The sequence below is a fragment of the Stenotrophomonas sp. TWI809 genome (assembly GCF_039673205.1).
In the GTDB taxonomy this organism is placed as follows: Bacteria; Pseudomonadota; Gammaproteobacteria; order Xanthomonadales; family Xanthomonadaceae; genus Stenotrophomonas.
This window is the reverse complement of the sequence record NZ_JBDJLE010000013.1, coordinates 57,672-109,957: the sequence shown is the minus strand read 5'-3', so window position 1 is coordinate 109,957 and position 52,286 is coordinate 57,672. Positions and strand designations below refer to the sequence as shown.

The 52,286-nt window shown below is 66.0% G+C and carries 53 protein-coding genes, 1 tRNA gene, 1 pseudogene and 1 riboswitch (1 of these 56 only partly in view); of the genes and pseudogenes, 39 read left to right on the top strand and 16 right to left on the bottom strand.

Annotated features, from left to right (window positions below; genetic code table 11):
* Positions 1 to 171: 171 nt before the first annotated feature.
* From pncA to ABE472_RS11715, 5 genes are all read right to left on the bottom strand, one after another.
* Positions 172 to 798 carry a bifunctional nicotinamidase/pyrazinamidase gene (pncA, locus tag ABE472_RS11735; RefSeq protein WP_313208888.1) on the bottom strand — a complete coding sequence of 209 codons (627 nt, stop codon included), beginning with the start codon at positions 796 to 798 and terminating at the stop codon, positions 172 to 174.
* 52 nt (positions 799 to 850) lie between these two features.
* On the bottom strand, positions 851 to 1,540 hold the full coding sequence (locus ABE472_RS11730; RefSeq protein ID WP_346466243.1) for an epoxyqueuosine reductase QueH: 690 nt from the start codon (positions 1,538 to 1,540) through the stop codon (positions 851 to 853).
* Positions 1,541 to 1,610: 70 nt separating this feature from the next.
* Positions 1,611 to 3,908, bottom strand: a complete 2,298-nt coding sequence (gene metE / locus ABE472_RS11725) for a 5-methyltetrahydropteroyltriglutamate--homocysteine S-methyltransferase (protein WP_346466242.1) — start codon at positions 3,906 to 3,908, stop codon at positions 1,611 to 1,613.
* 213 nt (positions 3,909 to 4,121) lie between these two features.
* A riboswitch (cobalamin riboswitch) is annotated at positions 4,122 to 4,355 on the bottom strand.
* A gap of 76 nt (positions 4,356 to 4,431) precedes the next feature.
* Positions 4,432 to 5,919, bottom strand: a complete 1,488-nt coding sequence (locus ABE472_RS11720) for a hypothetical protein (protein WP_346466241.1) — start codon at positions 5,917 to 5,919, stop codon at positions 4,432 to 4,434.
* 237 nt (positions 5,920 to 6,156) lie between these two features.
* Positions 6,157 to 6,306 carry a hypothetical protein gene (locus tag ABE472_RS11715; RefSeq protein WP_313219885.1) on the bottom strand — a complete coding sequence of 50 codons (150 nt, stop codon included), beginning with the start codon at positions 6,304 to 6,306 and terminating at the stop codon, positions 6,157 to 6,159.
* A 172-nt stretch (positions 6,307 to 6,478) separates the two neighbouring features.
* On the opposite strand from ABE472_RS11715, the gene ABE472_RS11710 reads away from it, so the two are divergent.
* From ABE472_RS11710 to ABE472_RS11655, 12 genes are all read left to right on the top strand, one after another.
* Entirely contained in the window at positions 6,479 to 7,261 is a 783-nt protein-coding gene (locus ABE472_RS11710) for a hypothetical protein (protein ID WP_346466240.1), read from the top strand.
* Between the two features lie 70 nt (positions 7,262 to 7,331).
* Positions 7,332 to 7,901: a sigma-70 family RNA polymerase sigma factor gene (locus ABE472_RS11705; protein WP_346466239.1), complete on the top strand. Its 570-nt coding sequence runs from the start codon at positions 7,332 to 7,334 to the stop codon at positions 7,899 to 7,901.
* The gene (locus tag ABE472_RS11700) at positions 7,898 to 8,683 is read left to right on the top strand and encodes an anti-sigma factor (protein ID WP_313208883.1); all 786 of its coding nucleotides are present in this window, start codon (positions 7,898 to 7,900) and stop codon (positions 8,681 to 8,683) included. The genes ABE472_RS11705 and ABE472_RS11700 overlap by 4 nt, the downstream gene beginning before the upstream one ends.
* 90 nt (positions 8,684 to 8,773) lie before the next feature.
* Positions 8,774 to 9,733, top strand: coding sequence for an acyl-CoA desaturase (locus ABE472_RS11695; RefSeq protein ID WP_346466238.1), 960 nt, complete (start codon positions 8,774 to 8,776; stop codon positions 9,731 to 9,733).
* Position 9,734: 1 nt separating this feature from the next.
* Positions 9,735 to 11,015, top strand: a complete 1,281-nt coding sequence (locus ABE472_RS11690; RefSeq protein ID WP_346466237.1) for an FAD-dependent oxidoreductase — start codon at positions 9,735 to 9,737, stop codon at positions 11,013 to 11,015.
* Positions 11,012 to 11,779, top strand: a complete 768-nt coding sequence (locus ABE472_RS11685; protein ID WP_346466236.1) for a DUF1365 domain-containing protein — start codon at positions 11,012 to 11,014, stop codon at positions 11,777 to 11,779. Before ABE472_RS11690 ends, ABE472_RS11685 begins: the two co-directional genes overlap by 4 nt.
* The gene (locus ABE472_RS11680) at positions 11,776 to 13,032 is read left to right on the top strand and encodes a cyclopropane-fatty-acyl-phospholipid synthase family protein (protein ID WP_313219891.1); all 1,257 of its coding nucleotides are present in this window, start codon (positions 11,776 to 11,778) and stop codon (positions 13,030 to 13,032) included. The genes ABE472_RS11685 and ABE472_RS11680 overlap by 4 nt, the downstream gene beginning before the upstream one ends.
* A 1-nt stretch (position 13,033) precedes the next feature.
* Positions 13,034 to 13,591, top strand: coding sequence for a DUF2878 domain-containing protein (locus ABE472_RS11675; protein WP_346466235.1), 558 nt, complete (start codon positions 13,034 to 13,036; stop codon positions 13,589 to 13,591).
* Entirely contained in the window at positions 13,588 to 14,385 is a 798-nt protein-coding gene (locus ABE472_RS11670) for a DUF1295 domain-containing protein (protein ID WP_346466234.1), read from the top strand. The genes ABE472_RS11675 and ABE472_RS11670 overlap by 4 nt, the downstream gene beginning before the upstream one ends.
* Positions 14,382 to 15,455, top strand: coding sequence for a class I SAM-dependent methyltransferase (locus tag ABE472_RS11665; protein ID WP_346466233.1), 1,074 nt, complete (start codon positions 14,382 to 14,384; stop codon positions 15,453 to 15,455). Before ABE472_RS11670 ends, ABE472_RS11665 begins: the two co-directional genes overlap by 4 nt.
* A 28-nt stretch (positions 15,456 to 15,483) precedes the next feature.
* Complete coding sequence (locus ABE472_RS11660) at positions 15,484 to 16,020, top strand: lipocalin family protein (protein ID WP_259260518.1); 537 nt, start codon at positions 15,484 to 15,486, stop codon at positions 16,018 to 16,020.
* 144 nt (positions 16,021 to 16,164) lie between these two features.
* A complete protein-coding gene (locus ABE472_RS11655; RefSeq protein ID WP_346466232.1) occupies positions 16,165 to 18,054 on the top strand; it encodes an RpoH suppressor in 1,890 nt (629 codons plus the stop codon).
* A gap of 154 nt (positions 18,055 to 18,208) precedes the next feature.
* Here the strand turns inward: ABE472_RS11655 and ABE472_RS11650 are convergent, their stop codons facing one another.
* Positions 18,209 to 19,579 carry a short-chain fatty acyl-CoA regulator family protein gene (locus tag ABE472_RS11650; protein WP_346466245.1) on the bottom strand — a complete coding sequence of 457 codons (1,371 nt, stop codon included), beginning with the start codon at positions 19,577 to 19,579 and terminating at the stop codon, positions 18,209 to 18,211.
* 111 nt (positions 19,580 to 19,690) lie between these two features.
* Between ABE472_RS11650 and ABE472_RS11645 the strand changes: the two genes are divergently transcribed.
* Genes ABE472_RS11645 through mmsB form a run of 5 tightly spaced genes read left to right on the top strand, consistent with a single transcriptional unit; the run spans position 19,691 to position 25,241 of the window.
* Positions 19,691 to 21,196 (top strand): CoA-acylating methylmalonate-semialdehyde dehydrogenase, encoded by a 1,506-nt coding sequence (locus tag ABE472_RS11645; protein ID WP_346466231.1) that lies wholly within the window; start codon positions 19,691 to 19,693, stop codon positions 21,194 to 21,196.
* Positions 21,197 to 21,221: 25 nt separating this feature from the next.
* Positions 21,222 to 22,388: an acyl-CoA dehydrogenase family protein gene (locus tag ABE472_RS11640; protein WP_346464224.1), complete on the top strand. Its 1,167-nt coding sequence runs from the start codon at positions 21,222 to 21,224 to the stop codon at positions 22,386 to 22,388.
* Positions 22,385 to 23,182 carry an enoyl-CoA hydratase gene (locus ABE472_RS11635; protein ID WP_346464223.1) on the top strand — a complete coding sequence of 266 codons (798 nt, stop codon included), beginning with the start codon at positions 22,385 to 22,387 and terminating at the stop codon, positions 23,180 to 23,182. The genes ABE472_RS11640 and ABE472_RS11635 overlap by 4 nt, the downstream gene beginning before the upstream one ends.
* Positions 23,179 to 24,354, top strand: coding sequence for an enoyl-CoA hydratase/isomerase family protein (locus tag ABE472_RS11630; protein WP_346466230.1), 1,176 nt, complete (start codon positions 23,179 to 23,181; stop codon positions 24,352 to 24,354). The genes ABE472_RS11635 and ABE472_RS11630 overlap by 4 nt, the downstream gene beginning before the upstream one ends.
* Positions 24,351 to 25,241, top strand: coding sequence for a 3-hydroxyisobutyrate dehydrogenase (gene mmsB / locus ABE472_RS11625; protein WP_346466229.1), 891 nt, complete (start codon positions 24,351 to 24,353; stop codon positions 25,239 to 25,241). Before ABE472_RS11630 ends, mmsB begins: the two co-directional genes overlap by 4 nt.
* A gap of 192 nt (positions 25,242 to 25,433) precedes the next feature.
* Here mmsB and ABE472_RS11620 read toward each other — a convergent pair whose 3' ends face one another.
* Together ABE472_RS11620 and ABE472_RS11615 are read right to left on the bottom strand one after the other, a co-directional pair.
* Positions 25,434 to 26,216 (bottom strand): hypothetical protein, encoded by a 783-nt coding sequence (locus ABE472_RS11620; RefSeq protein ID WP_346466228.1) that lies wholly within the window; start codon positions 26,214 to 26,216, stop codon positions 25,434 to 25,436.
* An 87-nt stretch (positions 26,217 to 26,303) separates the two neighbouring features.
* Entirely contained in the window at positions 26,304 to 26,729 is a 426-nt protein-coding gene (locus ABE472_RS11615) for an organic hydroperoxide resistance protein (RefSeq protein ID WP_259260512.1), read from the bottom strand.
* A 110-nt stretch (positions 26,730 to 26,839) separates the two neighbouring features.
* Here ABE472_RS11615 and ABE472_RS11610 point away from each other — a divergent pair, with 110 nt between their 5' ends.
* Complete coding sequence (locus ABE472_RS11610; RefSeq protein ID WP_346466227.1) at positions 26,840 to 27,676, top strand: AraC family transcriptional regulator; 837 nt, start codon at positions 26,840 to 26,842, stop codon at positions 27,674 to 27,676.
* Between the two features lie 21 nt (positions 27,677 to 27,697).
* Here ABE472_RS11610 and ABE472_RS11605 read toward each other — a convergent pair whose 3' ends face one another.
* On the bottom strand, positions 27,698 to 28,654 hold the full coding sequence (locus tag ABE472_RS11605; RefSeq protein WP_346466226.1) for a cation transporter: 957 nt from the start codon (positions 28,652 to 28,654) through the stop codon (positions 27,698 to 27,700).
* A 278-nt stretch (positions 28,655 to 28,932) separates the two neighbouring features.
* Here ABE472_RS11605 and ABE472_RS11600 point away from each other — a divergent pair, with 278 nt between their 5' ends.
* From ABE472_RS11600 to ABE472_RS11590, 3 genes are all read left to right on the top strand, one after another.
* Complete coding sequence (locus tag ABE472_RS11600) at positions 28,933 to 29,229, top strand: DUF1153 domain-containing protein (RefSeq protein ID WP_346466225.1); 297 nt, start codon at positions 28,933 to 28,935, stop codon at positions 29,227 to 29,229.
* Positions 29,230 to 29,268: 39 nt separating this feature from the next.
* Positions 29,269 to 29,571, top strand: a complete 303-nt coding sequence (locus tag ABE472_RS11595) for a hypothetical protein (protein WP_346466224.1) — start codon at positions 29,269 to 29,271, stop codon at positions 29,569 to 29,571.
* Between the two features lie 223 nt (positions 29,572 to 29,794).
* Entirely contained in the window at positions 29,795 to 30,022 is a 228-nt protein-coding gene (locus tag ABE472_RS11590; protein WP_346464212.1) for an integrase core domain-containing protein, read from the top strand.
* Positions 30,023 to 31,023: 1,001 nt separating this feature from the next.
* On the opposite strand, the gene ABE472_RS11585 is transcribed toward ABE472_RS11590, so the two are convergent.
* Complete coding sequence (locus ABE472_RS11585) at positions 31,024 to 31,725, bottom strand: hypothetical protein (protein WP_346466223.1); 702 nt, start codon at positions 31,723 to 31,725, stop codon at positions 31,024 to 31,026.
* A gap of 585 nt (positions 31,726 to 32,310) precedes the next feature.
* Between ABE472_RS11585 and ABE472_RS11580 the strand changes: the two are divergent.
* A pseudogene (locus ABE472_RS11580) lies at positions 32,311 to 32,825 on the top strand (transposase); the annotation flags it as partial.
* Between the two features lie 260 nt (positions 32,826 to 33,085).
* Here ABE472_RS11580 and ABE472_RS11575 read toward each other — a convergent pair.
* On the bottom strand, positions 33,086 to 33,898 hold the full coding sequence (locus ABE472_RS11575; RefSeq protein ID WP_346464210.1) for a site-specific integrase: 813 nt from the start codon (positions 33,896 to 33,898) through the stop codon (positions 33,086 to 33,088).
* A 239-nt stretch (positions 33,899 to 34,137) separates the two neighbouring features.
* Here ABE472_RS11575 and dusA point away from each other — a divergent pair, with 239 nt between their 5' ends.
* The 4 genes from dusA (at position 34,138) to ABE472_RS11555 (ending at position 37,920) form a co-directional block, all read left to right on the top strand.
* Positions 34,138 to 35,133, top strand: coding sequence for a tRNA dihydrouridine(20/20a) synthase DusA (gene dusA, locus ABE472_RS11570; RefSeq protein WP_346464209.1), 996 nt, complete (start codon positions 34,138 to 34,140; stop codon positions 35,131 to 35,133).
* A gap of 212 nt (positions 35,134 to 35,345) precedes the next feature.
* On the top strand, positions 35,346 to 35,714 hold the full coding sequence (locus ABE472_RS11565; protein WP_313208862.1) for a hypothetical protein: 369 nt from the start codon (positions 35,346 to 35,348) through the stop codon (positions 35,712 to 35,714).
* Positions 35,715 to 35,791: 77 nt separating this feature from the next.
* Positions 35,792 to 36,475, top strand: a complete 684-nt coding sequence (locus tag ABE472_RS11560; RefSeq protein WP_019185514.1) for a response regulator transcription factor — start codon at positions 35,792 to 35,794, stop codon at positions 36,473 to 36,475.
* Between the two features lie 20 nt (positions 36,476 to 36,495).
* Positions 36,496 to 37,920 (top strand): sensor histidine kinase, encoded by a 1,425-nt coding sequence (locus ABE472_RS11555; protein ID WP_070474511.1) that lies wholly within the window; start codon positions 36,496 to 36,498, stop codon positions 37,918 to 37,920.
* A gap of 94 nt (positions 37,921 to 38,014) precedes the next feature.
* On the opposite strand, the gene ABE472_RS11550 is transcribed toward ABE472_RS11555, so the two are convergent.
* Positions 38,015 to 38,800: a M90 family metallopeptidase gene (locus ABE472_RS11550; protein WP_346464207.1), complete on the bottom strand. Its 786-nt coding sequence runs from the start codon at positions 38,798 to 38,800 to the stop codon at positions 38,015 to 38,017.
* Entirely contained in the window at positions 38,767 to 39,042 is a 276-nt protein-coding gene (locus ABE472_RS11545; protein WP_121044234.1) for a hypothetical protein, read from the bottom strand. Before ABE472_RS11545 ends, ABE472_RS11550 begins: the two co-directional genes overlap by 34 nt.
* A gap of 129 nt (positions 39,043 to 39,171) precedes the next feature.
* Between ABE472_RS11545 and birA the strand changes: the two genes are divergently transcribed.
* The 7 genes from birA to ABE472_RS11510 all read left to right on the top strand — a co-directional run bounded on the left by birA (position 39,172) and on the right by ABE472_RS11510 (position 43,564).
* Entirely contained in the window at positions 39,172 to 40,137 is a 966-nt protein-coding gene (birA, locus tag ABE472_RS11540) for a bifunctional biotin--[acetyl-CoA-carboxylase] ligase/biotin operon repressor BirA (RefSeq protein WP_313208860.1), read from the top strand.
* Positions 40,134 to 40,871, top strand: coding sequence for a type III pantothenate kinase (locus ABE472_RS11535; RefSeq protein WP_313208859.1), 738 nt, complete (start codon positions 40,134 to 40,136; stop codon positions 40,869 to 40,871). Before birA ends, ABE472_RS11535 begins: the two co-directional genes overlap by 4 nt.
* A 9-nt stretch (positions 40,872 to 40,880) precedes the next feature.
* Positions 40,881 to 41,681 (top strand): SPOR domain-containing protein, encoded by an 801-nt coding sequence (locus ABE472_RS11530; protein ID WP_346466222.1) that lies wholly within the window; start codon positions 40,881 to 40,883, stop codon positions 41,679 to 41,681.
* A gap of 41 nt (positions 41,682 to 41,722) precedes the next feature.
* Positions 41,723 to 41,798: transfer RNA gene (locus ABE472_RS11525), tRNA-Thr, on the top strand.
* A 93-nt stretch (positions 41,799 to 41,891) separates the two neighbouring features.
* Positions 41,892 to 42,812 (top strand): arginase, encoded by a 921-nt coding sequence (gene rocF / locus ABE472_RS11520; RefSeq protein WP_346464204.1) that lies wholly within the window; start codon positions 41,892 to 41,894, stop codon positions 42,810 to 42,812.
* A gap of 191 nt (positions 42,813 to 43,003) precedes the next feature.
* Positions 43,004 to 43,141, top strand: coding sequence for an entericidin A/B family lipoprotein (locus tag ABE472_RS11515; protein WP_019185522.1), 138 nt, complete (start codon positions 43,004 to 43,006; stop codon positions 43,139 to 43,141).
* Positions 43,142 to 43,342: 201 nt separating this feature from the next.
* Positions 43,343 to 43,564, top strand: a complete 222-nt coding sequence (locus ABE472_RS11510) for a CsbD family protein (RefSeq protein ID WP_019185523.1) — start codon at positions 43,343 to 43,345, stop codon at positions 43,562 to 43,564.
* Between the two features lie 90 nt (positions 43,565 to 43,654).
* Here ABE472_RS11510 and ABE472_RS11505 read toward each other — a convergent pair whose 3' ends face one another.
* Positions 43,655 to 44,458, bottom strand: a complete 804-nt coding sequence (locus ABE472_RS11505; protein WP_346466221.1) for a hypothetical protein — start codon at positions 44,456 to 44,458, stop codon at positions 43,655 to 43,657.
* Positions 44,459 to 44,565: 107 nt separating this feature from the next.
* Here ABE472_RS11505 and ABE472_RS11500 point away from each other — a divergent pair, with 107 nt between their 5' ends.
* The 4 genes from ABE472_RS11500 to ABE472_RS11485 all read left to right on the top strand — a co-directional run bounded on the left by ABE472_RS11500 (position 44,566) and on the right by ABE472_RS11485 (position 49,052).
* On the top strand, positions 44,566 to 45,855 hold the full coding sequence (locus tag ABE472_RS11500) for a tryptophan--tRNA ligase (RefSeq protein WP_313208855.1): 1,290 nt from the start codon (positions 44,566 to 44,568) through the stop codon (positions 45,853 to 45,855).
* A 170-nt stretch (positions 45,856 to 46,025) separates the two neighbouring features.
* Entirely contained in the window at positions 46,026 to 46,355 is a 330-nt protein-coding gene (locus tag ABE472_RS11495) for a hypothetical protein (protein WP_019185526.1), read from the top strand.
* A gap of 40 nt (positions 46,356 to 46,395) precedes the next feature.
* On the top strand, positions 46,396 to 47,328 hold the full coding sequence (locus ABE472_RS11490; protein ID WP_313219911.1) for an MBL fold metallo-hydrolase: 933 nt from the start codon (positions 46,396 to 46,398) through the stop codon (positions 47,326 to 47,328).
* 71 nt (positions 47,329 to 47,399) lie between these two features.
* Positions 47,400 to 49,052 carry a M28 family metallopeptidase gene (locus tag ABE472_RS11485; RefSeq protein ID WP_313208917.1) on the top strand — a complete coding sequence of 551 codons (1,653 nt, stop codon included), beginning with the start codon at positions 47,400 to 47,402 and terminating at the stop codon, positions 49,050 to 49,052.
* A gap of 19 nt (positions 49,053 to 49,071) precedes the next feature.
* Here the strand turns inward: ABE472_RS11485 and ABE472_RS11480 are convergent, their stop codons facing one another.
* Positions 49,072 to 49,512 carry a hypothetical protein gene (locus tag ABE472_RS11480; protein WP_313208853.1) on the bottom strand — a complete coding sequence of 147 codons (441 nt, stop codon included), beginning with the start codon at positions 49,510 to 49,512 and terminating at the stop codon, positions 49,072 to 49,074.
* Positions 49,496 to 50,830 (bottom strand): MFS transporter, encoded by a 1,335-nt coding sequence (locus ABE472_RS11475; RefSeq protein WP_313208852.1) that lies wholly within the window; start codon positions 50,828 to 50,830, stop codon positions 49,496 to 49,498. The genes ABE472_RS11480 and ABE472_RS11475 overlap by 17 nt, the downstream gene beginning before the upstream one ends.
* Before the next feature lie 178 nt (positions 50,831 to 51,008).
* On the opposite strand from ABE472_RS11475, the gene yedA reads away from it, so the two are divergent.
* Together yedA and rarD are read left to right on the top strand one after the other, a co-directional pair.
* Positions 51,009 to 51,911 carry a drug/metabolite exporter YedA gene (yedA, locus tag ABE472_RS11470; protein ID WP_346466220.1) on the top strand — a complete coding sequence of 301 codons (903 nt, stop codon included), beginning with the start codon at positions 51,009 to 51,011 and terminating at the stop codon, positions 51,909 to 51,911.
* Positions 51,908 to 52,286: the start of an EamA family transporter RarD gene (gene rarD / locus ABE472_RS11465; protein WP_346466219.1), read on the top strand. The gene runs 542 nt beyond the window's last position; only the first 379 of its 921 coding nucleotides appear in the window; it begins with the start codon at positions 51,908 to 51,910; the stop codon falls past the right edge of the window. Before yedA ends, rarD begins: the two co-directional genes overlap by 4 nt.

Genomic DNA, 52,286 nt, shown 5'->3' with positions numbered 1-52,286 from the left:
GGCCGGCTCATCGCACGCCCCAAACGGTATCGGGAGCCGGCCAGCGGCCGGCACTACCAGCGCACGGCCGGCACTACCAGCGCACGGCCAGCACCCGCCGATCGTTCTTTGATCCGGTAGGTACCGACCGTTGGTCGGTACGCCGTTCCGGCTGGCGCCCGGGTTCGCCCGTCAGATAACCGCGATCTTCGCCTTGGCCAACGCCTCGCGCACCATCCCATCGTTGGCCTCGGTCACCGGCCGGGTGAGGTCCCACAGGAACTTCACCCGGAACCCGGATTTCATCGCGTCCTGCGCGCTCCACAGCACGCAGTAATCGCGCGCCAGGCCGCACACATGTACCTCGCGGATGCCGCGCTCATGCAGCCAGCCGGCCAGGCCGGTGGCGGGGCGGGTGCCGTCGGGACCATGGTTTTCACGGAAAGCACTGTATGAGTCCACCTCGCGCCGGGTGCCCTTGCGCAGGATCAGGTCAGCCACCGTCCAGTCCACGCCCGGATGCAGCACGGCGCCATCGCTGCCCTGCACGCAGTGGTCCGGCCACAGGGTCTGCGGCTGGGCGTGCAGCAGGATCGCTTCGAACGGCAGATGCCCCGGGTGCTGGCTGGCGAAGGAGGCGTGGTCGGCCGGGTGCCAGTCCTGGGTCGCCACCACGGTGGCGTACCGGCGTTCGGCCAGCAGGGCGGCAATGTCCGGCACGATCGCATCGCCGTCCACGCAGGCCAGTGCGCCACCGGGCATGAAGTCCGGCTGCAGGTCGATCACGACCAGGGCGACATCGGCGGGGTAACGGCTCATGGCGGCTTCACGGCTGTAGGGGCGCCCAGTCTAGCCGACGCCCCTGCAGCGGTCAGTCGGCGTCGCCCTGCTTCGAGGTGCCATCGCCGTAATACAGCACGCCCAGCTTGATCCGCTCGCGCCCGGTCTCGCGGCGGTGGCGGTTGGCGTCGCGCAGCGAGTACACGCAGCCGCAGTACTCCTGCTGGTAGAACTGCTCGCGCTTGCTGATCTCCACCATCCGCGCGGCGCCGCCGCCCTTGCGCCAGTTGTAATCCCAGTACTGGAGGCCCGGATAGTGCGCGGCGGCGCGGTGGCCGCAGTCGTTGATCTGGTTCATGTCCTTCCAGCGCGAGATGCCCAGCGAGCTGCTGATCACCGCAAAGCCGTTCTCATCCGCGTAAAGCGCGGTGCGCACGAAGCGCATGTCGAAGCACATCGTGCAGCGGATGCCGCGCTCGGGTTCGCTCTCCATGCCGCGGGCGCGCGAGAACCAGCTGTCGGTGTCGTAGTCGGCGTCGACGAACGGCACGCCATGCTTCTCGGCGAAGCGGATGTTCTCCTGCTTGCGCAGTTCGTATTCCTTCACCGGGTGGATGTTGGGGTTGTAGAAGAAGATCGTGTAGTCGATGCCGGAGGCGGTGATCGCCTCCATCACTTCGCCCGAGCACGGCGCGCAGCACGAGTGCAGCAGCAGCTTGGTGTGGCCGTCGGGCAGGGACAGGGTGGGGCGGTCGATCGGTGTCAGGTCATGCGGGTTCATGCGTTTCTCGTCGACCCCACCGCCGGCAACGGCGGCGATGGGGTCCTTGGGTCAGTCTACAAAGCGCCGATCAGGCGGCGTTGGCGTCGGCGGTTTCCTCGCGCAGTTCGCGCGCGGCGGCCACCAGTGCTTCCAGCGCGGCACGGGTTTCCGGCCAGCCGCGGGTCTTCAGGCCGCAATCCGGGTTGACCCAGATCTGCTCCGGTCGCAGCACTTCGGCGGCCTTGCGCAGCAGCGCCAGCATCTCGGCCTTGTCAGGCACGCGGGGGGAGTGGATGTCGTACACGCCCGGCCCGATCTCGTTGGGATACTGGAAGCGCACGAAGGCATCCAGCAGTTCCATGCGCGAGCGCGAGGTTTCGATCGAGATCACGTCCGCGTCCATTGCGGCCACCGAGTGGATGATGTCGTTGAACTCGGAATAGCACATGTGCGTGTGGATCTGGGTCGCATCGCGCACGCCGCTGGCGCTGATCCGGAACGCTTCCACCGCCCAGTCCAGGTATTCGCGCCATTGCGCACGGCGCAGCGGCAGGCCCTCACGGATGGCCGGCTCGTCGATCTGGATCACGCCGATGCCGGCCGCCTCCAGATCCGTCACTTCATCGCGCAGGGCGAGTGCGATCTGGCGGCAGGTGTCCGCCCGGGACTGGTCATCGCGCACGAACGACCACTGCAGCACCGTCACCGGCCCGGTCAGCATGCCCTTCATCGGCCGCTGCGTGAGCGACTGCGCATACTGCGACCAGCGCACTGTCATCGGCTGCGGACGGGTCACATCGCCGAAGATCACCGGCGGCTTCACGCAGCGCGAGCCGTAGCTCTGCACCCAGCCATTCTTGGTAAAGGCAAAGCCATCGAGCTGCTCGCCGAAGTACTCGACCATGTCGTTGCGCTCGAACTCGCCATGCACCAGCACGTCCAGCCCGATCTGTTCCTGCACGCGCACGCAGTGCTCGGTCTGGGTGGCCAGGAACGCATCGTAATCCGCATCGGAGAGCTTGCCGGACTTGTTGCGGGCGCGGGCCTCACGCACCTCCAGCGTCTGCGGGAACGACCCGATCGTGGTGGTCGGGAAGCGCGGCAGCTTCAGCGCGGCGGCCTGGGCCAGGTGGCGTTGCGGGTAGCGGCTGTGGCGCTGTGCATCGGCCGGGGTCAGCGAGGAAAGACGCGCGGCGACGGCCGGGTTGTGCACGCGCGGCGAACGACGGCGCGATTCGATGCACGCACGCGAATGCGCGAGCGGTGCCTCGGCACGCGCCGGCGCATCGATCGCGTCGGCCAGCACGCGCAGCTCGCCGAGTTTCTGCTTGGAGAACGCCAGCCAGCTGCGCAGTTCGTCGTCCAGCTTCTTTTCGTGGTCCAGATCGACCGGGCTGTGCAGCAGCGAACACGATGGCGCCAGCCACAGCGCATCGCTGCCGACATGACCGTGCGCGTAGCGCGCCAGCACCAGGGCGTTGTCCAGGTGGGTGCGCCAGATGTTGCGGCCGTTGACCAGCCCGGCCGACAGTACGCGACCGGCCGGCAGCGCCTTGATCACCGCATCGAGCTGTTCCGGCGCACGGACCAGATCCACATGCAGGCCATCGACCGGCAGCGAGGCAGCCAGCGCCAGGTTGTCTTCCAGCGCACCAAAGTACGTCGCCACCAGCACCTTGGGGCGGGCGACCTGGCCCAGCACCGCATAGGCGTGCTCGAACGCGGCCCGCGTGGCCTCGTCCAGGTCCTGCACCAGCAGCGGCTCATCCAGCTGCACCCACGCCGCGCCGGCGGCCTTGAGTTCGCCGAGCAACTGCACGTACACCGGCAGCAGCGCATCGAGCAGGTCCAGCGCGTTGCTGCCATCGGTGGTCTTGGACAGCCGCAGGAAGGTCACCGGCCCGATCAGCACCGGGCGGGTCTCGATCCCCAGCGCCTTGGCCTGGCGGTACTCGGCCAGCGGCTTGTCGCCGCGCACCGAGAAGGTCTGGCCGGCGTGCAGTTCGGGCACCAGGTAGTGGTAGTTGGTGTCGAACCACTTGGTCATTTCCAGCGCATGCAGGTCGATGCCATCGCGCTGCAGGCCCCGCGCCATCGCGAAGTAGCCGCTCAGCGGTTCGGCATCGGCGAGCGCGCGGTAACGGGCCGGGATCGCATCGAACAGGAAGGCCGCATCCAGCACCTGGTCATACAGGCTGAAATCATTGCTCGGCGGCACATCCACGCCGGCCTCGCGCTGCAGCTGCCAGTGGCGTTCACGCAGCTCGGCCGCGGTGTCCTGCAGCGACGCGGCGCTGCTCTCGCCGGACCAGAAGGCTTCGAGCGCGCGCTTGAGTTCGCGCTTGGCACCGATGCGCGGAAAACCCAGGGTGGTAACAGTGGTCATTGGAACGTGTCCTCATTGCGTAGGGGCATTGAGGAACGAAGGAACCGCGCGCCGTCCGGGGCCTTGCAGCCCGTTCCGCCCCGCCAGCGACCTTCGCCCCCGCGGGCGAACCGGATGCCGTGAAGCGGACGCACGGGGGCAGCGCCATGCAGGCGGCAGGGCGGCAGGCCCCGGCAACCTCCCCGCGGACGTTCCAGGTCGAATCGGAGGACGGTCATGTCCTCCGGCCGGGGCCGGTATTCGGGCTGATGGACACGGGCGCGGACGCCCACCTAGTACCTGCCGCTTCCCAGGCGCGAAGGCCCAGTGCTGTTGGCAGGAGTCGTTTCCATTCACCGCTGCGGGGCAGCTCCGGAATGGGCGCGCGAGGCGCCTTCACCGGATTCCCGTTTAAATCCATCCCTTCATCTGCATGAAGCGATGGATACCTTCGGCCCGGACAATCTAGTTCGGACCGAGCCGCTGGTCAAGGAGAAGTTCCACGTGGCTGCACGGCGAGAAGGATGAGTCGATGCCTTAATCATTAGGCTTCCTTCGAGCCGTCAGTGGGCCGTGGGTCCAGCTCTTCGTTTGCGGCCATACCAGCTTCGATCTTGGAGTCCTGCTGCTTCAGCAGGTTGTCGCGTTTCTCAGACAGTACCTTTGCAAGGGCGCCGAATCCGGGAATCTTCAAGAGCGTCTCAACCGATTCAGACAATTTCGCACTCTTCTCAAGCACATCCATCACAGGGTGATCGGTCTTGTTGTAGTCAGTGATCAACTTGCCAGGGTTTTCAGCGCTCACTTGAAGTACGTTGAAGAGCAGTCGGGTCCTTAGCTCATTCTTTACTTCGCCGCCATCGGACAGAGATTCAATCTGGTTCGAAAGGCCTGAGAATGTTCTGCCGAGAACCGCTTTGTGCGTGTATTCCTCGATGAGACGTTTAGATAGGTTGAGGCGCTTGTTTGAAGAGTAGGCCAGCCATAGAACGGGGAAGTAGAGCGGCAAAATGGAGATGACCATCTGCGGCGTGTCCCTAATAACCTCTGTCAGCAGAACACCATGCACAAGCTGGTAGATGCCAACGGCGAATGGAATCAGGGATACTGCGATGAGGCCAAAAACTGCATGCCTAAAGCTCTTCTCATGTAGCTTCAAGAAGGCTGATTCGTCGTCTTTCTTGCTTTCATAGGCGGCACTAAGCCCAGCTGCGAGCGCTCCTGGGAGTAGGGCCTTTAGCTGTTCGGAAACGTCCGAAAGCGATGATCTGCCGCCATCTATGAGCGACGAGAACTCGAGCTGCTGACCTTCCAGAACCTTGCGATGGTCTTCCTCAATTTTTGAGACGGCGTTGTCCGACTCATTGGACAGCGCTGAGAGGCGAGAGTTGATTGATTCATACGTCTTTTCCAACTCGTCTCGAAGGCCGTCCACCCGCTCGGTGTTGCCGTCCTCGCCTTCAACGTCGTGCCCGAAGACTTCCTTGTGAAGTTCGTCGAGTTCGGCTTTTCTTTTCAACGAATGATTAAGGAGTAACTTGATGTTGTCTGCTTGGGACTTCGCATCCTGAGACTGTTTGGACAGAGCCTCGAGTTCAGTCGGGATCGCGTCGGCCTGTTCCAAAAATCCATCGACCTTCTCCAGGCGAGCTTGGGCCTCAGAAACAGAGCGCTGTACGGATTCGTTGGCAGCCGACGCTTCTGCGTAGACGTTCAGTGCAGCTCTTGCGGATTGCTCAAGCGTGCTTGCATCCTCTAAGAACCTCTCCTTTCCCGAGGTGAGACTCGACATTGCATTAGAAATCTCTTGCAGTGCCTCGGATATCTCCGATCGAGCTGACGACATCTCTGCTGCGGTATGATCAACCGTCAAGCGATGAGCTTGGATCGCGGCTAGAGATTCGCGCGCCGCCTCCGCAGACTCAGATGTGGAAGAAACAACCTTTCGCTCCAATTCGTCAAATCGGCTGCTCACAGCCTTCTTGAAGCTTTCAAACTCTTGTGGCTCAACGCCCTTATCAAAAATTCCCAAGTTCCATTCCCCCTGTAAGATGCGGTCCTGAATGAATTATCTATTTACTTAGGCCGGTCCCGTCAAGGTAAGCAAGAAGTAAACTGTATTGGCCGGTTGCTCGGACCGATTCTGGTCAGGCCGGCCGGCGAACAGGCCTGATACGGCAAGCACTTTTCAGGCAATTCGCCGCCCGCCCTCTTCCTTGAGATCGGCACTTACGGTTCACGTCTTGTGGTGATAGGGAACTATCTTCGATCAGACCTCTGCCAGTTCATCGCGTGCCTTGGCGGCGTCGTAGGCCATTTTCAGATTTATCCAGAAGCCTTCGCTGGTCTCGAAGAAACGCGCCAGCGCCGGCGCGGTGTCGGCGCTGGGGCTGCGGTTTGCACCCAGCGCCCGGGTCACGGTGGATCTGACCTACAACGGGCAGTTCGCCAGTGACGCCCGTGACCAGTCCGCCTGGCTGGGGGTGTACTGGGCCTTCTGGCCCGGGACGACCAGGGTACGGATTGCCGCCCGCTGCATCCGCCCAGGCACTTGCTGCGTATCTCTTCAGGACACTCACCTGGAGTCGCGCATGCGCCACCCGCCTGTCCCCATCGCCGCGTTCCTGCTGCTGGCGCTGTGCCCGTTGCCGGGCATGGCGCAATCCATCCAGCGCCAAGAGGGCCGCGCCTATGCGGCCGCCGGCAGCACCCTGCTCTACCGCGAGACCCATTGGCTGCAGGGGCCGGCAAGCGCACAGTCGCGGCTGGTGCTGTACCGCTGCACCGACGGGCGCCCGTTTGCCCGCAAGTGGATGACCCCGCAGGGCAGCCCGCAGACGCCGGATTTCACCCTGGACGATGGCCGCGACGGCTATCAGGAAGGCGTGCGCGGCGGTGCCGCTACCCGCCAGGTATCGGTCCGCGCCAGCGCGCAGGCACCGACCTTCAGCAGGGCCATCACGATCCCCTCGGGGGCGGTGGTGGATGCCGGGTTCGACGCGGCCGTGCGCAGCCATTGGGCCGCGTTGCAGGCCGGGCAGAGCGTGGCCTTCCAGTTCCTGCTGCCCAGCCGCCAGCGCCTGGTGCCGCTGAAAGTGCAACGCACGGGTGCGGTGACCTGGCAGGGTCAACCGGCCGAACAGCTGCAGATGAAGCTCGATGCCTGGTTCGGTTTCGCCGTGCCCGCGGTCACCTTGGTGTATGCCACCGCAGACCAGCGCCTGCTGCAGTTCACCGGCACCGGCAACGTCCGCGATGAGAAGGGCAAGTACCCGCAGGTGCGGGTCGAGTTTCCCGCCGCACCGGTTGCAACGCCCGCCGCCGAGCTGACCGCTGCCCGCACGCAGCCGCTGGTGAAGACATGCGGTGCCTGAGCGCCCCCTTGCAGATGGCGCCGGGAGCAAGGAGGATGCCGATACGCCCGTTATCGACATTGAGCCTGCAATGCCCGAGCTGGACGCCGCCGCTACCGCTGCATCACATCGTCTGGACGAGCTGCTCGTCCGGGTCGCCGGCGGTGATCGCCAGGCGTTCGAATCGGTCTATCAGCTGGCCTCCGGCCGCCTGTTCGCGATCTGCCTGCAGGTGCTGCGCGACCGCGGCGATGCCGAAGAGGTACTGCAGGACGTGTTCACCACGGTCTGGAACAAGGCGGGGCAGTTCGACCGCGCCAAGGCGGCGGCCATGACCTGGCTGTCGATGCTGGCCCGCAACCGCTCGATCGACCGTCTCCGCGCCGCGCCGCCGCGCGCGCTGGATGATCTGTCGGTGGCCGAGGAACTCCCCGATGTCGCGCCGCAGCCGGCCCAGGTGGCCGAACAGGCGTCGGATCACGAGCGCCTGCAGGACTGCCTGGATACGCTGGAGCCGCGCCGTCGCTCGCTGATCCGGCTGGCCTTCCTCGATGGCGCCAGCTATGAGGAACTGGCGCGCCGCATTGGTTCGCCGCTGGGCTCGGTGAAGAGCTGGATCCGCCGGGGCCTGGGCCAACTGCGGGTGTGCCTGGAACGATGAACGCCCGCGACCTCCATGATCTGCATGACGACGGCGAACCGCCGAGCGCCGACATCCTCGCCGGTGAGTACGTGCTGGGGGTGCTCGATGCCGCGCAGCGTGCCGAGGTTGAACGCCGCATCGCCAGCGATCCCGGCTTCGCGCGATTGGTCGCCCAGTGGGAGAACCGCCTTGCGCCCCTGCTCGAATCGCTCGGTACCGAAGCGGTGCCCGCGCATCTGTGGCCGCGCATCCGCACCTCGCTGGGCTGGCCCGCCGCAACGACCGCCTCGCCACGGGTCTGGCAGCGCACCGGTTTCTGGCAGGGCATGACCGCGCTGGCCGCCGCGCTGGCACTGGTGGCGGTGTTCAGCCGCCGCGATCTGGAGCCGACCACACCGTCGCCTACGCCCGTGGCGGTCACGCCGACCCCGCCGACGACACCGGCCGAGCCGGAGCAGGCCACCAAGCCGGTCACGCCGCTGTTGCACGACGACGGTACGCCGGGCTGGCTGGCGTCCGTCGACAAGGCCCAAGGCAAGGTGCTGATGGTGCCGGTCCCGGCCGCGGCCGATGCGGCCGGCCGTGCACCCGAGCTGTGGCTGATCCCGGCCGGCGGCACCCCGCGTTCGCTGGGCCTGGTCTCGATCAACCGCGCGCACACTGTTGCGGTGCCGGCCACGCTGCGTGATGCACTTGTGAATGGCTCGGTGCTGGCGATCACACTGGAACCGTCAACCGGTGCGCCGCAAGGCATTCCGACCGGCCCGATCATCGCCAAGGGCGACATCGCCAACCTGTAATCGCACAGACGCACGGTTTTTTTCCGGATCCGTGCATCCAAACGGCGCCCGCTCCCGTATCTCCTGATAACGCCTCAGGAGAAGCGAGTCATGTCGGTCAGCCCCACCCCCGACGCAGGACGCACCGCACAGCGACGCCGCTGGGCCACGCTGTGGCGTTGGTTCGATACCAGCACGGATGCGGCGGCTGCGACCGGCCAGCCACAGCGGGTGGACTGGGTACGGGCCATCCCGTTCGCGGCGATGCACCTGGCCTGCCTGGCGGTGATCTGGGTGGGTGTGTCCTGGGTCGCGGTCGGCGTGGCGGTGGCGCTGTACGCGGTGCGCATGTTCGCGATCACCGCCTTCTACCACCGCTACTTCTCGCACCGTACCTTCCGCACCTCGCGCGCCGTGCAGTTCCTCTTCGCGCTGATCGGCGCCTCCAGCGTGCAGCGCGGCCCGCTGTGGTGGGCCGCGCATCACCGCAACCATCATCGCCATACCGACACGGCGGCCGATCCGCATTCGCCCTCGGTGCATGGCTTCTGGTGGAGCCACATGGGCTGGTTCCTGACGGTGGAAGGCTTCCGTACCGACTGGTCGCGCATTCCCGATCTGGCCAAGTATCCCGAACTGCGCTGGCTGGATCGCTTCGACACGCTGGTGCCGATCGCGCTGGCCGCGGCACTGTTCGGCCTGGGTGCGCTGCTGGAGCGCATCGCGCCGGCGTGGGGCACCACCGGTGGGCAGATGCTGGTGTGGGGCTTCTTCATCTCCACCGTGGTGCTGTTCCACGCCACGGTGACCATCAACTCGCTCGCGCACCGTTTCGGCCGCCAGCGCTTCAACACCGGTGACGACAGCCGCAACAATCTGTGGCTCGCCCTGCTGACGTTTGGCGAAGGCTGGCACAACAACCATCACTTCTTCCCGGGCACCGCGCGCCAGGGCTTCTACTGGTGGGAAGTGGATGTCACCTGGTATGGCCTGCGTGCGATGGCCGCACTCGGCCTGGTGCGTGACCTCAAACCCGTGCCGGCCTGGGTGCTGGCCAAGGCGGAGCACTGACATGCGTATCGCCGTGATTGGATCGGGTATCGCCGGCCTCGCCAGTGCGTGGTGGCTGAGCCAGCAGCATGAAGTGACGCTGTTCGAGGCCAATGACTACCTCGGGGGCCACACCCATACGCATGAGGTGGAGGTCGATGGCCGCACGCACGCGGTGGACACCGGCTTCATCGTGTTCAACCCCGCGCACTACCCGTTGCTGACCGGCCTGTTCGAGGAACTGGGCGTGGCCTCGCAGCCGACCACGATGAGCTTCTCGGTGCACAGCGAACGCAGCGGGCTGGAGTACAACGCCACCTCGCTGGACACGCTGTTCTGCCAGCGCCGCAACCTGGTGTCGCCGCGCTTCTGGGGCATGCTGCGCGACCTGCGCCGGTTCTACCGCGAGGCGCCGGCGCTGCTCGCGCGCGACGATGAAGGTCCCTCGCTGGGCGAGTTCCTGGACAAGGGCCGTTACGGCCGCACCTTCATCGACGAACACCTGCTGCCGATGGCCTCGGCGCTGTGGTCGTCGCCGACGGCCAGCCTGGCCGCCTTCCCGGCGCGCTATCTCGTGCAGTTCATGGCCAATCACCAGATGCTGCAGATGACCGGGCGCGCGCCATGGCGCGTGGTGCAGGGCGGCTCGGCGCGGTATGTCGACGCGCTGCGCCGCCGCTGGCAGGTGCGTGAGCGCCTGGAGTGCCCGGTGTTCGGCGTGGAGCGCCACGAGCATGGCGTGCGCGTGCACAGCGCTGCCGGGCTGGAAGGCTTCGATCAGCTGGTGCTGGCCTGTCACAGCGACCAGGCGCTGGCCTTGCTCTCCGATGCCGATCTCACCGAGCGCGCGGTACTGGGCGCGATCCGTTACCAGCCCAACGAGGTGGTGCTGCATACCGACGCCAGCCTGCTGCCGCGTGACCGCAAGGCCTGGGCCGCCTGGAACGCGCATGTGCCGCGCGACCCGCTGGCGCCGTGCACGGTCAGCTACTGCATGAACCTGCTGCAGGGCATCGATACCCCCACGCCCTTGGTGGTCACCCTCAACCGCAGCGAGGCGGTCGATCCGGCCACCGTGCTGCGCCGCCTGCAGTATGCCCATCCCGTGCACGACCACGCGATGGTGCGGGCGCAGCAGCGCTGGACGGAAATCCAGGGCCATCGCCGGACCTGGTTCGCCGGTGCGTACTGGGGCTGGGGCTTCCATGAGGATGGCATCCGCAGTGCCCGCCGCGTGGTCGATGCATTGCAGGCGTTGGATGCCGAGTCCTACTGGCCGCTGGCCGAGGCACTGCCGGCATGACCGCCAGTGCGATCTATCGCGGCTGGATGCGCCATCGGCGGCACGCGCCGCACGCGCACGCGTTCGGCTACCCGATCGCGCAGCTGCTGCTGGACCTGGACGAACTGCCGCGCCTGTTCGAGCGGCGCTGGCTGTGGTCGGTGGGTCGCCGCAACGTGGTCGAGTTCCGCCGCAGCGACTATCTCGGTGCGCCCGATCAGCCGCTGGCCGATGCCGTACGTGCACGCATCACCGAGGCACTGGGCCACGCGCCCGCCGGGCCGATCCGCCTGCTGACGCATCCGCGGTATGCCGGCCATGTCTTCAATCCGGTGAGCTTCTATTACTGCTATGCCGCTGATGGCACCACGCTGGACAGCATCGTGGCGGAGATCACCAACACGCCCTGGAAGGAGCGCCACGCCTACGTGCTGCCGGTGGCGCAGGCCGATGCCCAGGGCCGCGCGCTGTGCTGGTCCTTCGACAAGCAGTTCCACGTCTCTCCCTTCATGCAGATGGACTGCGAGTACCGCTGGCGCTTCACCGCGCCGGGCGATGACCTGCACGTGCACATGCAGGTCTGGCGCGAGGGCGCATGCCAGTTCGACGCCGACCTGGTGATGCAGCGCCATCCGCTCACCGGTCGTGGCCTGGCCAGCGTGCTGCTGCGCTACCCGCTGATGACCCTCAAGGTCGTGGCCGCGATCCACTGGCAGGCGCTGCGCCTGTGGCTCAAGCGCAACCCCGTTCACGACCATCCTTCTCTTGCTGGAAAATCCCCATGAACGACATGACCCGTGCGGTGGCCGTACCGCAACCGTCCGCCCTTGAAGGGTTCCTGCGCGGGCGCCTGCTGGCGCAGCTGGCACCGCTGCGCGGCGGGCACCTGCGGCTGCGCGATGCGGTGGGCGATGTGGTGATCGGCGATCCGGACGTCGCGCCCCAGGTGACGGTCTGGGTGGACGATCCCGGTTTCTACCGCGCGGTGGCCGCACAGGGCAGCGTGGGTGCAGGCGAGGCCTACATCCGCGGTGACTGGCGCTGCGATGACCTGGTCGCGCTGGTGCAGCTGCTGGTACGCAACCGCGATCTGCTCGATGGCATGGAGGGCGGCCCGGCTCGCATCGGCGGCTGGCTGCTGAAAGGCTGGAACCGGCTGCGTCGCAACACGCGCGAAGGCAGCCGCCGCAACATCGCCGCGCACTATGACCTCGGCAATCCGTTCTTCTCGCTGTTCCTGTCCCCGGACCTGATGTACTCCTCGGCGCTGTATGCCAGCCCGGAAGATACGCTCGAGGCTGCGTCCGAGCGCAAGCTGGCCCGCATCTGCGAGCAGCTGCAGCTCACCGCGTCTGATCGCGTGGTCGAGATCGGCACCGGCTGGGGCGGCTTCGCGCTGTACGCGGCGCGCCATATCGGCTGCCACGTCACCACCACCACCATCTCGGTGGAGCAGTACACGCTGGCCAGGCAGCGGGTCGAGGCGGCCGGGCTGCAGGACAAGGTCACCCTGCTGCTCAAGGATTACCGCGATCTGGAGGGCCAGTTCGACAAGCTGGTGTCCATCGAAATGATCGAGGCGATCGGCGCGCAGTACCTGGACACCTACTTCGCCACGCTTACCCGCCTGCTCAAGGATGACGGTCTGGCGCTGCTGCAGGCCATCACCATCGAAGACCAGCGTTACGAGCAGGCGCGGCGCAGCGTCGATTACATCAAGCGCTTCGTGTTCCCCGGCAGCTTCATCCCCTCGATCAACGCCATCGTGGCCGCCAAGACCCGCAGCAGTGATCTGCAGCTGATCGGCCAGCACGACTTCGGGCCCTCCTACGCACTCACGCTGCGCGCGTGGCGCCAGCGCTTCCTGGCCCAGCTGCCGGCGGTGCGCGCACAGGGCTTCGATGCGGGCTTCATCCGCATGTGGGAGTTCTACCTGGCGTATTGCGAAGGTGGCTTCCTGGAGCGCTCGATCGGCGTCTCGCACCTGTTGATGGCGCGCCCGGGCTACCGGCCCGCGCTGATGGCCGGGGAGGCCTGACGTGCCACGCTTCTGGGCCAACGTGATCGGCAACCAGCTGGTCTGGCTCTGCGCCGTGATCGGGGCCGGTCACGGGCTGCGCTGGCCCGCGCTGTTGGCAGCGGCGGCTTACGTGGGCACTCAGTTGGCCTGGTCCGCGCAGCCGTCAGTGGAGATCAGATTGATGCTGGTGGCGATCGCCTGCGGGTTGGTCGTAGACGGGCTGGCCGGCGCCTCCGGTTGGGTGACGTACGCGGCCGGCAATGATCCGGCGTGGCTGGCCCCGGTCTGGATCCTCGCGCTGTGGGCTGCCTTCGCAATGACGCTCACGGTGTCGTTCGCGACGCTGCAGCGGCATCTGCGCCTTGCGGCGCTGGTCGGTCTGCTGTTGGCGCCGCTGGCGTATCTGTCCGCCGCGCGCGGCTGGTCGTCGGTGGTGTTCGCCACACCGCAGTGGCGCGGTGTGCTGCTGCTCGGCCTCGGCTGGGCGATCGCACTGCCGGTGCTTGCGGCGTGCGCCCGTCATTGGCAGACCCGCGCGGTACCGCTCGCCACCCTTGCTCCAGGAGACACACGATGAAGATGCTGTGGGTGGTGTGGCTGTACGCCGCCGTGATCATGACCTGGGGCTGGTGGTGGCAGCGCCGGCACCAGAACATCGGCGTGGTCGATGTGCTGTGGGCCAAGGGTGTGGGTGCGTCTGCCCTGTTGCTGGCACTGCTCGGCGATGGCGCGGCGATGCCGCGGATCGCGTTGGCGGTGCTGGGCGGCCTGTGGGGGTCACGTCTGGCGCTGCACCTGTGGCACCGCGTGCGCAGCGAGCCCGAGGACGGTCGCTACCAGCATCTGCGCAAGCATTGGAACGGCCATCAGGGAAAGATCTTCGGTTTCTTCCAGTTCCAGGCAGTGCTGATCGTGCTGTTCGCGCTGCCCTTCGTGGCGGTGTCGGTGAATCCGGAAGCACATGGCTGGGGTTGGGTGATCGCGGCCGTGGCGATGTGGCTGCTGAGCGTGGGCGGCGAATCGCTGGCCGACCGTCAGCTGGCGCGCTTCCGTGCCGATCCGGCCAACAAGGGCAAGACCTGCCGCGATGGGCTGTGGCGCTACTCGCGGCATCCCAACTATTTCTTCGAATGGCTGCACTGGTTCACCTACGTGCTGCTGGCCGTGCAGTCGCCGTTGTGGTGGCTGGCGTGGTCCGGCCCGCTGGTGATGTACGTGTTCCTGCGCTTGGTCAGCGGCATTCCCTTCACCGAGGCGCAGGCGCTGCGCTCGCGCGGTGAGGATTACCGCGAGTACCAACGCACCACGCCGATGCTGTTTCCGTGGTTCCCCTCCCGTTCGTCGTCTGCCCGCAAGGAATCTTCACCATGAATGTCGCCATTGACCGTCTTCCGCTGCCGGACTACGCACCGGGCCTGACCGGCCTGGCCGAACGCGGGGTGCTGCCCGATGCGCTGTTGCGGCTGGGCATCCGCCGCCAGTGCGAGCAGCGCCTGCGCGAAGAGCTGGCCGGCGGTCAGCAGGTGCAGTCGCAGCGCTTTGCGGCGCGCATCGCCGGGCTGGCCAGCAGCGCGGTGGCGCTGCACGTGGATGCGGCCAATCGCCAGCACTATGAAGTGCCGGCCGAATTCTTCCACCGCTGCCTCGGCAAGCGCCTGAAGTACAGCAGCTGCTACTACGCCACGGGCACTGAAACCCTGGACGAGGCCGAAGAGGCGATGCTCGCGCTGTACGGTGAGCGCGCGCAGCTGGCCGATGGGCAGCATATTCTTGAGCTGGGCTGCGGCTGGGGTTCGCTGACGCTGTGGATGGCCGAGCGCTATCCGAACGCGCAGATCACCGCCGTCTCCAACTCCAACAGCCAGCGCGAGTACATCCTGGGGCAGTGTCGTGCACGTGGCCTGATCAACGTCACCGTGCTGACCCGTGACGTGAATCACCTGACGCTCGATGCCGAGACCTTCGATCGCTGCGTCTCGATCGAGATGTTCGAGCACATGCGCAACTACCCGCAGCTGCTGCAGCGCATCCATTCGTGGCTGCGGCCCGAGGGCAAGCTGTTCGTGCACATCTTCGTGCACCGCACGCTGATGTACCCGTTCGAAACCGAGGGCGACGACAACTGGATGGGCCGCCACTTCTTCACCGGTGGCCTGATGCCGGCCGCCGACACCCTGTTGTTCTTCCAGCAGCATCTGCAGCTGCAGCAGCGCTGGCTGCTGGATGGCACGCATTACGAGCGCACCGCCAACCACTGGCTGGCCAACCAGGACCGCGAGAAAGAAGCCGTGATGGCGGTGCTGCGCCAGACCTACGGCGATGCCTCGGCCGCGTTGTGGCACCAGCGCTGGCGCATGTTCTGGATGGCCTGCGCAGAGTTGTTCGGCTACCAGCAGGGCCAGCAGTGGCAGGTGGCCCACTACCTGTTCAACCGTCCGTGATCACCCCACGTTCCTGGAGGAAGCTGTCATGTCCATCCGTGCTCTCGTTCCCCTGCTGGTTGTCGGCATGATGCTCGGCGGCTGCAGCGGCAACACCCGTCCGATCCCGCCCGTGGCGCATGTGGACGTGCCGCGCTTCATGGGCGACTGGTACGTGATCGCGCATATCCCCAGCCGACCCGAGCGTGAGGCGTTCGATGCCGTGGAGTCCTACGCACTGCGTCCGGACGGCCGCATCCAGACCACCTTCCGTTATCGCAAGGGCAGCTTCCAGGCACCGATCAAGACCATGCACCCGGTCGGGACGGTCAAGGAAGGCACCGGCGGCGCGATCTGGGGCATGCAGTTCATCTGGCCGATCCAGGCCGAGTACGTGATCGTGGACCTGGATCCGGACTACAAGCAGACCATCGTGGGTCGCAGTAAGCGCGACTACATGTGGCTGATGGCGCGCACCCCGACCATCTCCGATGCCGACTATCAAGCGGCCATGACCCGCATCGCCGCGCTCGGTTACGACCTGTCCCAGGTGCGGCGCGTGCCGCAGTCCGGCAACGCTGAATAAGCGGTTCCGTGCCGCGCTTCTCAGGCCCTGAGAAGCGCGCAGGCGATACTGTCGGCATCGATCTTCCGGGTGCCTGCCTCGTGGTGGGTGCCGCTGGGGAGGGTGCGTGGATCGGCCACGCACGGGCGGACAGAGGACGGCAACGTGGCGGACAAATACTGCGATCTGGTCATGAAGGGCGGCATCACCAGCGGCATCGTGTATCCCAACGCGGTGCTGTCGCTGGCCCGTGAGTACCGCTTCAAGAGCATCGGCGGTACCTCGGCCGGCGCCATTGCGGCCGCCGTGGCCGCCGCGGCCGCGCTGGGCGATCGGCGTCGCCAGGCCGGGGAGCCGCTAGCGGCGGCGGTGGGCTTTCCGGGGCTGGCCGACGTGTCCGCGCAGCTGTCCCGGCAGGGCTTCATCCACAGCCTGTTCCAACCGGCGTATGGCGCGCGTACCGCGTATCGCCTGCTGGTGATGCTCACCGGCAAGGCGGGCCTGCTGCGCAAGGTCGCCTGTCTGCTCGCCGCGGTATTCGCCATCGCGCCGGTGGAGCTGCTGGTCTCACTGGCCGGCCTGCTCGGGATCGGTTATCTGGCAGGGGGCATCGACGGCATCTGGGCAACGTTACTGCCCTCGCTGCTGTGCGCCTACGGGGCCGGTGTACTGGCCTCGGCGCTGCGCGTTGCCCGCGTCGCCCGCCGCAACCTGCTCGGCCTGTGCAATGGCAGCACCCAGCCAAACGCCTCCGCGCCGGCGTTGACGGATTGGCTGCACACCCAGCTGCAGGCCTTGGCCGGCAAGCCGCATGACCAGCCATTGACCTTCGGCGATCTGCACACGGCGCCGCGCTATCCCGGCGAGGCCAGCGGCGCGCATGCGATCACGCTGCAGATGATCACCACCTGCGTGTCGCACAGTGAGCCGCGCACGTTGCCGTTCAACGCGGCGCACTTCTGGTTCCTGCGCGAGGAATTCGCGCAGCTGTTTCCGGCCAGCGTGGTCGAGTGGCTGATGGCACGAGCGGGCCCTCCGCAACAGGTCGATGGGCGCGATTACTACCGCCTGGTTGATGGCGAGGATCTGCCGGTGCTGGTCGCCACGCGGATGAGCCTGAGCTTCCCGCTGCTGATCAGCGCGGTGCCGCTGCATGAGCCGGCCCGTCGCGAACGCCGCTGTGAGCCGGTGGCCGATGCCGAACCCCGGCGCGACAACACCAACGTCGCCGACAGCATGGAAGGGCTCACCAGCGGTGGCCAGAACTGCGGCCCGGTGATCACCGCGTTCCGTGTGTGCTGGTTCTCCGATGGCGGCATCAGCAGCAACTTCCCGATCCACCTGTTCGACGCCGCGTTGCCGCGCTGGCCGACCTTCGGCATCAATCTGGTCTACGCGCAGCCTGCCGACGCCGTGAGCGTGGTGGCTGAGGGCGACGCGCATGCGCGCGCGGAGCAGGCCGTGTTCCTGCCCACCGAGAACCGCCATGGCTGGCAACGCACCTACCACGCCATCGCGCAGCCGATGGCCGCGGCGGAGATGTCCGGTTTCCTGTTTTCGATCGTATCGACCATGCAGAACTGGCGTGATGTGCTGCAGGCCCGCGCGCCGGGCTACCGCGACCGCATCGTGCATGTCGCGCTGGAGGGCGACGAGGGCGGCATGAACCTGGACATGCCGCAGGCCGTGCTCAGCCGCATCGCCGACAAGGGCAGCATCGCCGGGGAGCGCTTCTGCGATTTCTCCTTTGCCAACCACTACTGGATCCGCTGGCGCAATCTGGCCTCGGCCTACCAGCGCTACACGCTGGATGTGGCACGCACCGATGACCCCGCACAACGCGTGGCGGCATACGAAGCGGCGTATCAAAGTGTGGCCACCGGCATGCCGGTGCCGCCGTCCTACCGATTGAGTTCGGAAGACAAACGGCGCGAATCGCAGCAGCTGTGGCGGCACATGGTCGAGCAGGGCCAGACCTGGGAAGACCTCGGGCCGGACCTCACCGACGGCGCACCGCGTCCGCTGCCGCAGATGAAGGTCACGCCGATCTACTGAGTCGGCGATGGACCGCATCCCGATCCGACCTGCCCGCCGTTGGTCGGCTTCCCGTTAAACGTCACATGACCGGTAGAGCCGACCGTTGGTCGGCAGCTCTTCGCAACGGTGCCAACACTCGCGGCATCGGACGCAAGTCGACCAACGGTCGACGCTACCCGCGTCCCGGCAGCTGCGGGAACGCGCGCTGCATGCAATCCTCGCGCGGGCACACCCGGCAGCCCGGGCCGATCGAGACCGAGTTGCCCGGGCTCTGGATATCCAGCCCACGTGTGTAGATCAGCCGTTCGGCATGCTGCAGGTCGCAGCCCAGCGCCACTGCGAAGGTCTTGCGCGGTTGCCCGTGCCCGATAGGCCCACTGCTGACCTGCCGCGCCAGCCAGAAGTGGCGGCGTCCGTCAGGCATGCGCGCGGTCTGGGTCAGTACGCGCCCCGGTTGGTTGAAGGCTTCGTACACGATCCACAGCGGGCACGAGCCGCCCACCTGTGAGAAGTGGAAATCGGTGGCCGAATGCCGTTTGGAGACATTGCCGGCGCGGTCCACACGGATGAAGAAGAACGGCAGGCCGGGCGCGCTGCGTCGCGCCAGCGTGCTCAAGCGATGGCAGACCGCCTCGAAGCCCACGCCGAAGCGATGGGCGAGCGCATCGATGTCGTATGCGCTGTGCTCGGCGGCGCGCAGGAACTGCGCATACGGCATCACCAGCGCACCGGCGAAGTAGTTGGACATGCCGATCCGCGCCTGCGCGATCTGCTCCGCTTCGCCGAAGCCCGCGCGGGCGATCACCGCATCGATCTGCGCCGCATAGCCCAGCAACGCCAGCTCGGCGGCCATCTGGAATGCCTGCTGGCCCGGCTCCAGATAGTCGGGCAGCCACAAGGTGCGGCTGCCGCCGTCGTAGACGCGCTTCTCGCGCCCGGCCTGCAGCGGCCCCACTTCCACCAGCACGCCATGGCGGTCGGCCAGCAGCTGGCGCAGGCGCGGCGCCACGTGCCCGGCCACCAGCCCCCATTCGCCGAACAGCTGCTCGGCCAGGTCATCCAGCTCGGGGATGTGGTTGTGCATGCGGTTGAAGAAATCGCGGACCTGATCGCCCGCGGGCAACGCCTGCCCGGCGTGCACATCACCCAGCTGGAACTCCAGCGCGGCGGCATGCTCGCGCAGCATCAGGTGGCGGCGGTGCAGGTCGAGCAGGGCACGGCTGATCTGCGGCAGGTTGCCCGCCATCGCGCGCAGTTCGGTGCTGCTGACATCGGCCAGGCCCAGGTCGCGCAGGGTCTCGCCCAGCGATTCCTGCAGCGCGCCGGGGTCATCGACCTCGAACAGCTCGCTGACGTCGCCCAGTACGGCACGCAGCTTGCCCTGCACCGCCGGGGTCAGCGGCCGCTTGTTGCGCTCGATCTGGTTCAGGTAGCTGGCCGACAGCCCCAGCGCCCTGGCCAGGGCCAGCTGGCTATAGCCGCGCTGCTCCCGCAGCTTCAGCAGGCGCAGGCCGATCTGACGATGAGTGGGCTGGGTATTCACAGAATTCACAAGAATCGTAGCGGGCATTGGCCAGATTAAGCGTATACAGGCCGGAAATCGAGGGTGGCACTGTGAATAATGCCAACAACTTTCGACCCGCCGGGATTGTCCATGACTGTTGCAGCGCCCCGTATCCGCATGTTGATCGATGGCCAGTTCATCGAATCGGCCAGCTCGCACTGGCAGAACGTGGTCAATCCGGCCACCCAGGACGTCCTGGCCCAGGTCCCGTTCGCCACCCCCAGCGAAGTCGACGCCGCCGTCGCCTCGGCCAAGGAAGCGTTCAAGACCTGGCGCCGGACCCCGATCGGCACCCGCGCGCGCATCTTCCTGAAGTACCAGCAGCTGATCCGCGAGAACATGAGCGAGCTGGCCCACATCCTCAGCGCCGAGCAGGGCAAGACCGTGCCGGATGCCGAGGGCGATGTGTTCCGTGGCCTGGAAGTGGTCGAGCACGCTGCCGCGATCGGCAACCTGCAGCTCGGTGAGCTGGCCAACAACGTGGCCAACGGCGTGGACACCTACACCCTGCTGCAGCCGCTCGGCGTCTGCGCGGGCATCACCCCGTTCAACTTCCCGGCGATGATTCCGCTGTGGATGTTCCCGATGGCCATCGCCACCGGCAACACCTTCATCCTCAAGCCGTCCGAGCAGGACCCGATGGTCACCATGCGCCTGGTCGAACTGGCGCTGGAAGCGGGTATCCCCAAGGGCGTGCTGAACGTCGTGCACGGCGGCGAAGAGGTGGTCAACGCGATCTGCGACCACCCGGATATCAAGGCCGTTTCGTTCGTCGGTTCCACCCGCGTCGGCACCCATGTGTACAACCGCGCCTCGCTGGCCGGCAAGCGCGTGCAGTGCATGATGGGCGCCAAGAACCACGCCGTGGTGCTGCCGGATGCGAACAAGGAACAGAGCCTCAACGCGATGGTCGGTGCCGCCTTCGGTGCGGCCGGCCAGCGCTGCATGGCCGCCTCCACCCTGGTGCTGGTCGGCGAAGCACGCGAGTGGGTGCCGGACCTGGTGGCCAAGGCCAAGACGCTGAAGGTCAGCGGCGGCAGTGTCGCCGGTACCGACGTCGGTCCGGTGATCTCCTGCGCCGCGCGTGAGCGTGTCGAAGGCCTGATCGCCTCGGGCGTGGAGCAGGGCGCCAAGCTGGTGCTCGATGGCCGCAACCCGCAGGTCGATGGCTTCGAGAAGGGCAACTTCGTTGGTCCGACCATCTTCGCCGGCGTGACGCCGGGGATGCGCGTGTACGACGAGGAAATCTTCGGGCCGGTGCTGGTGATCCTGGAAGCGGACACCCTGGAAGATGCCATCGCACTGATCAACGCCAACCCCAACGGCAACGGCACCGCGCTGTTCACCCAGTCCGGCGCGGCCGCCCGCAAGTTCCAGGAAGACATCGACGTCGGCCAGGTCGGCATCAACGTGCCGATCCCGGTGCCGGTGCCGCTGTTCTCGTTCACCGGCTCGCGTGCCTCCAAGCTCGGCGACCTGGGCCCGTACGGCAAGCAGGTGGTGATGTTCTACACCCAGACCAAGACCATCACCTCGCGCTGGTTCGATGACGAGACGCTGGGTCATGGCGTCAACACCACCATCAGCCTGAAGTAAGCAACAGCAACAACGGAGTTCGACCATGAGCCACTCGATGACGACGGAACTCGACGAAGCGCAGCAGGCCTATAGAGAGGCAGCGCGTGACTTCGCCCAGGCCGAACTGGCGCCGCACGCCGCGCGATGGGATGCGGAGGGCATCTTTCCGCGCGAGGCGATCGCCAAGGCAGGGGAACTCGGGTTCTGTGGTTTGTACATGGATCCCGAGGTCGGTGGCAGCGGCTTGAGCCGTCTGGACGCCGCCGTCGTCATCGAGGAGCTCGCCAATGTGGATCCGTCCACGGCGGCCTATGTCAGCATCCACAACATGGCGTCGTGGATGGTGGCCAAGTGGGGCCAGGAGAGCCTGCGTGCCGCGTGGGGTGCAGACCTCTCGTCCGGCACCAAGCTGGCCTCGTACTGCCTGACCGAGCCGGGTGCCGGCTCGGACGCGGCCTCGCTGAAGACCAGCGCGGTGCGTGACGGCGACGATTACGTACTCAACGGCTCCAAAGCCTTCATCTCCGGCGCCGGTGCCACCGAGCTGCTGGTGGTGATGGCGCGTACCGGGGGTCCGGGCGCGGGTGGCATCAGCGCGATCGCGGTGCCGGCCGATCTGCCGGGCATCAGCTACGGCCGCAAGGAAGAGAAGATGGGCTGGAACAGCCAGCCGACCCGCGGCATCACGTTCGAGAACGTGCGCGTGCCGGTGAGCCATCTGCTCGGCGAGGAAGGCAGCGGCTTCAAGCTGGCCATGAAGGGCCTGGACGGCGGCCGCATCAACATCGCCGCCTGTTCGCTGGGCGCAGCCCAGGGCGCACTGGATGCCGCCCGCCGCTACATGGGCGAGCGCCGCCAGTTCGGCAAGGCGCTGTCGGAGTTCCAGGCACTGCAGTTCAAGCTGGCCGACATGGCGACCCAGCTGGTCGCCGCACGGCAGATGGTGCACACCGCCGCGCGCAAGCTTGATGCTGGTGCCAGCGATGCCAACGTGTGGTGCGCGATGGCCAAGCGCTTCGCCACCGATGCCGGCTTCAACATCTGCAACGATGCGCTGCAGATCCACGGCGGTTACGGCTATATCCGCGAATACCCGATTGAACGGCTGCTGCGCGATTCGCGCGTGCACCAGATCCTGGAGGGCACCAACGAGATCATGCGTGTGATCGTGGCCCGCCACCTGCTCAACACTGAAGAGGAACTGCGATGATGGAGTGGCGCCAGCATGATCATGTCGGCCTGAAGGTCGAGGCCGATGGCCACGTCGCGGTCATCACCCTCAACAATCCGCCGGCGCATACCTGGACCGTGCACAGCCTGTCCGCGCTGCGCGATCTGGTCGACGCACTCAATGCAGACCGCGATATCTACGCGCTGGTGATCACCGGCGATGGCGAGAAGTTCTTCTCCGCCGGTGCCGACCTGAAGCAGTTCGCCTCCGGCGACAAGGCCGCCGCACGCGAAGCTGCACGTCGCTTCGGCGAGGCGTTCGAAGCCCTGTCCGGGTTCCGTGGTGTCTCCATCGCGGCAATCAACGGCTACGCGATGGGTGGCGGCCTGGAATGCGCGCTGGCCTGCGACCTGCGCATCATCGAAGAACACGCCCAGGTGGCGCTGCCGGAGGCCACCGTCGGCCTGCTGCCGTGCGCCGGCGGCACCCAGAACCTGCCGCGTCTGGTTGGCGAAGGCTGGGCCAAGCGCATGATCCTGCTCGGCGAGCGCATCGATGCGGATACCGCACTGCGTATCGGCCTGGTCGAAGAAAAGGTGGGCAAGGGCGAAGCCAAGGCACTGGCGCTGGCATGGGCGCACAAGGCCGGCAAGCAGAGCCCGACCAGCATCGCCGCGTGCAAGACGCTGGTGCAGGCCACCCGCACCGGTACCCACGCCTCGGCGCTGGTCGCCGAACGCGAGGCCTTCGTCGATCTGTTCGACAGCGCCGACCAGGCCGAAGGCGTGAACGCCTTCCTGGAAAAGCGCGCTGCGCAATGGAAGAACGCATGAGCACCGCCGTCGCCCATGACGAGGCGCCGGTGCTGTTCGAAGAGCGCGCCGCCGGCAACGGCACGCGCATCGGTATCGCCACGCTCAACGCCGCCCGCACCCTCAACGGGTTCTCGCTGCCGATGGCGCACCTGCTGCGCGAGCGGCTGGAGGCCTGGGCGCTCGATGATGGCATCGCGCTGGTCGTGCTGCAGGGCGCGGGCGAAAAAGCGTTCTGCGCCGGCGGCGACCTGCACAGCCTGTACCGCAGCATGGTCGACTACCGCGAGAGCGGGAAGACCGACATCCGCGACAACGCCTACGCCGCCGAGTTCTTCGACGTCGAGTACCGCGTTGACTATGCGATCCACACCTATCCCAAGCCGATCCTGTGCTGGGGCCATGGCATCGTCATGGGCGGTGGCATCGGCCTGATGTCCGGGGCCAGCCACCGCGTGGTCAGCGAGCGCTCCAAGCTGGCGTTCCCGGAGATCACCGTCGGCCTGTTCCCGGACGTGGGCGGCAGCTGGCTGCTGCCGCGCGTGCCCGGCCACGGCGGCCTGTTCCTGGCCCTGACCGGTGCGCCGCTCAACGCCGGCGATGCGATCTACGCCGGCCTGGCGGATATCCACATCGCCGAGGCACAGCGCGAGACCGTGTTCAACGCGCTGGCGGGCGTGCACTGGAGCCGCGAGGCCAAGCGCAACCACGAACAGTTGACCGCACTGCTGCAGCAACACGCCAGCGATGCGGCCACCGGCCCATTGCTGCGCAATGCCGCCACCGTGGATGCGCTGTGCGCCGGTGACGACGTCGGCGCGATCGTCGAGGCGATCCTTGCCCTGGAGACCGAGGACGCCTGGTTGAAGACCGCGCAGGCCACGCTCGCCGCCGGTGCGCCCGGCTCGGCGCGGCTCGCGTTCGAGCTGCAGCGCCTGGCCGAGGGCGCCTCGTTGGCCGAGGTCTACCGCATCGAGTACATCGCAGCACTGCATGCGGCCGCCCATGGCGATTTCGCCGAAGGCATCCGCGCGCTGCTGATCGACAAGGACCGCACCCCGAAGTGGCAGCCGCGCACGCTGGCGGACGCCACGGCCGAGTGGGCCCGCACCTTCTTCGTTTCGCCGTGGTCCGATGCCGCGCATCCGCTGGCCGACCTCGGTGCCACCGTCCCTGAAAGGAGCAACGCATGAGCCGTATTGCATTCATCGGGTTGGGCAACATGGGTGGCCCGATGGCCGCCAACCTGGCCAAGGCCGGTCACACCGTGCGCGTATTCGATCTGGTGCCCGCCGCCGTGCAGGCCGCCGTCGATGCCGGCGCCACCGCCGCCAGCTCGGCGCTGGACACGCTGACCGATGCCGAGATCGTGATCTCGATGCTGCCGGCCAGCCGCCACGTCGAAGGCGTGTACCTGGGCGATGACGGCCTGCTGGCCGATATCCCGGGTGGCGCGCTGATCATCGATTGCAGCACCATCGCCCCGGCCACCGCCCGCAAGGTCGCCGAAGCGGCCGCCGCGCGTGGCCTGCAGATGCTGGATGCCCCGGTGTCCGGCGGTACCGCAGGTGCCCAGGCCGGCGCGCTGACCTTCATCGTCGGCGGCGAAGCCGAGGCGCTGGAGCGTGCGCGCCCGCTGCTGCAGGCAATGGGCAAGAACATCTTCCACGTCGGTGCCAGCGGTGCCGGCCAGGTCGCCAAGCTGTGCAACAACATGGCGCTGGGCGTGATCATGGCGGTGACCGGTGAGTCCATCGCCCTGGGCGTGGCACACGGGCTGGACCCGAAGGTGCTCTCGCAGATGATGGCGGTCAGCACCGGCCGCAGCTGGGCCACCGAAGTGTGCAACCCGTGGCCCGGCGTGCTCGAAAACGCCCCGGCCTCGCGCGGCTACAGCGGCGGCTTCGGCAGCGACCTGATGCTCAAGGACATGGGCCTGGCGGTGGAAGCGGCGATGAGTGTCGGTGCCTCGATCCCGCTCGGCGAACTGGCCCGCAACCTGTACTCGATGAATCACCAGGCCGGTCGCGGCAAGCTGGATTTCTCCAGCGTGGTGCAGCTGATCACGCACGACAAGTAACGGGTAGTGCCGGCCGCTGGCCGGCAACTTCACTATCGAAACCGACGACATCCGGCTTCACCGGTAGGCAACGACCGTTGGTCGTTGCAACGGAACAGGATGCATCCCATGGGTACGCCCACGGGATCCACCGCGGTGGGATGGGCGGTTGCCAGACGTTTGCGTCAGGCAGCCGCCCATTTTTTTTTCGGGTCACTCGGCCGTCGCCGGCGCGCCCGGCAAGTCCCGGCAGCGTGCCTGCATATGCTCGCCACCGGGTGTGCCGGCACGGATCTCCCCGTCCTGCAACCACCCGTAGATTTCGCGCCGCACGCGATACGCCGCATCGGCTGACTCGACCACGTCTGTATTGTCGCTGGCGAGCGGGGCACCCGGCAGCGCAGCCTCCGGGATCCTGCCCAGGACCGCCAGCTGCGTGCACAGACCGGCGTAGTAGGCAGTGCGCTCGTCAACTGCACCGCGATCACCGGCGGCGAAGCCCAGGGCGTGGAAGGTTTCATGCGCGACCAGGTCCACGAGGTTGGCCTCGGTCCGCGCGCGCGATTCGTACACGCGCATGGCCAAGGTCAGATGCGGCACGCGGAAGCGCAGCGATCGGGTGCGCAGGTTCAGGCGCGTTCCGTGGGGCACGAGCAGTGCCGTATAGGCCGCGCGTCGCTCGGGATACCACTGCTGCGCGTGGCGTGCAGCGGCATCGATCAGGGCGCAGGCATCGGTAGCCGGCAGGGTCGCCGGCGGATAGGCCGCGATCCGGATGCGGGTTGCCGCGTCAGGGCAGGCGTAGGTCTCTGGCAGCCCGGGTGCAGCCGTGCCGGGCAGATACAGATCGGTCACCACGTGCACGAACCCGGCGCCGCGGAAGAGAGACAGCGCGTTCATCCCGTTCGAGGCGATCGCCTCGGGTGGCGCGATGGGAGCGGTAGCGCAGCCCCCCAGAAAACCGCTGAGCAACAGCGCGACCAGAATCCTGTGCATGTCCGTTTGCCAGTGAGGATCGTCTGGCCAGTCTACGGTGGCGACGGGGATGTGTGCCCGTCGCCACGGCAGGTCATGCGGAGGGGATCAGACCACCGTCAGCGTCACGTCGATGTTGCCGCGGGTCGCATTCGAGTACGGGCACACGATGTGCGCCTTCTGCACCAGCGCTTCGACCTGCTCGCGCGGCAGGCCCGGGACCGAGATCTCCAGCGCCACTTCGATGCCGAAGCCGGTCGGGATCTGGCCGATGCCGACCTTGCCGGTGATCTGCGTTTCCGCCGGCAGGGCGACCTTGGCCTGGCCAGCCACGTACTTCAGCGCGCCCAGGAAGCAGGCCGAGTAGCCCGCGGCGAACAGCTGCTCCGGGTTGGTGCCCGGGCCGCCCGCACCGCCCAGCTCGCGCGGGGTGGAGAGCTGGATGTCCAGCACGTTGTCGGAAGAGACGGCGCGGCCGTCGCGGCCGCCGTTGGCAGTGGCCTGGGCGGTATACAGAACGTTGGCAATGGACATGGGAATCTCCTGCGGAGTGAAAAGGGTGGGCCAGATGGCAGGTGTACTGTGCGCGCCCGCATCGTACTTGTGGCAACATTTCGTCCAGAAAACTTGATCTGGAGTCCGCCATGGTCGACCGACTGCAATCCCTGCTGGACCGTTTCGCGGTGTCTGCCGAGGTCTTCCACGCGGGCGCGCTGTGCGGCATCAACGATCTGCCCGGCGATGGCGAGCGTGGTCAACTGCATCTGATCCGCGAGGGCCATGTACGCGTCGAGCACCCGGATGGCAGCACGCTGCAGATCACCACGCCCAGCGTGCTGCTGTACCCGCGCCCGCTCGCGCACCGCTTCGTCACCGATGCCACGCGGGGCGCGGATTTCGCGTGCGCCAACCTGCAGTTCGAAGGGGGCGCCAACAACCCGGTCGCCGCTGCGCTGCCGCCGATCGTCTGCCTGCCGCTGGAGGGCTTGTACGGCGGCCAGCCGGTGCTGTCACTGCTGTTCGAAGAAGCCTTCGCGCAGCGCTGCGGCCGCCAGGCGCTGCTGGATCGTCTGTTTGAAGTCGTGCTCATCCAGATCCTGCGCGCGCTGATGGAAAGCGGTCAGATCCGCGTCGGCCTGCTCGCCGGCATGGCCCATCCGCGCCTGCGTCACGCGCTGGTGGCGATGCATGAAGCGCCCGCCGACGAGTGGACGCTGGAGTCGCTCGCGCAGCGCGCCGGCATGTCACGCAGCGCCTTCGCCGACAGCTTCCGCGACACCATCGGCAGTACGCCCGGTCATTACCTGCAGGGCTGGCGCACCCGCCTGGTGCAGCAGGCGCTGCGCCGCGGCCATCCGCTCAAGCGCATCGCCATCGACGTGGGCTACGGCAGCGAAGCAGCGTTGTCGCGCGCGTTCAAGGCGCAGACAGGGCAGTCGCCGCGGCAGTGGAAACAGGGCAGTTTGGCCACCGAACGATAACGCGATGCACGCCGACGTCGCTCAGATCGCCCACTCCCGATCCGTCGTGAACATGATCGTCAGCCAGCGGTCCGGCGACTCCTCACCCAGCGCTTCGCCGATCTCATCGCGCAGGCGATCCCATTCGATCAGCGCCCGCGGTGGATCATCGGCGCGCACCACGAAGAACAGCTCGATCTGCTCACCGCGCCCGACCTTGGCCACGTAGCTGCGGTATTCCAGGAAACCGTGCCTGGCCACGATATCGCGCGCCACCTCGTCCACGTGGGTCTGCAGATCCAGCGGGGTGATCAGCAGGATGTCCGACAACGCCTGGCGCACCGTGCCCATCGGCGCCACCACCACGAACAGGCAGACCACCAGCAGGATCGCCGGATCGATGTACGGCACCAGCCACGCCCACTGCGTGCCACCCAGCACATAGCCGCCGACGAAGGCGACCAGATACGCCGCCGACATGCTCGCCGCGACCACCCAGTTCTTGGCATCGAGTGCGATGAAGTCCGAGCCGATCGACCGGTTCGCCCGGCGTACGAACAGTGCCAGCCCGGTTTCGGCCACGATCGAGATCACCGCGAACAGGATCGCCGGCCCCAACGCGATCTCGCGTCCGCCGGACATCAGTGCGTCCACCGCATTGACCGCTGCGTACAGGGCGGCACCGATCATCAACGTGCCGCTGACCCCGAGCACGATCGGCTCCAGGTGCCAGAAGCCCATGGTGAAGCGCTGGTTCAAGCGCGACTGCAGGGTATCCACGTGGGTCGACAGGCTGATCAGGCGCACCACCAGCAGCGACAGCCAGGTCATCACCACGTCGATCAGGCCGTAGATGCCGTCGAAGATGATCAGCGAGGAGTTGGCGAGCAGGCCAAAGGCCACCGCTGCGGCGGCCATCGCCAGCGATGCGGCGATCGACAGGCGCAGGACGCCTTGTTCGGTGGTGGGGTCGAAACTGGGCAGGCGGAGTGCGGACATGGATGCTTCGAAGGGACGTGCGTAGCTGCATTTTCCACTGACGATGTTGCAGGCGTCTGGTTCGGCTACATGAGAGCATGGAGGTGGGACAGAGGTGCATTTACTGGATGCCACATTAGCATCGTAATATCCAGGTGCGTCCAAGCAGCTTGGGATTCCAGCCTGGCCTTCGGAGAAAGGAAGCGTTCACCACCATGGTCGTTGTAAACATCCTCCCACAATTGTCGAGATGCGGTGCGAATCATGGTTTGCTAGTTTGACATCTCTGTAATGACCCAGTGATCTACTACTTAGGCGTTACTTTCACCGAGCAGACGATGATGAGCGAAGTGATGGATGAAGAAATCAAGCGTTGGACGGCCCGCCGCAGCTCGGCCCTGGTCCTTGAGATCATCCGGGGCCAGTCGTCGGTTGGACCTGACCCGGGCCGAGATCGAGAGTTGGGTAGAGATGGCAAGCGCGGCGTGGAGAATGCCCTGCGCACCAAGCTCGAAGACGTGCGCGATCAGTCCCAGTGCCAGCTTAAAGACCTGCAGGGAGCCAACGGCGAGCCGATGCTGGAGATCCGCGCCTGAAAAAAGGCGAGTCTCCCTGTTGGGAAAGGACTAGAGCTGATGCTCTCGCTCCAGCAGGGACTGCAAGACGTACGCGTTTCGGTGCCGATGACCATGCTGTGCCATTGGTTCGGCGTGGCGTGTCGCACGACGTATTACAAGCCGACCGGGTCGCCAGCGAAGGTCAAACCTGAGCTGCCCGAGCCGAGAAAGCAGATGAACGAGGCGGAGCCATCGTTTGGACATCGCACCGTCGCAGCGCTTCTTGGCATGAATAAGAACACCGCACAGCGGATACTCCAGCTCAAGGGCTGGCAGGTCCGTAAGCGCGCACTTGGCCAGCGACTGCGGATCGAGGCGTAGGTCTATGGTGCTGAGCGTCCGGACCAACGCTGGGCCACGGATCTGTGACGCGTGTGGGGCGGCGCGGATGCCTGGCTCAGCCTGGCGCTGGTGATCGACTGTAGCACGCACCAGTTGCTCGGCTGGCACCTATCTCGCGCCGGAAGGAAGCACTGCATCAGCCGCTCTGGGGCAGGAGCTGATCACCCGTTTTGGCCCGCTGGGAGGCGTGCCGGATCCATTCTTGCTGCGCTCCGATAACGGCCCAGCCTTCGCCAGCCGCGACTACACGCGCTTGGCGAGCAGCTACGGCCTGAAGCAGGTATTCATCACACCGGATTGCCCGCAGAAGAACGGTATGGTGGAGCGGGTGGTCGGAACGCTGAAGGGACGGTGCGTGCGTCGGCATGTCTTCGAGAGCCGGATCCATGCCATGCTGGTGATTGCTGAATGGATTGCCTTCTACAACTAACAGCGACCTGACCAGGCACTGAAGATGATGATCCCGGATGCGGCCTTTGCCGCTACATTAATCGCATGACCTGAGTAGAAAAGGGTCATTACATATGCGTTGATAGCTGAGGAACTCCCGCTTGAGTGCACCTTGACCCTGAATACATAGGGCCTAGTCGATTTATTGCGCGAAATCCGTATGCATTGATCCTCCGGCAGTCTACATTTAGGTAATTGAAAATCTGCTCCGGGGACCACCATTGACCCACGTTCGGTCGTCACGACGAGCTCCTTGCGGCCGATAAACGTACTTTGCCGGAGACTAATTATCTCTCGCCCTTGAGCATTCGAGATTTTTCCATCCAAGTGATCCTGGTAGATTGGGAGGACTATCTCCCGAAGCCCAACGTCCGCGAAACCCTCATGTCATCGATCCCAGAAAATATGTAAGAAATACGCCGCTTGTGCCAGGTGATTTTCTTGCGTGTCTTCATGCTCTAAGCACTATAATTCGCCGCGACGCCAAAGCTTCTGGTGCCGAGCAACATGAATTGTGAATCGTCACGCGCCAACCGTAACTTCGCCATTGCACTTAAGGTGGCATCCGCCACTAATAGGCCCTGAGCCGCCCCCGCTGCCGCCGGTGCCGCCGCCTGCACCCCCTCCCGGTGGGGTAGTATTCTGTTGCCTGTACTTTACACCCTCGTAATTATCCGTCTCCGTTTTTTGATAGTCCACGCAGCCAGTCCCGTTGCAAACAACAATCACATCGCCAGCAATAAGGCGCGGGCCATTAGTGATTGGGTTTTTCCCAGTGATACCTTGTTCAAAGGATTTTAAAAAGACTTTGGTCGTTGCGTCAGGGTCCGGTCGGCCCAAGTGGCAAGACGAACATGTAACAGGGCCAAATCTATCTGTCCCTGTAGCGGTGGCATAATTCCATAGTGAACCTGCTCCAAGAAGCGCTAATAGTGCAATTGAAAGTTTTGTTCTGAATTTCAAGTACTACTCCCCACATCATTATTGATGGATCGCATTTGCCCACTGCTCAGCCTGCTGCCTTTGCGTTGGGTTCAAGGAATTTTTCAGTGGCTCATAGGCCTCTTGAAAACCGGGAATTGGAGATGCCTTTTGCGCGGCGAGAGCATACGCAAGCTCAGCTGTCGGATTCTTGTCAACTAAAGTGCCGGCGGAATATGCTATCGATAAGCTCAGCATGGCGTCTTGACTTCCAAGCGAGACTGCTTGTTCCAGATAGCTTCGCGATCTTTCTTGCCATCTTCGAACAGACTCTGGATATCTAAGATACTGCTGCTTACCCTGAGGAAGGGTGTAGGATGGATTTAATGAGTACAATATCATTGCCTCTACACCGCCTTGATCCGCCGCACTGGTTAGCCAGTCTGCATCCGCAATAGATGGGTCAGTAAGAAGTCCTTCGCATTCTGACAGCTGGCGGTAATCATCTTCGTCCTGACTGATTGCGTTTGAGCTATTGGCGTAGGTTCTTTTGCAGTCGAGTGTCGCCAAGAATATCTGGAAGGTTGCTACTGCGTCGCCTTCCTGAGACGCTCGAATAAGCGAATGTACATAACTCAATGCGTCACCGTCAGGACGTAATGGCCCTGTGCGCACAATGCTGAAGCTTTTTTTTCCTAGTGGAATGACTAGTTTGGGATCAATTTTCTTTCTGGCTACCAGGTCTGATACGTGTTGGGACACTGGTCGAGGGATGTCGGAAGGATTCTCAGTCGTCTCTAAGGGGCCAGGTGGGTGTAAGGTACTGCTGGCTGGCCTGAATATGATCCAAGAGGTAGCGGCCACCGCAGCGAGTGACGCAGCGAGGAGTGATACGGATAGCCAAGCTTTCATTAGGTTCAAATGTTAGATGCGCAAGGGGTCGTGAGTCCGGCTGTTATGCTTGTGAGACGGATTTATAGATTTGGCTCCGGCAAAGCTAGTCGCCTTTGATAGTTAAGAATGCGTCAGCTCAGAATCAGCACGGGTTTTGATAGTGGAATCTAAATCCAAATACAGGAGTGTTGAAATATTGCGGGAGCTGTCAATATTATTTTCGTTCGAGGACTCTAGATTAGCCGGGCTGGATGGTGTGCGCTGTAGGGTAATTCTGATTTTTGCTGTCGAAAGTCCTTAGGAATGCTCTGAACAAGTGCTCCGGTAGTGACGGCCGCTGGCCGGCAATCAGAGAGACGATGGCCGCACATTTTGAGTGACCTCCTCCCAATAATTTAGACCAGCCAGAACTAGAAAATTCGGCGACACTCAGGCCCAAGGAGGCCCGTCGCCATGAAGAAGTCGAAGTTCACCGAAGAGCAGATCGCGTTCGCCCTGAAACAAGCCGAGAGCGGCACGACGGTCGAAGAGATTTGCCGCAAAATGGGTATCAGCCAAGCTACGTTCTATGATTGGCGAAAAAAGTTCGGCGGGTTAGGCGTGCCCGAACTACGCCGGCTACGTCAGCTTGAGGAAGAGAACCGCAAGCTCAAGCAATTGGTCGCCGATTTGAGTCTGGACAAAGTCATGCTGCAGGATGTGCTCTCAAAAAAGCTCTGAGGCCCACGCAGCGCAAGACGCTCGTGGGCCACTTGGTCGACCGATATAGAGTTGGGGTTCGCCGGGCTTGCGAGGTCGTAAAGCAAGGCCGTTCGGCGTGGTATTACCAACCCCGTGAGAATGATGATGCGCCACTCCTTCTGCGGATCGAAGAGATCGCTGCCACGCGGGTCCGCTATGGTTTCTGGAGAATATTCGTGCTGTTGCGCCGGGAAGGTTGGAAGGCCAACCACAAGCGGGTCCGACGTCCCCTGAAAAACTGATGCAGGCTAAAGTAGAGACTTCGATCGCATTGGGCCCCGTGACATACGAGGATTCAGCTATGAAGCAGTTGTGTTTCAACGAGGAGCAGACTGCGTACGCACTGAAGCAGGCGGAGCTTCAGCGGAGTTCGAGCGTTTCGGGTCTGAGCTGCGTGCACCGTTTCAACTCGTTCCATGACTCACGGAGTATCACTGCCGCGACTTCGGGGATGTCCTAGCCTAGAACGAACAGCCGCGAGGTGGCCTCATGCCGCAGGTCGTGAAAACACAGGTCTTCGATCGCCAGCTTCGCGCAAGCGCGGGTGAACGCTGTTCCCACGGGATTGGAGTTGTAGGGAAAGATCGGGCTGTCCGCAAGCGGCTTGGGCTGGCGCCTTGGGATGTCCCCACGGTTGGCCCAGGAGCGGGAAGCGCTTGTGATTGCCCAACTTCTTGCGGGGGTCCTTAGCGTCGCGCAGCAGGGCGGTGCGGTTGGTCTGGCGGACATCGGACGACGGCAGCCGGGTGCTCTCGCTCTCGCGCTTCGCTGTCAGGACGGCGAAGTCGATGATGTCCACCATCGGTATGGTCGACCGCCATGCCGCCCTCCTGAAGTGCTCGCGCAGACAGTGCAGCTCGTCGGCTGTGGGCCGCCTGTCACGGCGCTGGGACTTTCCGACCTGCTGCAGCGGCCGAAGCACCGGCCGCGCCTCGGCCACGGGATCGCCGGCGAGCTTCACGCCCTTCATCGGGCCGGCCAGCTTCAGCAGCTCCGAGAGGATCCCCAGCTCTACGTTCATGGTTGCCGGCGCGGAGGCTGGGATAATCATGCCGTTGTCCATCATGTGATCGCCGCGGATTCGCCGGCGGGTGTGCTCGATCACATCGTTGGCCGTGAGCTTCCTGGCCACGATGTCTCCCAGACCCTCGTGGATTCTGGTCATATTGCCGGAGTGAGTCTTGGAGATGGCCCTGATGCTGGCCAGCTCGTTGATTCGCCAGTCGATCAATTCGCCGATGGTGATCTCTTCGCCGGGTGTACCGCCTCGGGCCTCCTGATCGGCCAGCTCGCGGTCCATGCGGTCCCCCAAACCTTCGCTGCCGTCTTGGTGGGGAAGGTACGGGTTTGGGTGGGGTGGCCTTTGCGGCGCACAATAGCGCGCCAGCGGCCGTCTCGATTTTGCAGGGTTGCCATGGTGTACCAGCTCCGATGTACCACGCCCTCCGTGGTACGCCAATGGCACAGCCAGTTAGGAAAATGCCGGAAAAGTGGTGCAGGTTCGGGAAATAGTGAGAAGCCTATATGCTTGATAAGTCAATGAAAACTAAAGAAATCAAGGGTATTCGGCTCTGCGTCGCCCCCATGATGGACTGGACGGACCGCCATTGCCGGTACTTCCACCGGTTGCTGGCACCGGGCGCACGGCTGTACACCGAGATGGTGCACGCCAACGCGGTGATCCACGGCGACCGTGAGCGTCTGCTGGGCTTCGACGGCAGCGAGCATCCGCTCGCGCTGCAGCTCGGTGGCAGCGATCCGGCCCTGCTGGCCCAAGCCGCGCGCATCGCGCAGGAGTGGGGCTACGACGAGGTCAACCTCAACTGCGGCTGCCCCTCCGATCGGGTCCAGGCCGGGCGCTTCGGTGCCTGCCTGATGCGCGAGCCGGCCTTGGTGGCCGAGTGCGTGGGCGCGATGGTCGCCGCGGTGGACATCCCCGTCACGGTCAAGTGCCGCTTGGGCGTGGATGACGACAACGACTACGAAACCTTCCTGAACTTCGTCGATCAATCGGCCAACGCCGGCAGCGCGATGTTCGTGGTGCATGCCCGCAATGCGTGGCTGAAGGGCCTTTCGCCGAAGGAAAACCGCGAAGTGCCGCCGCTGCGCTACGACTGGGCGCACCGGCTCAAGGCCGACCGCCCTCAGTTGCAGATCGTCCTCAACGGCGGCCTGGCTACGGTCGAGGCCGCGCAGGCCCAGTTGCCGGCGCTGGATGGGGTGATGCTGGGCCGTGCGGCCTACCACGACCCCTACGTGCTGCATCAGCTGGAGTCCGCCCAGACCGGTGCCCCGCTGCAGTCACGCGAGGCGCTGCTGCGCGCCATGCAGCCCTACATCGAGGCCCAGCTGGCCCGTGGGCTGGCGCTCAAGCACATCACCCGCCACCTGCTGGGCCTGTTCCACGGCCAGCCGGGCGGGCGCGCCTTCCGCCAGATCCTGAGCGAAGGCTCGCACCGCGTCGGGGCCGACTGGAGCCTGATCGAGCAGGCGCTGGCGGTGACCCGTGCCCAAGCCGAGCGCGTCGCGGCGTGAGCCGCGTCACCTTGTCAGCTTGACAAGGACCCCGGTTTAGCCGCCAATGTTCACTTAGATGAACAAAGCGGGGAGGCAGGCGGAAAAGTTCAGACCGGATTCACTGGCTAAAACCAAGAATTCGCTAAAGATTCGTAAAGCGCCGGCCCAGGCTGGCGGTTGCCGATTCACAACTTTTGAACGTTTAGCCGCGCTCCGCTAGGATCAGACCGATGTTCTCCGTGACCCGCCACCGCCGCATTGCCGCCTTCGCCCTTCTGGCGACGGGCGCAGCTGCCTCCACCAGTGCGTGGGCGCAGATGCCGCCGCCGGAAGCGGCCCGTGCCGAGATGATGCGTACGGCCGAACGCGGCGGTCCGCAGGAGCGCTCGCTGTCCGATGCCGTGCGTCGGGTTCAACGTACTACCGGTGGACACATCCTTGGCGCCGAGCGCGTGCCCTTCGATGGGCGCGATATCAACCGGGTGAAGTACATGGATGACCGCGGTCGCGTCCGCTATATGGACGATCCGGCGACATCGCGTTCACAGCCCCGCACGCCGCGCTCGGATATGTCATCACTACGCGGCGATAACCCCTGAACAGGGATAGTTGTCCGCAGTCATCTGCATTACCCACTGGCCCCATGGGGCCATACCCAGGACACTAGGGAGAGTTCATGCGTATCCTTCTGGTCGAAGACGAAGCCCCGCTGCGGGAAACACTGGCAGCCCGGCTCAAGCGCGAAGGCTTTGCCGTCGATGCTGCGCAGGACGGTGAGGAAGGTCTGTACATGGGCCGCGAAGTTCCGTTCGACGTCGGCATCATCGATCTTGGCCTGCCCAAGATGTCGGGCATGGAGCTGATCAAGGCCCTGCGCGACGAGGGCAAGAAATTCCCGGTGCTGATCCTGACCGCGCGTTCGAGCTGGCAGGACAAGGTCGAGGGCCTCAAGCAGGGCGCCGACGATTACCTCGTCAAGCCGTTCCACGTCGAAGAGCTGCTGGCCCGCGTCAATGCGCTGCTGCGCCGTGCCGCCGGCTGGAGCAAGCCGACGCTGGAGTGCGGCCCGGTCGCGCTGGATCTTGCTGCACAGACGGTCAGCGTCAACGGCAGCAACGTGGATCTCACCAGCTACGAGTACAAGGTGCTGGAGTACCTGATGATGCATGCCGGTGAACTGGTCTCCAAGGCCGACCTCACCGAGCACATCTATCAGCAGGACTTCGACCGCGACTCCAACGTGCTGGAGGTCTTCATCGGTCGCCTGCGCAAGAAGCTCGATGCCGACGGCGAACTCAAGCCGATCGAAACCGTGCGTGGCCGCGGTTACCGCTTCGCCATTCCGCGCAACGAAGGCTGAGCTGCGGCTGGCGATAGATGATGTCCGGCCGTCTGTGGTTCTTTAAACGCTGGCGGCCGCGCTCACTGCAGGCGCGCCAGCTGTTGGCCGCCTCGGTGGGCCTGGTGGCCTTCCTGGCCCTGGCCGGCTACGCGCTGGACGCCGCCTTCGCCGATACCGCGAAGGCCAACCTGCGCGAGCGGCTGAAGAACTACGCCACCGCGTATGCGGCCGGCATCGACTTCACTCGTGACCGCTCGCTGTACATCCGCGAGCAGCCACCGGATCCGCGCTTTGACGTCCCGGGCAGTGGCCTCTATCTGCAGGTCGTGATGCCGGACGGAAAGGGCAACTCCATGTCCGCCGAGGGCCCGATGCTGCCCACGGTAGGCGGCGGCATGCTGGCCCCGCGCCAGGAGGTCTTCGAAGGCCCGTTGCCGATGATCCAGATCGATGGCAGCGAGGGCTCGGCCTACCGCTATGGCATGGGCCTGGTCTGGGATGCCGACGCCGACCCGGCCACCGAATTCCCGTACACGATCTACGTGCTCGAAGACTCGCGCGCGCTGGGTGCTCAGCTGCGCGTGTTCCGCGGGCGCGTGTGGTTCTACCTCGGCGGCATCGGCCTGATCCTGCTGCTGCTGCAGACGGTGATTTTGCAGTGGAGCCTGCGTCCGATGCGGCGCGTGATCAATGAACTGACCAAGGTCCAGCGCGGTGAAACCGAGCGCATGAGCGAACGCCATCCGCGCGAGCTGGAACCGCTGACCGACAGCATCAATGCCTTCATCGAGAGCGAGCGCGAGAACCTCGAACGCCAGCGCAACACCTTGGCCGATCTCGCGCACAGCCTGAAGACGCCGCTTGCGGTATTGCGTACGCAGCTCGACAGCGGCGCACGCGATGAGGATCTGCGCGAGGAATTCGACGTGCAGCTGCGGCGCATGAACAACCTGGTGTCCTACCAGTTGGCGCGCGCGGCATCCTCCGGTCACAAGCTGTTCTCCGCCCCGCTGCCGATTGAATCCAACGCCGAAGAAATCGTGCGGGGTCTGGAGAAGGTGTACGCGTCCAAGGGCGTGCTGTGCGAATTCGATATCGACCCGGCCGCGCGTTTCCACGGCGAGCCCGGCGATCTGCAGGAACTGCTCGGCAACCTGCTGGAGAACGCCTTCAAGTGGGCCAAGCGTCGCGTGTTGCTGACCGCGCATCCGTTGCCGGCACCCGGTGCGCGTCGCGCCGGCCTGGTGCTGTCGGTGGATGACGATGGCCCGGGTATCGCACCGGAAGACATTGCCAAGGTGCTGCAGCGTGGCGTGCGCGGCGATGAGCGGGTGCAGGGTCACGGCATCGGCCTGTCGATCGTGCAGGACCTGATCAAGGATTACCGCGGCGAACTGCAGGTGAAGCGTTCTCCGGAACTGGGTGGTGCACGCTTCGAAGTGAAGCTGCCGCCCGGGCCGTAAGCGCCGTACCGACCAACGGTCGGTACCTGCCGATGGCCCGTACCCCGGCATTCCCACGGGACAGGTAGCCCACGACCGTTGGTCGTGGCGCGCGTCACCGCATCAGCGGTGACGGACCATAGAACCGCTGCAGATGCCCGGCGACCGCCGGCATCTCGCGCGCGAGCAGAGCCGGTGCGGAGAAGTGGTACTCGCTCACCACCGCGAAGAATTCTTCCGGCGCCTCGGACGCATACGGATCGATCAGCGTCTCGCGGCCCTGGTCCACCTCGGCGCAGAACGCGTCATAGGCCTGCTGGAAATCCGCCGCCCATTGTTTCTGCCACGCGCGCGGCAACGGCGGCGTGCCGTCGATCGCCCCGTCCAGCGCATCGATCTTGTGCGCCATCTCATGCACCGCCACGCAGAACCCGGCCTCCGGATCGGCGATGTCGGCCTGGATGTCGGCCCACGACAGAATCAGCGGACCGCTGTCCCACGATTCGCCGATCAACGCATCGTCCCATTCGTGCAGCACGCCGGCCGCATCCACCTGGCTGCGGTGCACGCGGAATGCGTTGGGATAGACGATCAGCTGCGACCAGCCACGCAGGCCGATCTCGCCCAGTTCCAGCAGCGGCAGGCAGCAGAGCGCGGCCAGCAACACGCCGTCGGTGTCCTCCAGCTGCAGTTCGGCGGCCGGGCTGATGGTCTTCTCGTGCAGGAAGCGGGCGGCGAGGGCACGCAGGCGTTCGCGGCGGGCAGCGTCCAAGTGCTGCAGCCAGGCGGCGCGGCGGCAGGTGGTGTCCCAGAGGGTAGGGTCGATCTCGCGTGGCGTACGGCGCAGCCAGCCCAACAGTCGTTCGATCAGCGGAACATACCCGGCAGGAAGCTGTGCCACTTGGGTGCGCGCAGGCGCGGCAGCACGTCGTCATCGCCACCACCGCCGGTGCTGGTTCCGCTGCTGGCGCTGGGTTTGACCGTGGCCGGTGCGGCGGCGGCCGAGGCCGAGGCCGGTGCACTGCGCTCGTTCTCGCCTGCCGAATAGACACACGCACCGCGACCCGCAGTGGTGAGCGCATCGGAAGCGTGCGCGGCCAGCGGGGCCATCAGGAGGAGCAGGCAATGGGCGAACGGGCGCATCGTCAACATCCAGCGGCGGGTCAAGTTCTCGATTCTAGCCCGATTCGGCCGGAGGATTGGAAGGCCTCCGGGCGGGCGCTGGCGGCGGCTTTCCCGCATACTTTTCCCGTTTACCCGATGGAAGCTGCCGTGGACGACCGCCAACTGCTGGCCAAACTGGGCGCCGGGCGCCTGTCCGGCGACGCGCTGGCGCGCGAACTGGGCCAGACCCGCGCCGCGATTTGGAAGCGGATTCAAGGACTTAGGGCGGCTGGCGTCGATATCGACGGCCGCGCCGGTGACGGCTACCAGTTGCAGCAGCCGCTGGATCTGCTGGACGCCGAGGCCATCCAGGCGGCGTTGCCGGCCGCCGTCGGCGACCAGCTGAGCTCCCTGCAGACGGCCTGGTCGGTCGCGTCAACGAACAGTGAATTGCTGCGCTGCAGCGCGCCGGAGCGCGGCGCGATCGTCCTGCTGGCCGAGCGCCAGACCCGCGGCCGTGGCCGCCGTGGGCGGGCATGGGCCTCACCGCTGGCGGCGCATGTCTATCTCTCGGTGCTGCGGGGGTTTGCCGGTGGCCTGTCGCGGCTGGGCGGGCTGAGCCTGGTCGCCGGGGTCGCGGTGGCCGAGGCACTGCGCGAGGCCGGCTATCCGGACGTCGCCCTGAAGTGGCCCAATGACCTTGTCGTCGACGGGCATAAGCTCGGCGGCCTGTTGATCGAGGGCGGCGGTGAGTTCGCCGGCCCCGCACGTGCGGTGATCGGCCTGGGCGTCAACGTGCGCATGCCCGCTGCGTTCGCCGCGGAGATCACCCAGCCCTGGACCGATCTGGACACGTTGTCCGGCGCACAGACGTCGCGCAACGTGGTGGTCGCGCGCATCCTGGCCGGCCTGCTGCCGGCGCTGGATGCGTTCGAGCAGGACGGCCTGGCACCGTTCCTCGCGCGCTATGCCGCGCTGGACAGCCTGGCCGGGCGCGAGGTGCAGGTGGAAGAAGGCGGCGTGCTGTTTGCCGGCACGGCGTTGGGTCTGGCCGACGACGGGGCGCTGCGCGTGCGCATCGACGGCAACGAACGGGTTTTCCATGCGGGCGAAGTCAGCGTGAGGGCGCAATGAGCGACTGGTTGTTTGATCTGGGCAATTCGCGCTTCAAGTTCGCGCCGCTGCAGGGCGTGCGCGCGGGCGACGTGCAGGCGTGGCCGCATGGCGCTGAAGCGATGCCGGCCGCGGCACTGGATGCGCTGCCGTCAGGCGACACCGCCTACGTTGCCAGTGTCGCCGCACCTTCGTTGACCGCGGCCATGCTGGACGTATTGCAGGCGCGCTTCCGCCAGGTCCGCGTGGCACGTACCGAAGCCGAGTACGCCGGTGTGCGGATCGCCTATGCCGACCCCGCCCGCTTCGGCGTGGACCGTTATCTGGCGCTGTTGGCGGTGGCTGCACGTGGCCAGGCGGTGCTGATCGCCGGCGTCGGCACCGCGCTCACCATCGATCTGCTCGACGCCGAGGGCCAGCACCACGGCGGGCGCATCTCGGCCTCGCCGACCACCATGCGCGAAGCGTTGCACGCGCGTGCCGTGCAGCTGCCGGCCGCGGGCGGTGACTACAGCGAGTTCGCCAACGACACCGCCGATGCGCTGGCCTCCGGCTGCGATGGGGCTGCGGTGGCGCTGATCGAACGCAGCCGCGTGCAGGGCGGCGAACGGCTCGGTGCGTTGCCGCATCTGCTGGTGCACGGCGGCGGTGCGCCAGCGTTGCTGCCGCTGCTCGGCGATGCCGAATTCCAGCCCTCGCTGGTGCTTGATGGGCTGGCCCGCTGGGCCGTGCATCAACCGCCATCGGCAGGCTAGGATCAGCCGATGCTTACCCGTGCCCTGATCGTCGTCCTGGTCATTCTCAACCTCGGTGTCGCGCTGTGGTGGCTGTTGCGTGGCGAACCGGCCAGCGAACCGCCGGCCTCGCCGGCCGGTGTGGCGCAGCTGGAGGTGTTGCCGGCCACCCAGGCGCCGACGACCATGGTGGCTTCCCCGGATGCCACGCCAGCCCTGCAGGACGTGACGCCCGCCTCCGCGCCGGCGACCGCCGTGGCTGACACCTCTGCGCCCAGGCCCGCCGCCAGCCTGCCTGCGCCCGCTCCGGTGGCCGCCGCACCCGCAGCGCCCGCCGTACCCGCACCCGTCACCGCAACGCCCGCACCCGCACAGTGCGTGAGCCTGGGGCCGTTCGCTGACCGCGCTGCCGCCCAGGCCGCCCAGTCGCGCGCCGGGGCTGTCCTGCGTGGGGCCAAGCTGCGGGAGGTGGCCGACGCCGGCGCCACCCGTTACCGCGTGCTGCTGCCGCCCGCCGCCAGCCGGGAGGCGGCGCAGGCCACGGTCAAGCGGATCGTGGCAGCGGGCGTGAGCGACTACTACATCATTGCCCAGGGCGAGGACACCAACGCCATCGCCCTGGGCCAGTACCGCAATCGCGAAGGCGCCGATCGCCGCCTGGCCGCCCTGAGCGCGGCCGGTTTCAAGGCAACCATGGTCGCCAGCGGAGGCGATGGCAGCGCGCAGTGGTGGCTGGATGCGACCCTGGCCGACGGTACCGGCACCGCCGTGGCCCGCCAGCGCAGCGGCGCGGCCCAGCAGCGCTCGCTGGAATGCGCGCGCTTGCGCTAGAATCCCGGCTCCGCGACGGGTCGTCCCGCCGCGATGCCGATGCCGGCATAGCTCAGTTGGTAGAGCAACCGCCTTGTAAGCGGTAGGTCCCCAGTTCGAATCCGGGTGCCGGCACCATTGATGCACGGTCGATGACGACTGCTGCAGCGCCGCGAGTCGTATCACGCCGCGCTGGCTATGCTGGGCCTCTTTGCAACGGAGGCAACAGCGATGGCGATGTATTCCCCGGTTTCCCTGATTGGCGTGCCCACCGATATCGGTGCGGGCCACCGTGGCGCGGGTCTGGGACCGGACGCCCTGCGCATTGCCGGGCTGGGGGATGCACTGGCCGCGCGCGGCGTGGAGGTGCGCGACCTTGGCAACCTGGCCGGTCCGCGCAACCCGTGGACGGCACCGGTGCACGGCTACCGCCATCTTGACGAAGTGGTGGCCTGGAACCGCGCGCTGATGGACGCCACCTACGGCGAACTACAGGCCGGGCGCATGCCGATCATGCTCGGCGGCGACCACTGCCTGGGCATCGGCTCGATCACCGCGGTCGCGCGCTGGTGCCGCGAGCAGGGCAAGGACCTGCGCGTGCTGTGGCTGGATGCGCATTCGGATTTCAACACCAGCGAGGTCACCCCGTCAGGCAACGTGCACGGCATGCCGGTGGCCTGCCTGTGCGGGCTCGGCCCGGACGCGTTGACCCGGCTGGGTGGCGATGCGCCGGCGATCCGCCCGCAGCAGGTGCACCAGATCGGCATCCGCTCGGTGGACCAGGAAGAGAAGCGCCTGATCAAGCAGCACCAGGTGGATGTCTATGACATGCGCTACATCGACGAAGCCGGCATGAAGCGCACGATGGAGGCAGCGCTGGCCGGCATCGATGCCAACACGCACCTGCACGTCAGCTTCGACGTGGATTTCCTGGATCCCAGCATTGCACCCGGCGTCGGCACCACGGTGCCGGGCGGGGTGAACTACCGCGAAGCACAGCTGGTGATGGAGATGATCGCCGACACCGGGCGCATGGGGTCGCTGGACATCGTGGAGCTGAATCCGCTGCTGGACAACCGCAACGCCACCGCGGAACTGGCGGTGGATCTGGTCGAAAGCCTGTTCGGCAAGTCGACGCTGATGCGCGATTGAGAACGCCTGGCTGAACAGCGTTTTCCTGCATTCACATCCGCTGCACGCCTCTCCCGCCAGATTGCACGTCACGCGGCGCCGTGTGTTTCGACCCACAGCGCTGCAGGTCAGGAAGAGGAGTTGCGCTGGCGTGCTCATCTGACAGGCGGGACCGGATTCCGGTATTGAATTTGATCAACCAGGAGAACCCTATGAAGCGTGTTATCGCACTGATGCTGTTGTCGATGTTCTCGGTCGCCATGCTGTCCGGCTGCAACACCGTTGCTGGTGCTGGCAAGGACGTGCAGAAGGCCGGTGAAACGGTCGAAGGCGCTGCCAAGGGCAACTGATCCACGGATCAGGCGTCAACGGAAAAGGCCGGGGATTCCCGGCCTTTTTCATGTCCAGAAAATGACCGCGCAACGTGTGTGGTGGTGAATCCATTCAAGCTCGTGAGTGTGCGCTTCATCGTCGCTTGACCGCGTGCCAACGCGGGCGGGCGCATTCTGATCCCACGGCGAGATGGCCGTTGCAATCGAGGAAGCGAACCCATGAACAAAGACATCATTTCCGGCAAGTGGACGCAGCTCAAGGGCAAGGCGCAGGCCAAGTGGGGCGACCTGACCGACGACGATTTCAAGGTGGCCGAAGGCAACGCCGAGTACCTCGCAGGCCGCCTGCAGGAGCGCTATGGCTGGGCACGCGACCGTGCTGAAACCGAAGTCCGCGACTTCGAAGCTGCCATGCGCAAGGATTATCCGGATTACCACTGAGGGGTGATCCGTGACGACGGCACCGCCGTCGGGGGTTGAAACCGGAACGGGCCGCGAGAGCGGCCCGTTTTTGGTGGCGTGCCTTGGCGATCAGCGGCGGCGATACAGCGGTGGATCGGGCACGTACTGGCCGGGGAAGGCCTGTGGCTCGCCACGCAATGGCCCGTTCACCCGCGCAATGATGCCGCGTGCCACCAGGTTGCGTTCGCTGTCGTAGCGCACCTGCACCTGTTGCGCCGGAGACGTGGTATCGCGCTCGAATGTGGTGTTGCGCACCCGCGACGGCTCGCGCTGGCCATGGCCGGTGCCCAGTTGCGGTGCCGGCGCGGTGGTGGAACCGGTCACGCGGGCGGTCTCCATGGAAGACGACCGTGCCTGGGGGCGCGCCTTGGCATCGGCCGCGCCGGCCACGGCGGGCGCGGCGTCCCAGGACACGCGCCCGGCTTCGTGGAAGACCGCCACACCGATCACGCCGATGTTGGCCGGGCGCCCGGTGCGGCCGGCGTAGCTGCGGTCCGGATCGGTGAACACGAACTGCGCGACTTCCTCGGCGGATTTGCGCCAGCCGTGGATATCGGTGGTCTGCCACGGGTTGAGCACGTAGCCGGTCTGGTGGGGCGCGGCCACCTCGCCGCTGATGGCATTCAGACCATCCACCGAGAGCACCACCAGCACCCGCTCGGCGCTGCCGTTGCGCAGGCGCACGCTGTAACGGTGGCCCTGCTGCCCCGCGATCCAGCGCTGGCCGTCCTTGCGGTACTGGGTCAGGGGCTGGCCGCTGTCGCGGTCGATCACCGTCAGGTGGACCGGACCGGTGTCGTGACGCAGCGGGACCGCCGGTTTGAAGCCGCACAGGGCCAGCACGGCAAGCAGGGGCAGGATCAGGTGTTTCATGGGAAGGCTCCGCAGGGCAGGTGCAGGATCAAACGCACGGCCCCGGCCAACGGGGTCGAGCGCGGGCAGGTAAACTGGGGCGGTTCATCTGTCCGCATCGATTCCCCATGACTACCCGCGTTCTTACCGGCATCACCCCCTCCGGCACGCCCCACCTGGGCAACTACGTCGGCGCCATCCGTCCGGCGATCACCGCCAGCCAGGCCTCGGAGATCGAGAGCTTCTTCTTCCTGGCCGACCTGCACAGCCTGATCAAGGCGCAGGAGCCCGAGCGCACCCAGCGCTCCACGCTGGAGATCGCGGCAAGCTGGCTGGCGTGCGGGCTGGATCCGGACAAGGTGTGGTTCTACCGGCAGAGCGACATCCCGGAAACCACCGAGCTGATGTGGTTCCTGACCGTGATCGCCAGCAAGGGCATCCTCAACCGCGCGCACGCCTACAAGGCGGCCGTGGACAAGAACCGCGAGGAGCAGCTGGATGACGACGCCGGGGTCAGCGCGGGGTTGTTCATGTACCCGGTGCTGATGGCCGCCGACATCCTGATCTTCAAGGCCAACCGCGTGCCGGTCGGCCGCGACCAGATCCAGCACATCGAGATGGCGCGCGATTTCGCGCAGCGCTTCAACCATGTCTACGGCCAGGCGTTCTTCCCGCTGCCGGAGGTCGTGATCGATGAGCAGGTCGCCACGCTGGCGGGCCTGGACGGCCGCAAGATGAGCAAGAGCTACCACAACACCATTCCGCTGTTCGCCCCGCGCGCGGAGCTGAAGAAGCTGGTGTTCTCGATCCTGACCGATTCGCGCGCACCCGGCGAGCCCAAGAGCACCGAAGGCTCGGCGCTGTTCCAGATGTACCAGGCGTTCGCCACCCCGGAGCAGACCGCGGCGTTCGCGCAGGCCTTCGCCGAGGGCATCAGCTGGGGCGATGCCAAGCAGCAGCTGTTCGAGCGCATCGACAGCGAGATCACCCCGCTGCGCGAGCGCTATGACGCGCTGATGGCCGAGCCGGAAAAGATCGAGGCGCTGCTGCGTCGTCGTGGCCAGCAGCTGCGCGAGCAGTTCGCGGTGCCGTTGCTCAAGGAGCTGCGTCATGCGGTCGGCCTGCGTGATCTCTCCACCGCCGGTGACGTGCCCAGCGAGGAAAGCGGGGCCGCACGCGCTGCACCGCCGCTGTTCAAGCAGTACCGCGAACAGGATGGCCGCTTCTACTTCAAGCTGCAGGCAAGTGACGGCACGCTGCTGATCCAGAGCGAAGGCTTTGATTCGCCGCGTGACGCCGGCCAGCTGATCGGCGTGCTCAAGCAGACCGAACATGGCGACGGCCTGCAGAGTGAGCTGTTCAAGCTCGAGGCCGAGGTGGACGTGGTGCTGGCCGCACTCCAGGCGCTGCGCGGGTAATGCCGGCGGCTGTCCGGCGACCAGGTAACCGCAGCATCACGTAGTGCCGGCCGCTGGCCGGCAACCAGGCGAACGCCCCATCACGCAGGCATCGACCGTGGGTCGATGCAACCGCTATGGCATGATGCCCCTGCACGCCGCAGGGGCGTGTTCCTGCACGGGAGACTGCGATGGCCTGGTTGTCGTTGTTGTTGTTCCTGCCCTGGTTCGTGCTGCTGGGCACGCTGTACTGGCTGTTTCCGCGCCAGCCGCGTGGCACCGCGCGCCGCGTGTTCGATGGTGCTGCGCTGGTGCTGGCCTTCGTGCTGAGCATCCTGGCGATGCTGTGGGGCCACCACATCGGCGTGGTCCAGAACGATGCCGGACCGATCTGGCGACAGGTGCTGGCGGTGCTCTATGCCTACGGTGCATTCCTGGCGGTGATGGTGGCCGCGGTGCTGCTGCGTGGGCCACTGCTGAGCGCGACTGCGACCAAAGCCGCATCGAAGCCGCTGCACTGATCGACGTAAGATGGAGGCGTTTCGTGCCAGGGATGTGTTGATGCACTCCGAGCCCAGCATTCATACGATTGACACCGCGTTCCAGCGCGATGATTTCGATGCCGCCTACCTGATTGTCGAGAACGGCCGGGCGGCGTTCATCGATTGCGGTACCGGCCTGGCCGTGCCGGCGATGCTCGCCGCGTTGGCGCGCGCCGGCTGCACACCCGAGCAGGTCGACTGGCTGATCCTCACCCACGTGCACCTGGACCATGCCGGGGGTGCCGGCCTGCTGATGCAGCAGCTGCCCAACGCCACGCTGGTGGTGCATCCGCGCGGCGCGCCGCACATGATCGATCCGGCCCGGCTGATCGCCGGTGCCACCGAGGTCTATGGCGAAGCGGAGATCGCGCGCAGTTATGGGCCGATCTTGGCGGTCCCTGCCGACCGGGTGGTGATTGCCGAGGAGGGCCACACCGTGGATCTGGCCGGCCGCCCGCTGCTGTGCGTGGATACGCCCGGGCACGCGCGTCATCATCTGTGCGTGTGGGATGCACGCAGCCGCAGCTGGTTCACCGGCGATACCTTCGGGCTGTCCTACCGCGAGCTGGACAGCGCGCAGGGGGCCTTCATCGTGCCGACCTCATCGCCGGTGCAGTTCGATCCCGAGCCGCTGAAGCAGTCGATCGCGAAGATGCTGGCCTACGATCCACAGGCCATGTACCTGACCCACTACGGGCGCGTGGCACCGCCGCGGAAACTGGCGGCGGATCTTGTCGAGCAGATCGATGCGATGGTCGAGATCGGTCGCCAATGCGATGGTCGGCCGGATCGGCATCGCTGCCTGGTCGCGGCGCTGACCGCGCTGTACCTGGAACGCGCGCAGGCGCATGGCTGTCCGCTCGATGATGAGGCGGTGACCCGGGTGCTGGCGATGGACATCGAACTCAACGCCCAGGGCCTGGCCTGCTGGCTGGATCGCGATCGGCGCTAGTGCACGGTCACGGAGGTGTCACGTTACACTCCGGTGTCCTGTTTTCCGTCCTGGTGTCTGCCGTGAATCCGATGCGCATGCTGCTGCTGTCGTCCTGCCTGTTCGTGGGCGGCCTGGCCCACGCCGCCAATGACCTGCCCGGTGGCGGCATCGATCCCCAGGCCCTGTCGCGGCATGTCCGCATCCTGGCCTCGGACGCGTTCGAAGGCCGCGCGCCGGCCACGCCGGGTGAAGAGCGCACCGTCCAGTACCTGATCGAAGAGTTCAAGACGTACGGCCTGCAGCCCGGCGGCGTCGACGGCAGCTGGGTGCAGCCGGTGCCGATGGTGCGTGCGCAGGTCGATGGCCCGGTGCGTGCGCAGCTGCGCCAGAAGGGCAAGCAGCGCGCCCTGGTCAATGGCGAAGACGTGACCCTGCAGAGCCTGCGTCCGCAGGATGCGGTGGCGATCAAGAACGCTCCGCTGGTGTTCGTGGGCTACGGCATCGATGCGCCCGAGCGCCACTGGAACGATTACAAGGACGTCGATCTGCACGGCAAGATCGCGGTGGTGCTGATCAACGACGCCGATTTCGAGGCCGACCAGCCGGGCGCGTTCGATGGCAAGGCGGTGACCTATTACGGCCGCTGGACGTACAAATTCGAAGAGGCCGCGCGCCGCGGTGCGCAGGGCGTGCTGATCGTGCACGAGACCGCGCCGGCCGCGTATGGCTGGGCCACGGTGAAGAGTTCGGGCACCTCGCCGCTGTTCGATATCGAACGCACCCGCGAGCAGGCCCTGGCCCAGCACGTGCCGGTGCGCGGCTGGATGCAGCGCAGCCTGGCCGAGCAGCTGTTCCGCGATGCGGGCCTGGATTTCGAGGCCGAGAAGCGCCGTGCGATGACCCCGGCCTTCAAGCCGGTCGCGCTGGGCGATGCGCAGCTCTCGGTGGACTTCAAGCTCAAGCGCGAGCAGGTGATCACCCGCAACGTGGTGGCCAAGCTGCCGGGCGGCGCGCATGCCGATGAAGCGGTGATCTTCTCCGCGCATTGGGATGCCTTCGGTATCGGCCAGCCCGATGCCAAGGGCGACCGCATCCGTCGCGGCGCGATCGACAACGCCACCGGCGTGGCCACCGTGCTCGAGCTGGGCCGCGTCTTCGCTGCCGGCCCGCAGCCGCAGCGCACGCTGTACTTCGTGGCGCTGACCGCCGAAGAGAAGGGCCTGCTCGGTGCCAGCTACTACGCCGCGCACCCGCTGGCCCCGCTGGACAAGACCGCCGCGGTGTTGAACATCGAGATGTTCAGCCCGGATGGCCCGACCCGCGATATCGCGTCGTGGGGCAAGGGCCGGGTGTCGCTGGAAGGCGACCTGGAGCGCGTGGCCAAGGCCCGTGGCCGCACCTATTCGCCGGATCCGAACCTGGAAGCGGGCTTCTTCTACCGCGCCGACCACTTCGCCTTCGCCCGCCTCGGCGTGCCGGCGATCACCATCGGGCCGGGGCTGGACATGCGTGAGGGTGGGATCGAGAAGGGCCGAGAGCTGCGCGATGCCTACTTCGCTGCCTGCTATCACCAGGCCTGCGATGCGTGGACCCCGAGCTGGGATCCGAGCGGCCACGCCGCCGATACCCTGCTGGTCTACGACCTGGGCGCAGAGCTGGCCAACAGCCGTCGCTGGCCGCAGTGGGAAGAAGGCTCCGAGTTCCGCGCCGAGCGCGACAAGAGCGAATCGGCGCGCCGTTGAGGCGTACCGTCGGCGGCGCTCAGCGCCGCCGCAACAGACGCCAGGCGCCCCAGCCGCTGGCCGCGAGCGCGGCCAGGTAACAGGCGATCATCCAGCCGAACCGCGCCGGCTGGGTGTCGGCACTGGCGGCATGCCGGCCGAAACGCAGCTGCAGCGCGCTGTGCCCGCTGCCGAGGTCGGCCGCCAGTTGCAGTGCCAGGGCGACCATCACTGCCAGCAGCGCCAGGCCGAAACCGATCCGCGGCCAGCGGGCCTGTGCCGATGGGCGACCCAGCACCCACGCCACGGTCGTGCCGGTGGCGAGCAGGGCAGCCCCCCATAACAATGCAGCGCCCGCAGGGGCGCTGATTGCATGAGCAGCGGTGCCGGCCTGGGCGAAGCCCGGGACCAGCATCGCGAGCATCCCCCCACCCCGCGCGATCGCGGGGTGGGCCGTGCCGCGGTTACTTGCGCGTGCCATCAAGCCAGTTCGGGCCCTTGTTGGTCAGGAAGAACATATAGACCACCAGCGAGACGGCGATGATCGCCGTGACGTACACCGCGAACATGCCGACCTGGCCGGTCTTCAGCGCGCCTTGGTACAGCAGCGGCGCGGTACCACCGAACAGCGAGTTGGCCATTGCATACCCAAAGCCCACGCCCAGTGCGCGCACATGGGTCGGGAACAGTTCGGCTTTAACCACGGCGTTGATCGAGGTGTAGCCGGTCAGGATCACGAAGCCGATGCCCAGCACCAGGAAGGCCATGAACGGATCGTGCTGGTTGGGCAGTTCAGTGATCAGGTACCAGCTGTACAGCACGCCGCCGATGCCGAAGAACACCAGCAGGCTCTTGCGCCCGACCATGTCCGACAGCCAGCCGCCGATCGGCTGCAGCACCATCAGGAAGGTCAGCACGCCGAGGTTGATCATCGTGCCGGTCATGACGTCATCGCCCGCGAATGCGCTCTGGATCATCTTCGGCCCGTTGACCGAATAGGTATAGAACGCGACGGTGCCGCCGGCGGTGATCAGGAAGCACAGCAGCAGCGGACGCCACTGGTTGACGAACAGCTCACGCATCGAGCCGGAGGCCTTGGCGCGGCCATCGCGTGCGGCTTCGATGGAATCGGTCTGCAGCGATTCGTCCATGCTCCGGCGCAGCCAGAACACCACGATCGCCGCGATGCCGCCGATGCCGAACGCCACGCGCCAGCCCCAGGCGGAGATCTCCGGCTTGTCCCAGAAGGTCAGCATGCCCAGCAGGGTCAGCTGCGCCAGCACGTGGCCACCGACCAGCGTGACGTAGTGGAACGAGGACAGGAAGCCGCGCCGGCCGGGAATGGCGGCCTCGGACATGTACGTCGCGCTGGTGCCGTACTCGCCGCCGGTGGCGAAGCCCTGCAGCAGGCGCGCGAACAGCAGGATCACCGCCGCCCAGATGCCGATCTGCGAGGCGGTCGGGGTGATCGCGATCAGGAACGAACAGGCGGCCATCACCGTGACCGACACCGTCAGCGCCAGCCGGCGGCCGTAGCGGTCGGCGAAGCGGCCGAAGTACCACGCGCCGATCGGGCGCATCAGGAAGGTGGCGGCGAAGATCGCCCACACATACATCGTGGAGTTCTTGTCGGCGGCCGAGAAGAACTGGGATTCGAAGTAGACCGCGAAGACCGAGTAGACGTAGACGTCATACCACTCGACCAGATTGCCGGCCGAGCCTTTGAGGGTATTGGAGATGGAACGCCGCAGGGCGGCCCGGTCGGAAGGTGCCGCGGTGGCGGGGACGGATGTACTCATACAGGGTAGGGGGTCCTGGCGGGGAAGCGTGGATTGCTCTTGTTACCTTACCGCACGTCAAAAACGGGTGCGTGTCAGGCAGCACGAGGCGGCCCGGTGAAATCAGCGTGCCAGCACAAGGGGTGCCGCGCCATCGGCAACGGCCTAGAATTCGTGTTCCCCCGCACTGTGGTGGCCCATGGCCGTCCTACCCGAATCCCCGTCGGCCGCTCCCCGCAGCGGCCTGGTCGTCCTGGCGCTGCTGCTGGTGTACGTGGTCTGGGGGTCCACCTATCTCGGGATCCGGCTGGCGCTGGAGGGCGGCGCGCTGCCGCTGACGATGGTTTCCGGCGGCCGGTTCATCATCGCCGGCTCGCTGATGTACGCCGTGCTGCGCTGGCGTGGCTCGCCCGCGCCGACCCGGCGCCAGTGGCGCAACCTGGCGATCATGGGCCTGACCATGCTGGTGCTGGGCAACGGCATGGTGGTGCTGGCCGAGCGCACGGTGTCCTCGGGCCTGGCCGCGACCGCCGTGGCCTCGGTGCCGCTGTGGATGGCCCTGTTCGGCGCGATGCGCGGGCAGAACGCCAGCCGTGGCGAGTGGCTGGGCATCGCGATCGGCTTCCTCGGCGTGGTCTGGCTCAACGCCGGCAGCAGCCTGACCGCTACGCCGCAGGGGTTGATCCTGCTGCTGATCGCCCCGATCGGCTGGGCCTTCGGCTCGATCTGGGCGCGCGGCCTGGATCTGCCCAGCCCGTTCATGACCGCCGCCGGGCAGATGCTCTGCGGTGGCGCGATGCTGATCGTGCTCGGCCTGCTCAGTGGCGAACGCCCGACCACCTGGCCCAGCATGAATGGGTTGCTGGCGGTGGCCTACCTGTGCATGTTCGGTTCGATCGTCGCCTTCACCGCCTACGTGTGGCTGCTGCACAACGTGCGCCCGGCCCTGGTGGCCAGCTATGCCTACGTCAATCCGGTGATCGCCGTGATCTTGGGCGTGATCATCGGCAACGAGCATTTTGGCGGCCGCGACTTCCTTGCGATGGCGGTGATCCTGGCCGGCGTGGTGGTGCTGACCCTGGCCCGGACGCGCACGAAGTGAGCCTGTCTGCACAACACAGCCTGCAGGAGCAGCGCTGCGGCTTGGCGATCACCGCCTTCACTTTCACCCTGTGGGGTCTGGTGCCGGTCTACTGGCACCTGCTCAAGGCCGTGCCGTCGCAGCAGATCATCGCGCACCGCATCATCTGGAGCACGGTGCTGGTGGTGGCCTGGCTGCTGCTGAGCAACGGCCTGGGCTGGTGGAAGGCGATCGCGGCCCAGCCCCGCGCGCTGCCGACGCTGGCGCTGAGCAGCGTGGCGATCGCGTTCAACTGGGGCCTGTACATCTGGGCGATCAACGCGGGGCATGTGATCGAGACCAGCCTGGGCTACTTCATCAATCCGCTGGTCAGCGTGGTACTCGGTGTGGTGGTGC

Coding starts and splice junctions, on each gene's coding strand:
- pncA (WP_313208888.1), bottom strand. CDS start 798: ATGAGCCGTTACCCCGCCGATGTCGCCCTGGTCGTGATCGACCTGCAG.
- ABE472_RS11730 (WP_346466243.1), bottom strand. CDS start 1,540: ATGAACCCGCATGACCTGACACCGATCGACCGCCCCACCCTGTCCCTG.
- metE (WP_346466242.1), bottom strand. CDS start 3,908: ATGACCACTGTTACCACCCTGGGTTTTCCGCGCATCGGTGCCAAGCGC.
- ABE472_RS11710 (WP_346466240.1), top strand. CDS start 6,479: ATGCGCCACCCGCCTGTCCCCATCGCCGCGTTCCTGCTGCTGGCGCTG.
- ABE472_RS11705 (WP_346466239.1), top strand. CDS start 7,332: ATGCCCGAGCTGGACGCCGCCGCTACCGCTGCATCACATCGTCTGGAC.
- ABE472_RS11700 (WP_313208883.1), top strand. CDS start 7,898: ATGAACGCCCGCGACCTCCATGATCTGCATGACGACGGCGAACCGCCG.
- ABE472_RS11695 (WP_346466238.1), top strand. CDS start 8,774: ATGTCGGTCAGCCCCACCCCCGACGCAGGACGCACCGCACAGCGACGC.
- ABE472_RS11690 (WP_346466237.1), top strand. CDS start 9,735: ATGCGTATCGCCGTGATTGGATCGGGTATCGCCGGCCTCGCCAGTGCG.
- ABE472_RS11685 (WP_346466236.1), top strand. CDS start 11,012: ATGACCGCCAGTGCGATCTATCGCGGCTGGATGCGCCATCGGCGGCAC.
- ABE472_RS11680 (WP_313219891.1), top strand. CDS start 11,776: ATGAACGACATGACCCGTGCGGTGGCCGTACCGCAACCGTCCGCCCTT.
- ABE472_RS11670 (WP_346466234.1), top strand. CDS start 13,588: ATGAAGATGCTGTGGGTGGTGTGGCTGTACGCCGCCGTGATCATGACC.
- ABE472_RS11665 (WP_346466233.1), top strand. CDS start 14,382: ATGAATGTCGCCATTGACCGTCTTCCGCTGCCGGACTACGCACCGGGC.
- ABE472_RS11660 (WP_259260518.1), top strand. CDS start 15,484: ATGTCCATCCGTGCTCTCGTTCCCCTGCTGGTTGTCGGCATGATGCTC.
- ABE472_RS11645 (WP_346466231.1), top strand. CDS start 19,691: ATGACTGTTGCAGCGCCCCGTATCCGCATGTTGATCGATGGCCAGTTC.
- ABE472_RS11640 (WP_346464224.1), top strand. CDS start 21,222: ATGAGCCACTCGATGACGACGGAACTCGACGAAGCGCAGCAGGCCTAT.
- ABE472_RS11635 (WP_346464223.1), top strand. CDS start 22,385: ATGATGGAGTGGCGCCAGCATGATCATGTCGGCCTGAAGGTCGAGGCC.
- ABE472_RS11630 (WP_346466230.1), top strand. CDS start 23,179: ATGAGCACCGCCGTCGCCCATGACGAGGCGCCGGTGCTGTTCGAAGAG.
- mmsB (WP_346466229.1), top strand. CDS start 24,351: ATGAGCCGTATTGCATTCATCGGGTTGGGCAACATGGGTGGCCCGATG.
- ABE472_RS11620 (WP_346466228.1), bottom strand. CDS start 26,216: ATGCACAGGATTCTGGTCGCGCTGTTGCTCAGCGGTTTTCTGGGGGGC.
- ABE472_RS11615 (WP_259260512.1), bottom strand. CDS start 26,729: ATGTCCATTGCCAACGTTCTGTATACCGCCCAGGCCACTGCCAACGGC.
- ABE472_RS11610 (WP_346466227.1), top strand. CDS start 26,840: ATGGTCGACCGACTGCAATCCCTGCTGGACCGTTTCGCGGTGTCTGCC.
- ABE472_RS11605 (WP_346466226.1), bottom strand. CDS start 28,654: ATGTCCGCACTCCGCCTGCCCAGTTTCGACCCCACCACCGAACAAGGC.
- ABE472_RS11595 (WP_346466224.1), top strand. CDS start 29,269: ATGCTCTCGCTCCAGCAGGGACTGCAAGACGTACGCGTTTCGGTGCCG.
- ABE472_RS11575 (WP_346464210.1), bottom strand. CDS start 33,898: ATGGACCGCGAGCTGGCCGATCAGGAGGCCCGAGGCGGTACACCCGGC.
- dusA (WP_346464209.1), top strand. CDS start 34,138: ATGAAAACTAAAGAAATCAAGGGTATTCGGCTCTGCGTCGCCCCCATG.
- ABE472_RS11565 (WP_313208862.1), top strand. CDS start 35,346: ATGTTCTCCGTGACCCGCCACCGCCGCATTGCCGCCTTCGCCCTTCTG.
- ABE472_RS11560 (WP_019185514.1), top strand. CDS start 35,792: ATGCGTATCCTTCTGGTCGAAGACGAAGCCCCGCTGCGGGAAACACTG.
- ABE472_RS11555 (WP_070474511.1), top strand. CDS start 36,496: ATGTCCGGCCGTCTGTGGTTCTTTAAACGCTGGCGGCCGCGCTCACTG.
- ABE472_RS11545 (WP_121044234.1), bottom strand. CDS start 39,042: ATGCGCCCGTTCGCCCATTGCCTGCTCCTCCTGATGGCCCCGCTGGCC.
- ABE472_RS11535 (WP_313208859.1), top strand. CDS start 40,134: ATGAGCGACTGGTTGTTTGATCTGGGCAATTCGCGCTTCAAGTTCGCG.
- ABE472_RS11530 (WP_346466222.1), top strand. CDS start 40,881: ATGCTTACCCGTGCCCTGATCGTCGTCCTGGTCATTCTCAACCTCGGT.
- rocF (WP_346464204.1), top strand. CDS start 41,892: ATGGCGATGTATTCCCCGGTTTCCCTGATTGGCGTGCCCACCGATATC.
- ABE472_RS11515 (WP_019185522.1), top strand. CDS start 43,004: ATGAAGCGTGTTATCGCACTGATGCTGTTGTCGATGTTCTCGGTCGCC.
- ABE472_RS11510 (WP_019185523.1), top strand. CDS start 43,343: ATGAACAAAGACATCATTTCCGGCAAGTGGACGCAGCTCAAGGGCAAG.
- ABE472_RS11505 (WP_346466221.1), bottom strand. CDS start 44,458: ATGAAACACCTGATCCTGCCCCTGCTTGCCGTGCTGGCCCTGTGCGGC.
- ABE472_RS11500 (WP_313208855.1), top strand. CDS start 44,566: ATGACTACCCGCGTTCTTACCGGCATCACCCCCTCCGGCACGCCCCAC.
- ABE472_RS11495 (WP_019185526.1), top strand. CDS start 46,026: ATGGCCTGGTTGTCGTTGTTGTTGTTCCTGCCCTGGTTCGTGCTGCTG.
- ABE472_RS11490 (WP_313219911.1), top strand. CDS start 46,396: ATGCACTCCGAGCCCAGCATTCATACGATTGACACCGCGTTCCAGCGC.
- ABE472_RS11485 (WP_313208917.1), top strand. CDS start 47,400: ATGCGCATGCTGCTGCTGTCGTCCTGCCTGTTCGTGGGCGGCCTGGCC.
- ABE472_RS11480 (WP_313208853.1), bottom strand. CDS start 49,512: ATGGCACGCGCAAGTAACCGCGGCACGGCCCACCCCGCGATCGCGCGG.
- ABE472_RS11475 (WP_313208852.1), bottom strand. CDS start 50,830: ATGAGTACATCCGTCCCCGCCACCGCGGCACCTTCCGACCGGGCCGCC.
- yedA (WP_346466220.1), top strand. CDS start 51,009: ATGGCCGTCCTACCCGAATCCCCGTCGGCCGCTCCCCGCAGCGGCCTG.